This window comes from Streptococcus cuniculipharyngis, assembly GCF_007859195.1.
Classification (GTDB): Bacteria; Bacillota; Bacilli; order Lactobacillales; family Streptococcaceae; genus Streptococcus; species Streptococcus cuniculipharyngis.
This window is the reverse complement of record NZ_VOHL01000003.1, coordinates 1-57,671: the sequence shown is the minus strand read 5'-3', so window position 1 is coordinate 57,671 and position 57,671 is coordinate 1. Positions and strand designations below refer to the sequence as shown.

59 protein-coding genes, 1 tRNA gene, 1 other RNA gene and 1 pseudogene (1 of these 62 running past the window's edge) are annotated in these 57,671 nt (G+C 43.4%); 57 read left to right on the top strand and 5 right to left on the bottom strand.

Annotation, left to right across the window (positions count from 1 at the left end; translation table 11 throughout):
* The 15 genes from FRX57_RS05155 to FRX57_RS05095 form a co-directional block, all read left to right on the top strand.
* Window positions 1-540, top strand: the 3' end of a protein-coding gene (locus FRX57_RS05155; protein WP_146567365.1) for a carbohydrate-binding domain-containing protein. It extends 681 nt beyond the left edge of the window; only the last 540 of its 1,221 coding nucleotides appear in the window; the start codon falls outside the window, past its left edge; its stop codon occupies window positions 538-540.
* Window positions 541-611: 71 nt separating this feature from the next.
* Window positions 612-1,346, top strand: coding sequence for a polyphosphate polymerase domain-containing protein (locus FRX57_RS05150; protein ID WP_146567363.1), 735 nt, complete (start codon window positions 612-614; stop codon window positions 1,344-1,346).
* Complete coding sequence (locus FRX57_RS05145) at window positions 1,339-2,013, top strand: DUF4956 domain-containing protein (protein WP_146567361.1); 675 nt, start codon at window positions 1,339-1,341, stop codon at window positions 2,011-2,013. Before FRX57_RS05150 ends, FRX57_RS05145 begins: the two co-directional genes overlap by 8 nt.
* A gap of 194 nt (window positions 2,014-2,207) precedes the next feature.
* Window positions 2,208-2,672: an NUDIX hydrolase gene (locus FRX57_RS05140; protein ID WP_146567358.1), complete on the top strand. Its 465-nt coding sequence runs from the start codon at window positions 2,208-2,210 to the stop codon at window positions 2,670-2,672.
* Between the two features lie 221 nt (window positions 2,673-2,893).
* Window positions 2,894-2,998: an NUDIX domain-containing protein gene (locus FRX57_RS07880; RefSeq protein ID WP_186600837.1), complete on the top strand. Its 105-nt coding sequence runs from the start codon at window positions 2,894-2,896 to the stop codon at window positions 2,996-2,998.
* 51 nt (window positions 2,999-3,049) lie between these two features.
* Window positions 3,050-4,948: a tRNA uridine-5-carboxymethylaminomethyl(34) synthesis enzyme MnmG gene (gene mnmG / locus FRX57_RS05135; protein ID WP_146567356.1), complete on the top strand. Its 1,899-nt coding sequence runs from the start codon at window positions 3,050-3,052 to the stop codon at window positions 4,946-4,948.
* Window positions 4,949-5,033: 85 nt separating this feature from the next.
* Complete coding sequence (locus FRX57_RS05130) at window positions 5,034-6,986, top strand: GGDEF domain-containing protein (protein WP_146567354.1); 1,953 nt, start codon at window positions 5,034-5,036, stop codon at window positions 6,984-6,986.
* Between the two features lies 1 nt (window position 6,987).
* Entirely contained in the window at window positions 6,988-7,440 is a 453-nt protein-coding gene (rplI, locus tag FRX57_RS05125) for a 50S ribosomal protein L9 (RefSeq protein ID WP_146567352.1), read from the top strand.
* A gap of 38 nt (window positions 7,441-7,478) precedes the next feature.
* Window positions 7,479-8,840 carry a replicative DNA helicase gene (dnaB, locus tag FRX57_RS05120; protein WP_186600832.1) on the top strand — a complete coding sequence of 454 codons (1,362 nt, stop codon included), beginning with the start codon at window positions 7,479-7,481 and terminating at the stop codon, window positions 8,838-8,840.
* 9 nt (window positions 8,841-8,849) lie between these two features.
* Window positions 8,850-9,116 carry a Veg family protein gene (locus tag FRX57_RS07635; RefSeq protein ID WP_186600831.1) on the top strand — a complete coding sequence of 89 codons (267 nt, stop codon included), beginning with the start codon at window positions 8,850-8,852 and terminating at the stop codon, window positions 9,114-9,116.
* Window positions 9,117-9,314: 198 nt separating this feature from the next.
* Complete coding sequence (gene rpsD, locus FRX57_RS05115) at window positions 9,315-9,926, top strand: 30S ribosomal protein S4 (RefSeq protein WP_146567350.1); 612 nt, start codon at window positions 9,315-9,317, stop codon at window positions 9,924-9,926.
* 232 nt (window positions 9,927-10,158) lie between these two features.
* On the top strand, window positions 10,159-11,373 hold the full coding sequence (locus FRX57_RS05110; protein WP_146567348.1) for an MFS transporter: 1,215 nt from the start codon (window positions 10,159-10,161) through the stop codon (window positions 11,371-11,373).
* Window positions 11,374-11,527: 154 nt separating this feature from the next.
* The gene (locus FRX57_RS05105; RefSeq protein WP_146567346.1) at window positions 11,528-11,848 is read left to right on the top strand and encodes a PadR family transcriptional regulator; all 321 of its coding nucleotides are present in this window, start codon (window positions 11,528-11,530) and stop codon (window positions 11,846-11,848) included.
* Window positions 11,838-12,404 (top strand): DUF1700 domain-containing protein, encoded by a 567-nt coding sequence (locus FRX57_RS05100; RefSeq protein ID WP_146567344.1) that lies wholly within the window; start codon window positions 11,838-11,840, stop codon window positions 12,402-12,404. Before FRX57_RS05105 ends, FRX57_RS05100 begins: the two co-directional genes overlap by 11 nt.
* Complete coding sequence (locus FRX57_RS05095) at window positions 12,401-13,399, top strand: DUF4097 family beta strand repeat-containing protein (RefSeq protein ID WP_146567342.1); 999 nt, start codon at window positions 12,401-12,403, stop codon at window positions 13,397-13,399. The genes FRX57_RS05100 and FRX57_RS05095 overlap by 4 nt, the downstream gene beginning before the upstream one ends.
* A gap of 140 nt (window positions 13,400-13,539) precedes the next feature.
* Here the strand turns inward: FRX57_RS05095 and FRX57_RS05090 are convergent.
* The 4 genes from FRX57_RS05090 to FRX57_RS05075 form a co-directional block, all read right to left on the bottom strand.
* A tRNA-Lys gene (locus tag FRX57_RS05090) sits at window positions 13,540-13,612 on the bottom strand.
* Window positions 13,612-13,802, bottom strand: a non-coding RNA gene (gene ssrS / locus FRX57_RS05085) — 6S RNA. The genes FRX57_RS05090 and ssrS overlap by 1 nt, the downstream gene beginning before the upstream one ends.
* Window positions 13,803-13,843: 41 nt before the next feature.
* The gene (locus FRX57_RS05080) at window positions 13,844-15,142 is read right to left on the bottom strand and encodes a replication-associated recombination protein A (protein WP_146567340.1); all 1,299 of its coding nucleotides are present in this window, start codon (window positions 15,140-15,142) and stop codon (window positions 13,844-13,846) included.
* A gap of 12 nt (window positions 15,143-15,154) precedes the next feature.
* A complete protein-coding gene (locus FRX57_RS05075; protein ID WP_146567338.1) occupies window positions 15,155-15,988 on the bottom strand; it encodes a GIY-YIG nuclease family protein in 834 nt (277 codons plus the stop codon).
* Between the two features lie 75 nt (window positions 15,989-16,063).
* On the opposite strand from FRX57_RS05075, the gene FRX57_RS05070 reads away from it, so the two are divergent.
* The 11 genes and pseudogenes from FRX57_RS05070 to rpmH all read left to right on the top strand — a co-directional run bounded on the left by FRX57_RS05070 (window position 16,064) and on the right by rpmH (window position 23,173).
* Window positions 16,064-16,501 (top strand): DUF3013 family protein, encoded by a 438-nt coding sequence (locus FRX57_RS05070; RefSeq protein ID WP_146567336.1) that lies wholly within the window; start codon window positions 16,064-16,066, stop codon window positions 16,499-16,501.
* A 5-nt stretch (window positions 16,502-16,506) separates the two neighbouring features.
* Window positions 16,507-16,942, top strand: a pseudogene (locus tag FRX57_RS05065) (NUDIX hydrolase).
* A gap of 1 nt (window position 16,943) precedes the next feature.
* Window positions 16,944-17,882 (top strand): 50S ribosomal protein L11 methyltransferase, encoded by a 939-nt coding sequence (gene prmA, locus FRX57_RS05060; RefSeq protein WP_146567334.1) that lies wholly within the window; start codon window positions 16,944-16,946, stop codon window positions 17,880-17,882.
* Window positions 17,882-18,628 (top strand): 16S rRNA (uracil(1498)-N(3))-methyltransferase, encoded by a 747-nt coding sequence (locus tag FRX57_RS05055; protein ID WP_146567332.1) that lies wholly within the window; start codon window positions 17,882-17,884, stop codon window positions 18,626-18,628. Before prmA ends, FRX57_RS05055 begins: the two co-directional genes overlap by 1 nt.
* Before the next feature lie 11 nt (window positions 18,629-18,639).
* Complete coding sequence (locus FRX57_RS05050; RefSeq protein WP_146567330.1) at window positions 18,640-19,656, top strand: LacI family DNA-binding transcriptional regulator; 1,017 nt, start codon at window positions 18,640-18,642, stop codon at window positions 19,654-19,656.
* A gap of 99 nt (window positions 19,657-19,755) precedes the next feature.
* The gene (gene rnpA / locus FRX57_RS05045) at window positions 19,756-20,121 is read left to right on the top strand and encodes a ribonuclease P protein component (protein ID WP_146567328.1); all 366 of its coding nucleotides are present in this window, start codon (window positions 19,756-19,758) and stop codon (window positions 20,119-20,121) included.
* Entirely contained in the window at window positions 20,099-20,914 is an 816-nt protein-coding gene (locus FRX57_RS05040; protein WP_146567325.1) for a YidC/Oxa1 family membrane protein insertase, read from the top strand. Before rnpA ends, FRX57_RS05040 begins: the two co-directional genes overlap by 23 nt.
* 10 nt (window positions 20,915-20,924) lie before the next feature.
* The gene (gene jag, locus FRX57_RS05035; protein WP_146567323.1) at window positions 20,925-21,971 is read left to right on the top strand and encodes an RNA-binding cell elongation regulator Jag/EloR; all 1,047 of its coding nucleotides are present in this window, start codon (window positions 20,925-20,927) and stop codon (window positions 21,969-21,971) included.
* A 147-nt stretch (window positions 21,972-22,118) separates the two neighbouring features.
* Window positions 22,119-22,562, top strand: a complete 444-nt coding sequence (locus FRX57_RS05030) for a LytTR family DNA-binding domain-containing protein (protein ID WP_146567321.1) — start codon at window positions 22,119-22,121, stop codon at window positions 22,560-22,562.
* Window positions 22,559-22,939, top strand: coding sequence for a DUF3021 domain-containing protein (locus FRX57_RS05025; RefSeq protein ID WP_146567319.1), 381 nt, complete (start codon window positions 22,559-22,561; stop codon window positions 22,937-22,939). Before FRX57_RS05030 ends, FRX57_RS05025 begins: the two co-directional genes overlap by 4 nt.
* A gap of 99 nt (window positions 22,940-23,038) precedes the next feature.
* Window positions 23,039-23,173, top strand: coding sequence for a 50S ribosomal protein L34 (rpmH, locus tag FRX57_RS05020; protein ID WP_000831903.1), 135 nt, complete (start codon window positions 23,039-23,041; stop codon window positions 23,171-23,173).
* Between the two features lie 58 nt (window positions 23,174-23,231).
* On the opposite strand, the gene FRX57_RS05015 is transcribed toward rpmH, so the two are convergent.
* Entirely contained in the window at window positions 23,232-24,146 is a 915-nt protein-coding gene (locus FRX57_RS05015) for a LysR family transcriptional regulator (protein ID WP_146567317.1), read from the bottom strand.
* A gap of 143 nt (window positions 24,147-24,289) precedes the next feature.
* Between FRX57_RS05015 and cpsA the strand changes: the two genes are divergently transcribed.
* From cpsA to FRX57_RS07800, 31 genes are all read left to right on the top strand, one after another.
* Window positions 24,290-25,744 carry an LCP family glycopolymer transferase CpsA gene (cpsA, locus tag FRX57_RS05010; protein WP_146567316.1) on the top strand — a complete coding sequence of 485 codons (1,455 nt, stop codon included), beginning with the start codon at window positions 24,290-24,292 and terminating at the stop codon, window positions 25,742-25,744.
* A complete protein-coding gene (gene cps4B / locus FRX57_RS05005; RefSeq protein ID WP_146567315.1) occupies window positions 25,745-26,476 on the top strand; it encodes a capsular polysaccharide biosynthesis protein Cps4B in 732 nt (243 codons plus the stop codon).
* Between the two features lie 8 nt (window positions 26,477-26,484).
* Window positions 26,485-27,177: a Wzz/FepE/Etk N-terminal domain-containing protein gene (locus FRX57_RS05000; protein WP_146567314.1), complete on the top strand. Its 693-nt coding sequence runs from the start codon at window positions 26,485-26,487 to the stop codon at window positions 27,175-27,177.
* Window positions 27,178-27,188: 11 nt separating this feature from the next.
* Complete coding sequence (locus tag FRX57_RS04995; protein WP_146567313.1) at window positions 27,189-27,941, top strand: tyrosine-protein kinase; 753 nt, start codon at window positions 27,189-27,191, stop codon at window positions 27,939-27,941.
* 27 nt (window positions 27,942-27,968) lie between these two features.
* Window positions 27,969-28,607, top strand: a complete 639-nt coding sequence (locus FRX57_RS04990; protein ID WP_146567312.1) for a sugar transferase — start codon at window positions 27,969-27,971, stop codon at window positions 28,605-28,607.
* A 13-nt stretch (window positions 28,608-28,620) separates the two neighbouring features.
* Window positions 28,621-30,081: a flippase gene (locus FRX57_RS04985; protein ID WP_146567311.1), complete on the top strand. Its 1,461-nt coding sequence runs from the start codon at window positions 28,621-28,623 to the stop codon at window positions 30,079-30,081.
* 11 nt (window positions 30,082-30,092) lie between these two features.
* Window positions 30,093-31,205, top strand: coding sequence for a UDP-galactopyranose mutase (glf, locus tag FRX57_RS04980; RefSeq protein ID WP_146567310.1), 1,113 nt, complete (start codon window positions 30,093-30,095; stop codon window positions 31,203-31,205).
* Window positions 31,206-31,209: 4 nt separating this feature from the next.
* Window positions 31,210-32,001 (top strand): DUF4422 domain-containing protein, encoded by a 792-nt coding sequence (locus FRX57_RS04975; RefSeq protein WP_146567309.1) that lies wholly within the window; start codon window positions 31,210-31,212, stop codon window positions 31,999-32,001.
* 57 nt (window positions 32,002-32,058) lie between these two features.
* Entirely contained in the window at window positions 32,059-33,408 is a 1,350-nt protein-coding gene (locus FRX57_RS04970; RefSeq protein ID WP_146567308.1) for an O-antigen polymerase, read from the top strand.
* Between the two features lie 133 nt (window positions 33,409-33,541).
* Window positions 33,542-34,360, top strand: a complete 819-nt coding sequence (locus tag FRX57_RS04965; RefSeq protein ID WP_146567307.1) for a LicD family protein — start codon at window positions 33,542-33,544, stop codon at window positions 34,358-34,360.
* Between the two features lie 75 nt (window positions 34,361-34,435).
* Window positions 34,436-35,437 (top strand): glycosyltransferase family 2 protein, encoded by a 1,002-nt coding sequence (locus FRX57_RS04960; protein ID WP_146567306.1) that lies wholly within the window; start codon window positions 34,436-34,438, stop codon window positions 35,435-35,437.
* A gap of 60 nt (window positions 35,438-35,497) precedes the next feature.
* Window positions 35,498-36,205 carry an IspD/TarI family cytidylyltransferase gene (locus FRX57_RS04955; protein ID WP_146567305.1) on the top strand — a complete coding sequence of 236 codons (708 nt, stop codon included), beginning with the start codon at window positions 35,498-35,500 and terminating at the stop codon, window positions 36,203-36,205.
* Window position 36,206: 1 nt separating this feature from the next.
* A complete protein-coding gene (locus tag FRX57_RS04950; RefSeq protein WP_146567303.1) occupies window positions 36,207-37,229 on the top strand; it encodes a zinc-binding dehydrogenase in 1,023 nt (340 codons plus the stop codon).
* Between the two features lie 53 nt (window positions 37,230-37,282).
* Window positions 37,283-38,233 (top strand): acyltransferase family protein, encoded by a 951-nt coding sequence (locus FRX57_RS04945; RefSeq protein ID WP_146567301.1) that lies wholly within the window; start codon window positions 37,283-37,285, stop codon window positions 38,231-38,233.
* A gap of 143 nt (window positions 38,234-38,376) precedes the next feature.
* Entirely contained in the window at window positions 38,377-39,288 is a 912-nt protein-coding gene (locus tag FRX57_RS04940; protein WP_146567298.1) for a glycosyltransferase family 2 protein, read from the top strand.
* Between the two features lie 112 nt (window positions 39,289-39,400).
* Window positions 39,401-40,180 (top strand): TatD family hydrolase, encoded by a 780-nt coding sequence (locus tag FRX57_RS04935; RefSeq protein WP_186600835.1) that lies wholly within the window; start codon window positions 39,401-39,403, stop codon window positions 40,178-40,180.
* Window positions 40,167-40,736: a ribonuclease M5 gene (gene rnmV / locus FRX57_RS04930; protein WP_146567296.1), complete on the top strand. Its 570-nt coding sequence runs from the start codon at window positions 40,167-40,169 to the stop codon at window positions 40,734-40,736. Before FRX57_RS04935 ends, rnmV begins: the two co-directional genes overlap by 14 nt.
* A gap of 2 nt (window positions 40,737-40,738) precedes the next feature.
* The gene (gene rsmA / locus FRX57_RS04925; RefSeq protein ID WP_146567294.1) at window positions 40,739-41,620 is read left to right on the top strand and encodes a 16S rRNA (adenine(1518)-N(6)/adenine(1519)-N(6))-dimethyltransferase RsmA; all 882 of its coding nucleotides are present in this window, start codon (window positions 40,739-40,741) and stop codon (window positions 41,618-41,620) included.
* A gap of 566 nt (window positions 41,621-42,186) precedes the next feature.
* Window positions 42,187-43,089 (top strand): helix-turn-helix domain-containing protein, encoded by a 903-nt coding sequence (locus FRX57_RS04920; protein WP_146567292.1) that lies wholly within the window; start codon window positions 42,187-42,189, stop codon window positions 43,087-43,089.
* 272 nt (window positions 43,090-43,361) lie between these two features.
* Window positions 43,362-44,234: a ribosome small subunit-dependent GTPase A gene (gene rsgA, locus FRX57_RS04915; protein ID WP_146567290.1), complete on the top strand. Its 873-nt coding sequence runs from the start codon at window positions 43,362-43,364 to the stop codon at window positions 44,232-44,234.
* 46 nt (window positions 44,235-44,280) lie between these two features.
* A complete protein-coding gene (gene rpe, locus FRX57_RS04910; protein ID WP_146567288.1) occupies window positions 44,281-44,943 on the top strand; it encodes a ribulose-phosphate 3-epimerase in 663 nt (220 codons plus the stop codon).
* Entirely contained in the window at window positions 44,936-45,568 is a 633-nt protein-coding gene (locus FRX57_RS04905) for a thiamine diphosphokinase (protein WP_146567286.1), read from the top strand. Before rpe ends, FRX57_RS04905 begins: the two co-directional genes overlap by 8 nt.
* Window position 45,569: 1 nt before the next feature.
* A complete protein-coding gene (locus FRX57_RS04900) occupies window positions 45,570-46,856 on the top strand; it encodes a DNA recombination protein RmuC (protein ID WP_146567284.1) in 1,287 nt (428 codons plus the stop codon).
* The gene (locus FRX57_RS04895) at window positions 46,831-47,787 is read left to right on the top strand and encodes a 3'-5' exoribonuclease YhaM family protein (protein ID WP_146567466.1); all 957 of its coding nucleotides are present in this window, start codon (window positions 46,831-46,833) and stop codon (window positions 47,785-47,787) included. Before FRX57_RS04900 ends, FRX57_RS04895 begins: the two co-directional genes overlap by 26 nt.
* Before the next feature lie 87 nt (window positions 47,788-47,874).
* The gene (gene purR, locus FRX57_RS04890) at window positions 47,875-48,687 is read left to right on the top strand and encodes a pur operon repressor (RefSeq protein WP_146567282.1); all 813 of its coding nucleotides are present in this window, start codon (window positions 47,875-47,877) and stop codon (window positions 48,685-48,687) included.
* Window positions 48,688-48,749: 62 nt separating this feature from the next.
* Window positions 48,750-49,082, top strand: a complete 333-nt coding sequence (gene yajC, locus FRX57_RS04885; RefSeq protein WP_146567280.1) for a preprotein translocase subunit YajC — start codon at window positions 48,750-48,752, stop codon at window positions 49,080-49,082.
* Between the two features lie 131 nt (window positions 49,083-49,213).
* Window positions 49,214-49,960, top strand: a complete 747-nt coding sequence (locus FRX57_RS04880; RefSeq protein WP_146567278.1) for an undecaprenyl pyrophosphate synthase — start codon at window positions 49,214-49,216, stop codon at window positions 49,958-49,960.
* A gap of 11 nt (window positions 49,961-49,971) precedes the next feature.
* Complete coding sequence (locus FRX57_RS04875) at window positions 49,972-50,772, top strand: phosphatidate cytidylyltransferase (protein WP_146567276.1); 801 nt, start codon at window positions 49,972-49,974, stop codon at window positions 50,770-50,772.
* An 84-nt stretch (window positions 50,773-50,856) separates the two neighbouring features.
* Window positions 50,857-52,116, top strand: a complete 1,260-nt coding sequence (gene rseP, locus FRX57_RS04870) for an RIP metalloprotease RseP (RefSeq protein WP_146567274.1) — start codon at window positions 50,857-50,859, stop codon at window positions 52,114-52,116.
* A 25-nt stretch (window positions 52,117-52,141) separates the two neighbouring features.
* On the top strand, window positions 52,142-53,998 hold the full coding sequence (locus FRX57_RS04865) for a proline--tRNA ligase (protein WP_146567272.1): 1,857 nt from the start codon (window positions 52,142-52,144) through the stop codon (window positions 53,996-53,998).
* A 254-nt stretch (window positions 53,999-54,252) separates the two neighbouring features.
* Window positions 54,253-57,671: YSIRK-type signal peptide-containing protein (locus FRX57_RS07800; RefSeq protein WP_146567270.1), on the top strand; the 3,419-nt coding region annotated here is incomplete at its 3' end.

Genomic DNA, 57,671 nt, shown 5'->3' with positions numbered 1-57,671 from the left:
ACCCTTAACTTGACAGCGACCGAGGATGCCATCCACTCAGACAATGATGAGGACACCACCATGGGTAATCTTTATTTGGCGGACAGCACTGTCACTATTAAAGCTGGTGATGATGCTATCCATGCCAGCAACAATTTGGTGATTGACAGTGGTGATATTACTATTGAGACTAGCACAGAAGGGATTGAGGGCAAGGTTGTTACCATTAACGGCGGGACCATTACTGTCAATGCCACAGATGATGGTATCAATGCGACGGATTGGACTAAATCGTCGGACAGTATGACGGCCATGGAGGGCGTCAATCTGACCATTAACGGTGGGGATCTCACTATCAATATGGCTCAGGGTGATACAGACGCCATTGACTCCAATGGTGATGTAGCCGTGACAGGCGGTAATATTACGATTAGTGGTCCCTCTGCTATTGACTTTGATGGTACGGCGACTTACACGGGTGGCACTATTATCCATAACGGTCAGACGATGACTGATATTGTAGCTAATGGGCCTGGAGGTGGCGGTATGCCTCGTCGTTAAGCTTTTGGAAAATGGCAGAGCAGATGAGTGACATTTGATAGACTAAACCTAGTGCAGAAAGGAAAATAAGCATGACAAAACAGATGACCCAGAAAGAATTTAAGCGTGTGGAGACCAAGTATCTTGTTCCCAAACAGTGCCTACCAGATTTGATGGCTGATTTGGCAGTCCACCTGATGGAGGATACTTTTGCACGTTCTACCATTACTAGTCTTTATTTTGATACAGCTGATTTTACCATGATTCAGGATTCTCTGGCTAAAAAACACGGTAAGGAAAAGGTTCGACTTAGGACCTATGCTCCCAAACCGCTCCTGACGAGTCCAGCTTTTTTAGAAATCAAACAAAAAATCGCGGGGATTGGGTACAAGTATCGGGTGGCAACCACACCAGCCATAGCAGGAAAATTTTTATCAGGTCAGGGGAGTAAAGAAATTGTTGACGACCGTATGATGGCTCAACTGGCTCTTTTAGAAAAACGCTATGGCACCATTACTCCTAGAATGCTAATCGCCTACAAACGCCAATCCTTTAGGGGACGAAACGACCATTCTGTTAGGGTAACGGTGGATACCAACTTGACCTATGCGGAGGTCAATCACTTGACCTTGACCAGTTTTGAGGCTAGCCCTCTCTTACCTCAAAACCAAGTTGTCATGGAAATTAAGGTAGAGGACCAAATTCCAGTTTGGTTGCAGACTATCTTAGAAACCTATAATTTTGAGAAAGTTTCTTTTTCCAAATATGGTCAAGCCTATCAACTTCATCAGGAAAGTCAGTTAAGTCAGGAGGCACACTATGCTTAGTACCATGTTCCAAAGTGTTTTTCGTCAAGCTAGTGTCGTCATCAATCCCATCTGGTTGCTAGCCAGCCTTCTTGTCAGTCTGGGACTAGGGCTGGTCTTAGCTAAACTTTACCGTTCTCATCCCCTAACTTCCAGAGAATTTGCCATGACCTTGGTTGTCTTGCCCAGTTTGATTGCAGTTGTTATCTTTCTTGTCAATGGCAATCTAGGGACCTCGGTGGCGGTGGCAGGAGCCTTTAGTTTGATTAAGTTTCGCTCACCAGCTAGTTCTAGTAAGGAGTTGTTGCTGGTCTTTATGGCGACGGCCGTTGGTCTTGCGACAGGGATGGGTTATCTGATGTTGGCTACCCTTATGACTCTGCTGGTAGGCGGTGTCTTTCTGATATTGGAGAAAACGTGGACGGATAAACAAGGGCGACAATTACAGCAGGTGACGATTTCCTTACCTCAAGCTAGTTCTAGCCGTTATGATTTGGATACCTTCTTGGAGCAACTGGGTACCAGTCCCCTGCTTGAAAAAGTAACCGTTAAGCAAGGTCGGCTGGAATTGACTTATCTGCTTCTCCTTGACCTGTCTGACCAAGAGCTACTGGACCATTTGCAATCTCTTGACCCTGATTGGGCTATTAGTCTCTCTCGGACTGTCCAAAAAAAGAAGAGCCTGTAAGCTTTTATATAACCTTTTCTTCTAGGAAGAGTGGTTTTTACTATCTTCCAGTAGGCTAGTCTGACTTGACAAGTCCAGTTTTTTTCTGATAAAATACCCTTAACAATACGATGAAAGTCAAAGCTCATTGTTTTGTGCGTTTTTTGACGTGCAATTCTGCGGGTTTTGGCTCTTTTTTGTCAAAGGAGTTGTGGATGGATTTTAGGACAAGGACCGACCAGCAGGTATTTGGTGTGAGAGCGACAGGATTATTGGTGAAAGATGAGCAAGTTTATCTTGCCAAATCGCCAGAGGGGAAATACTATACTTTGGGTGGTGCTATTCAAATTGGCGAAACGACGGAAGAAGCTGTTAAACGGGAACTTAAAGAAGAAATTGGTATTGATGTCGAGGTTGGTCCACTAGCTTTTGTCGTTGAAAATCAATTTGAATTAGATGGAACAGCCTTTCATCAAATTGAATTTTGCTACTTGGTTTCCCCTCTTTCTGATCCAGCTAGCTATCTGGAAGAAGGACAGTCTACTCGCCAGTGCGAGTGGGTTGCTTTTGCAGACTTGGAGAAACTCAACCTTAACCCAGCCTTCCTCAAGACGGAATTAGCAGCTTGGGACGGGCAATTAAAGCATGTTATCAATAAGGACAATCCTGCTGGACCCTGAAGAACATAGTGATTTTCAGTGGCTAAGGGCAGACAACAAAAATGAGAAAAAGCTAGTTCCCTATCTAGAAGACATTTTATCAAAGAGACTGAAAAATGCTTTTTAGAACGGGACTGGACAATCAAATTTTTGTATTCATGTGACTGTATTGATATAAAAGATGGGAAGATTTTTCCCACCAAAGACCATGAGGGGGACACTATGATTGGTTAGGTGGTACTATTAAAGTCAATAAGACAGTACAAGATGCGATTGTTCGAGAAATCAAAGAGGAGTTAGGAGTTGACAACCTTGTCAACCTAGATTTGGTGAGAGAAGAAAGATAAACTCGAAGTCGACAAACGAAATATACCACGAACATAAAGGAGAGATAGAAAGTGACACACACATTTGTAGAAAACTATGATGTTATTGTAATTGGTGCTGGCCATGCTGGGGTGGAAGCAAGCCTGGCGGCAGCTCGTATGGGTTGCCAGACCCTGCTTGCTACCATCAACCTAGATATGCTGGCTTTTATGCCCTGTAACCCTTCCATCGGTGGCTCTGCTAAGGGGATTGTCGTGCGGGAGATTGATGCCCTAGGCGGTGAAATGGGTAAAAATATTGACACAACTTATATTCAGATGAAAATGCTCAATACAGGTAAGGGGCCTGCCGTTCGTGCCTTACGAGCTCAAGCTGACAAGGTACTTTACGCCAATGAGATGAAAAAAACAGTTGAAAATCAGGAGAATCTGACCCTGCGTCAAGCCATGATTGATGATATTTTGGTCGAGGATGGTCAGGTTGTGGGTGTTGTGACTGCCACGGGTCAATCTTATGGGGCTAAAACGGTGATTGTAACGACGGGAACAGCCCTACGTGGTGAGATTATCATCGGAGATTTAAAGTATTCGTCAGGACCAAATAATAGCCTGGCTTCTGTCACTTTGGCAGACAATTTGAAAAAGCTTGGTTTAGAGATTGGTCGCTTTAAGACCGGAACGCCACCACGGATTAAGGCCTCTTCAATCAACTATGAGGTGACGGAAATCCAGCCAGGTGATGACAAACCCAACCATTTTTCATTTTTATCCAAGGATGAAGATTATGTGCAAGACCAGATTCCGTGCTGGTTGACCTATACCAATGCCGATAGTCATGCCATTATCAATGCTAATCTCCATCGGGCCCCCATGTTTTCAGGGATTGTGCAGGGGGTCGGGCCACGTTATTGCCCTTCAATTGAGGATAAGATTGTTCGTTTTGCGGACAAGGACCGCCACCAGCTTTTCCTAGAGCCAGAAGGTCGCAATACCGAAGAAGTCTATGTGCAGGGCTTGTCAACCAGTTTGCCAGAGGACGTCCAGCGTGACTTGCTCCACTCTATCAAAGGCTTGGAAAAGGCTGAGATGATGCGGACAGGCTATGCTATTGAGTACGATATTGTCTTGCCTCATCAATTGCGGGCAACCTTGGAAACCAAGACCATTTCAGGCCTCTTTACAGCAGGTCAGACCAATGGCACTTCAGGCTATGAAGAAGCTGCGGGGCAAGGTTTGATTGCTGGCATCAATGCTGCCCTTAAGGTGCAGGGCAAGCCGGAGTTGATTTTGAAACGCAGTGATGCTTACATTGGTGTTATGATTGATGATTTGGTGACCAAGGGCACCTTAGAGCCTTATCGTCTCTTGACCAGCCGTGCAGAATACCGTTTGATTTTGCGCCATGATAATGCTGATATGCGGTTGACAGAGATTGGCCGTCAAATCGGTTTGGTGGATGATGAACGGTATCAGGTTTTTGAGATTAAAAAAGCTCAATTTGAGAACGAAATGAAGCGGTTGGAAAGCATCAAGCTCAAGCCAATCAAGGAAACCAATGATAAAGTGACAGCTCTCGGTTTCAAACCCTTGACAGATGCCATGACAGCCAAAGAATTTATGCGTCGGCCAGAAATCACTTATGATACGGTGGTTCAGTTTATCGGTCCTGCGGCAGAGGACTTGGATAGTAAGATTATTGAACTCTTGGAAACTGAAATCAAGTATGAGGGCTATATTAACAAGGCTCTGGATCAGGTGGCCAAGATGAAACGAATGGAAGAAAAACGCATTCCAGCCAACATTGATTGGGATGATATTGATTCGATTGCCACTGAGGCTCGGCAAAAATTCAAGAAAATCAATCCAGAAACCATTGGTCAGGCCAGTCGGATTTCGGGGGTCAATCCAGCTGATATTTCCATTCTCATGGTTTATTTGGAAGGCAATCGTAAGGCCAGCCGTAAAAATTAGTCTAAGGGGTAACCCTAGCCAGCTAGCTTATGGCTTTGTTTCTAAGCTCTTTTATGGTATAATTAGCATTTAAGAGGTTTATAGCATGAGAACATTTCGTTTTACAAAAATTCATCTCATCATGATCGGCTTCATCTTGTTTGGGCTAATCGCCATCTGTGGGCGTCTATCTCAATCAGAGATTGTTTTTCTGCTGGCAACATTTTTAAGTATTGGTCTATTAGTTGCTCTAATGATTTATCAGCAGGATGCTTACCGTTTGACAGAGGTTGAAAAGATTGATTTATTAAATCAACAAACAGAGGATAGTTTGAAAAAATTATTGGACAAGATGCCAGTTGGGGTTGTCCGTTTTGATAAGGCAAGCAAGGATATCTCGTGGTTTAATCCTTATGCTGAGCTTGTTTTTACCTCGGATTCAGGAAGTTTGAATGTTGAGTTGATGAAGGACGTCATCTCAAAAAAGGAAAAAAATTTGGCAGATTCAAGTGTCACTATCTTTGGCAATCAGTACCTAGTCTATTTAGATGACACTGCTGAGATTTGTTATTTTTTTGATGCTGTTATCAGTCAAGATGGGATGGAATTTCAGTCGGTAATCGGTTTGATTTCAGTCGATAATTATGATGAAATGACCGATGATTTATCCGATGCACAGGTGTCACAGATTAATAGCTTTGTAGCGGATTTTATTGCTAAATTTGCACAGGAAAAGAAGATGTTTTATCGTCGTTTATCAAGTGATCGTTTTCTTTTCTTTACAGACTATAAGGTTCTACAAGAGCTTATTGAAGACAAGTTCAAGATGCTAGAGGATTTCCGTAAAGCCTCTCAGGATAAGGAGTTGTCTTTAACCCTCAGTATAGGAGCAGCCTATGGCAGTGGCAATTATGACCAAATTGGTAGCTTAGCCAATCAAAATTTAAATATGGCCCTCATGCGTGGTGGAGATCAGGCTGTTGTCAAGGAAAATACGGATAATCAAAAAGTCATGTATTTTGGTGGAGGAACAGCTTCAACAGTTAAGCGGTCCAGAACTCGAACGCGAGCCATGATGACGGCAATCTCAGACAAGATTAAGATGACAGATCAAGTTTTTATTGTCGGTCATCGAAATCTAGACATGGATGCTCTTGGTGCAGCGGTTGGCATGCAGTATTTCTCAGCTAGTTTACAGAGGCGGGCTTATGTGGTTTACGACCCTGTAAACCTTAGTAAAGATATTGAACGAGCCTTGTCAAGATTAAGAGAAGATGGTCAGACGATTTTAGTAACAATTGATGAGGCTCTATCTATGGTTACTGAGCAATCTCTGTTGATTATGGTGGACCACTCTAAGCTCGCTTTAACGCTGTCAAGAGAACTTTACGATAGGTTTACAGAAGTTATTGTTGTAGATCATCATCGTAGGGATCAGGATTTTCCTGATAATGCGATTCTGACTTTTATTGAGAGTGGTGCAAGTAGTGCTTGCGAGTTGGTTACCGAATTAATTCAATTTCAGTCAACGAAGACACGTTTGACAAAGGTTCAGGCAAGTATCATCATGGCCGGTATCATGTTAGACACGAAAAATTTTTCAACCCGGGTGACTAGTCGGACCTTTGATGTGGCTAGTTATCTTAGGAATGTTGGTAGTGATAGCACTGAAATTCAGTCTATCTCGGCAACCAGTTTTGAAGAGTACCGGCAGATTAATCAGCTGATTGTACAAGGAGAAAAACTTTACGACAATCTGATTATTGCTGCAGGTGCTGATAATCTTGTTTATTCAACCGTTATTGCTAGTAAGGCAGCAGATACTTTGTTGAATATGGCGGATATTGATGCCAGTTTTGTGCTTGTCAAGACGGATGATAACCAGGTCGCTATTTCAGCCAGAAGCCATCAATCCATTAATGTTCAGCGAATTATGGAAGATTTGGGTGGTGGTGGCCACTATAACTTAGCGGCTTGTCAGTTGACAGGTAAGACAGTCACCCAGGCTCACGATTTATTAATTGAAACCATCATAAAAAATTATAGTAAGGAGACTTAAGATGAAAGTTGTATTTTTACAAGACGTTAAAGGCAAGGGGAAAAAAGGTGAAGTCAAAGAAGTGCCGACAGGCTATGCTCAGAACTTTTTGATTAAAAAAAATCTAGCCAAGGAAGCAACCAGTCAAGCTTTGGGTGAATTGCGGGGCAAGCAAAAATCTGAAGAAAAGGCTCAGGCAGAGCTTTTGGCCCAAGCCAAGGCGACCAAGGAACAATTGTCTCAAGAAGATGTCTTGGTTAAGTTTGTTGAAAAGGTTGGTCCAGATGGGCGTACCTTTGGCTCAATCACTGCCAAGAAAATTGCTGAGGAGCTGGAAAGCCAATTTGGCATTAAGGTTGACAAACGCCATATCCAGTTGGAACAACCGATTCGAGCTTTGGGTTTGATTGAGGTGCCAGTTAAATTACACAAGGAAGTTGACGGCTTGATTCATCTTAGCATCAAGCAAGCTTAGAAGTAAGGTTGACAAGTCTGTCAAGATGGGAGGAAACCATGTCTGATGTGCAAGAATTGCGCGTTCAACCACAAGATTTGGTGGCAGAGCAGTCTGTTTTAGGGTCAATTTTTCTGTCAACGGATAAGTTGATTACCGTCCGTGAATATCTTGAACCAGACGATTTTTACAAATACGCTCACAAGGTCATTTTTCAGGCTATGATTAGCTTAAATGACCGCAATGAAGCCATTGACCCCCTGACGATGCGAAATATCCTAGACAGTCAGGGAGATTTGGCCAATATTGGCGGTGTTTCCTATATTGCTGAGCTGGTGGATAGTGTGCCGACCAGTTCTAATGCCGAGTACTATGCTCGGATTGTGGCTGAGAAGTCGCAGCTTCGCCAACTGATTAGTCGGTTGACGGAAACGGTTAGTCAGGCTTATGAGGGACGAGAAAACTCCGATGACCTAATTGCCAAGGCTGAAAAGCAGTTAATTGATATTAACGAACGCTCCAATAAGAGTGGTTTTCAAAAGATTTCCGATGTCCTCAAGGTCAATTATGAAAATTTGGAAATTCGGTCACGCCAGACGACAGATGTTACGGGCTTACCGACAGGTTTTCGTGATTTGGATCGGATGACGACAGGCTTGCATCCTGACCAGCTCATCATTTTAGCTGCTCGTCCAGCTGTCGGAAAGACAGCCTTTGTCTTGAATATTGCCCAAAATGTCGGTACCAAGCAAGGACGGGCAGTTGCTATCTTTTCCCTAGAAATGGGGGCAGAGAGCTTGGTCGACCGGATGTTGGCCGCCGAGGGTCTGGTTGATTCTCACCATTTGCGGACGGGTAAATTGACTGACCAAGAGTGGCAGAGTTTGACCATTGCCCAAGGGACTCTGGCTGAGGCACCAATTTTTATTGATGATACACCAGGGATTAAGATTACTGAAATTCGTGCCAGAAGTCGTAAACTAGACAAGGAGGTTGAGGGCGGTCTAGGCTTGATTGTCATTGACTACCTGCAATTAATTACAGGAACAAGGCCTGAAAACCGTCAACAGGAGGTTTCAGAAATCTCTCGTCAACTGAAAATATTAGCCAAGGAATTACGGGTGCCGGTCATTGCGCTCAGTCAGCTTTCTCGTGGTGTGGAACAGCGACAGGATAAGCGTCCGATTTTGTCCGATATTCGTGAATCGGGTTCCATTGAGCAGGATGCGGATATTGTTGCCTTCCTTTACCGCGAGGACTACTATGATCGAGGTGACAAGGAAGATGACAATGCCCTACTTGATAACACCATTGAGGTTATTTTAGAAAAAAACCGGAGTGGGGCAAGGGGAACGGTGAAACTAATGTTCCAAAAGGAATATAATAAGTTTTCAACCATTGCCCATTTTGAAGAAAGATAGGAGAAAAAGATGAGCAGTGATGCCTTTGCTGATGTGGCAAAAATGAAAAAAATTAAGGAAGATGTCAAAAAACATGAAGGTCAGCTAGTTGAGATGACCTTGGAACATGGTCGTAAGCGGGAGAAAAATAAAATTGGTCGTTTGACCGAAGTTTATCAGTCTTTATTTATCGTGGAATATACGGACAAGTCAGGAGTGACTGAGAATACTTATGTTGAGTCCTATACTTATTCTGATATTTTGACCGAAAAAACCTTGATTCGTTACTTGGATTAGGGCTAAAGGACTTGCACAGTCCTTTTTTTTATGCTATACTTTTACTTATGTGAAATAGCAGCCGAAAGAATATGGAGCTCGTCAACAGTTAGTTATGAATCAAGTAACCTTTGCTGTTTGGGCGAAGATTAACTGCACGAATCAGGATTTTTTCAAGACTATTTCCATAAAATTATTTTATTTATGGAGGACATTTAGATGTCACGTTATACAGGACCATCATGGAAACAAGCTCGTCGCTTGGGTCTTTCACTTACAGGTACAGGTAAAGAGTTGGCACGTCGTAACTATGTGCCAGGTCAACATGGACCAAACAACCGTTCAAAATTGTCTGAGTACGGTTTGCAATTGGCTGAGAAACAAAAACTTCGTTTCTCATACGGCATGAACGAAAAACAATTCCGTAACTTGTTCGTTCAAGCGTCAAAAGTTAAAGGTGGAACACTTGGTTTCAACTTTATGCTTCTTCTTGAGCGTCGTCTTGACAACGTTGTTTACCGCCTAGGTCTTGCAACAACTCGTCGTCAAGCTCGTCAATTCGTTAACCACGGTCATATCTTGGTTGACGGCAAACGTGTTGATATCCCATCATACCGTGTTGAAGTTGGTCAAGTGATCTCAGTTCGTGAGAAATCTGCTAAAGTACCAGCTATCCTTGAAGCTGTTGAAGCAACACTTGGTCGTCCAGCTTTCGTATCATTCGATGCTGAAAAATTGGAAGGTTCATTGACTCGCTTGCCAGAGCGTGATGAAATCAACCCAGAAATTAACGAAGCACTTGTCGTTGAATTCTACAACAAAATGCTTTAATGTTAAGAAATATATTACAGAAAGCCTACGAGAGTGGGCTTTTTGTCTTGTTTTAAGGCCTGGATTTCTTAGGGCAATCTCGTAAAGCATGATAGCTTTTTGGTGGATCAAGTCTATTCAGAAAATGTGAAAAAATATACTTGTAAAAATGTGAGCGTTTTCTTTGACAAATGTTAGGGGTCTTGTTAAACTAGTGTATGAAAACGCTATCAATATCATTTAGGAGGTTGTCATGACAACTAAAGAAGTTAGCCCAAAAACGGGCATTCTCATGTTTTATACCTTGCTGATTGCTTACATTACCTTTGCAGCCAGCTGGGTGGGAGGGTCTAATTTAGGGCCTCAGGTCGTTGCGACATTTTTTGGCGATAAAGGGGTAGATCCAACTATCTCTGAAATGGTTAATTATACAATTACCATTGCTCGTGTGGTTGCCAATTTCTTAGCGGCAGCGGTCTTGGTTAAGTTAGGCATTAAAAAAGCTTCTCAGCTTGCCATTGGTTTGCTCTGTTTTGCCATGGTGGCGGCTTGGATGCCAAACTACTGGTTCTATATTATTGCTCGTATGATTATGGCCTTAGGTGGCTCAATGATTATGGTCTACATGAACCCGGTGGTGGTGCGTTTTGTCTCTCAAGATAAGAAGATTTTCTACTCTTCCTTCATCACGGCTAGCTATAATATTGGCGCTTTCTTGATTGCTGTTGCCTTTGCTTTTTGGGCGGATGCTTTGCGGATGGACTGGCGAATTACCCTGAGTGGGGTTGCCTTGGTTGCTATTCTGAGCTTTGTGGTTTGGTTAATTCGTGCCGAAGACTTTGAAACAGGTGGTCAAGGTGGAGCACCATCAACTTATTCCTATGGTATGGCCATTAAGGACCCATTTGTTTGGCGATTTGCTATTGGGTTTTGTGCTTTCTTGATCCTCTATGTTATGTCTCTTAACAGTATTCCAGGTCAATTGGCCAAAGAATTTCCTGAGATTTTCCAAGCGAGTTACATGATTCTTGCCGTATCAGGTGGAGGAATTATGGGAACCTTGGTTCGTTTGAAGAGTCCAGTTAACCGTGAACGTAAACCTTATTTGGTTATGCTAGGGGTTTTTGCTATTGCAACAATGGCGTTTGGTATTGTTTCAGTGGCAGTTCTTAAACTTCCTTTCTTAGCTTATCTCTCATTCTTTATCAGTGGATTCTTGATTTTCTACCAATACGCGGTTTATCTCAATATTCCACATGAATTGCCAAATATGAACCCACAGAAAGCAACCTTGATGTTCGGTATCATTTGGGGAATTACTTATGGTCTTTATACTGTTTTGAACTTCATCTGGAGTTGGATTTATGCCAATATGGGCTACTGGGCGTCTAATCTTTTCTACTTCCTCGTGCCAGTGATTTACTTGGCGATGATTATGACCCTACCAGAAACCTATAAGAAAAAATAAAAGCAAAAGCAGCCTGCCGGGCTGTTTTTTCTTGCCTCTAAAAAATATGTAAAAATTTTATATATAAGTCTTGACAAGGAAGGAGAAGTGATCTATACTTAATGTGTAAAATATTTATATATAAAAAAATTACATAAGAGAAAGGAGGAGGTCTATGTACTTTCCAACCTCATCGGTCTTGATTGAATTTCTGATTTTAGCCATTGTTGATCGGCAGGATTCCTATGGTTATGAGATTAGTCAGACCGTTAAGTTGATTGCTAATATTAAGGAGTCAACTCTCTATCCGATTTTGAAGAAATTACAAAAAGCGGGTTATTTGACGACTTATAGCAGGGAATACCAAGGGCGGCAGCGAAAATATTACATGATGACGTCTGAAGGACAAACTCATTTGCTTTTTCTCAAGGAGGAGTGGCAGGCCTATCAGACTAGGGTCAATGATATTATTGAAGGGAGATTAGATGATGACTAGAAAAGAGTATTTGGCCAAGTTGAGACGCTACCTCAAAAGATTGCCTCAGGCGGATTATCAGGAGGCTATGGATTATTTTGAAGAGTATTTTGATGAAGCTGGACCGGAACAGGAAGCCCAAGTCATTGCTGAACTAGGCAACCCACGGGAGGCAGCCAACGATATTATTCAAAATGTTTTAGACAAGCACCTGCTGGATGGTGCTTATCCAAATCGTTCAGGGGTGAAAATTCTCTGGATTGCCTTGGCGGCCCTTCTTGTGAGTCCGATTATGATTCCTTTTATCATGGTTCTATGTGCCTTTGTGGTATCCCTATTCCTTTTTGGTTTGGCTGGTATTTTTGGTTTATTGGTTGGGGTTGTGCTCAGTTTTGCAGAGGCAGTTATTTTTGCCAAGGGCTCTATGGCAGCCATGATGATGGCTCTTGGTTTGGCTCTGCTTTGCCTAGCCGGTTTGTTGTTGGCCCTTTTGGTTGTTTGGCTACTGGTTAAGTTGGTTATTTGGAGCTTGGTCGCTCTAGCGAGATGGATTAGTAAGCGAGGTAAAAAAGCATGAAAAAATGGCAAAAAGTATGGGGGATTAGTTTTTTGATGACCTTGGTCTTGGGGGTGACTCTGCTAACAGCGGGCTATGTGACAGGTGGCCTAGATGACATTAAGGAGATGAATGCACCAAAGCAAGAGAGCAAAACCTTTCAGACCATCAAGAGCCTAGACCTAGATCTTATGTACCGAGATTTACGGATCGAAGAGTCCAAGGATGATAAGGTTCACCTATCTTACTATAATGGTAAATATTTCATCGGTCAGCTCAAGGTGACCGACAATCAAGGCCAGCTCCGCCTTGAACAAAAAGAAGGTAAACAGAAAATAGGTGGTTTCTTGAGTTTAGCCAGCTTTTTCCTAAATGTAAATGATAGATATACCGATCAGACAAGGATTGTTCTGGCTGTTCCCAAGGGAGCGGTTATAGAGCGTCTTAGCGGGGAGTTGCTCAATGGAGATTTGGAGGTTAGCAACCAGAAAATCAAGGCACTAGACTATTCAGGTTCAGGGGAATTTGTTCAAACAGAAATAGCCGGTGGTCGGCTCGTATCGTCAAATGCCTTGGCCTCCTTTAAGTCAAGTCAGGTGTCCAACTTAGTTTGGGATTTGGGGGAAACCTATGGTATGGTAGCAGGTTCAACCCTGACCGATGTAAAAATCCCTTCTAGTATGAATGCTTTGCAGATGACAGATTCGACCTTGGAGCGTGTAACCATCAGTGCTGAGGAGGCTGAAGTGGAGGGTAACAATTTGACGCTGAAAGGTCAGGTCACGGTTTCAGGTGAGGAAACCAATGTGACCATGACATTAAATCCAGCCAGTCACAAGGCAAGCTCTTTTGACCTCTCAGCACCTTCTGGTCAATTATTAGTGGGGCAAGCATTGACGCAAGGAACAAAGATTAAGGACAGTGATGGGGAAGTCGCAACCTTTAACAAGGTAGTTGCTGACGAGCAAGCCTCCCTTAAAATTGCGGTAAGCGATGGTCATGTGACTGTTGACTAAAGTAAAACCAGACCAATATTGGCCTGGTTTCTTGCTATTTGCATTTTGGTGAATATTATGGGACATCAAATCCTAAAAATAATTTGGTAGAACAAGTAAACAAAAAAGCCTTGTTATCAAGGCTTTTAGTACGCAAAACATGCCCCCTGCAGGGATCGAACCTGCGACCCACGGATTAAGAGTCCGCTGCTCTGCCAGCTGAGCTAAGGAGGCAATATGCTGTATTGGTGCCGTTACCCACGATTTGTATTGAACCCGCACATCGTAAGCAGGTGGGTGACTCGCTCTGACTTAGTTGTTTCCGTGTGAGACGGCCTACATACTGCCAGAAGACTTTTGTCTCCCGAAAATACAAAAAATAGTCGGTCAACACTTAGTGTGGATTCGTACACCACAGCAACTTCTATGTTTCTATGATACCATATTTTAAAATTTTTTCAAGTCCTAATCCTTATTTTTGATAGGGCTTTCATCTTTTTTGGTTAACTGGTCAATGCGCTCCTTGTTGAGTGCAAGGGCCCGTTCATACTTACCAGTATGATTTGGGCTAAAATAGCTGACGTTTCTCAATTTATCTGGGAGATAATCTTGTTTGACCCATTTTTCTGGAAAATTGTGGGGGTAGAGATAGTCTTGGGCATTGCCCAATTCCTTGCTGCCAGCATAGTGCCCATCTCGCAGATGCCGTGGAATGGGCAGATTACCGGTCTGTTTGAGATCGGCCAGGGCTTTATCAATGGCTAGATAAGCCGAATTGGACTTGGGCGAGAGGGCAAGGTCAATGACAACATTGGCGATTAAAATTCTTGCTTCTGGGAACCCAATTTTTTGAGCAGCTTCAAGGGCAGTCACTGTATGGATTTGAGCATCGGGGTTGGCAAGGCCGATGTCCTCGTAGGCAATGACCGTTAGACGTCTGGCTAGGCTAGCCAAGTCCCCTGCAGCAATCAATCGAGCGGCATAGTGAAGGCTGGCATTGACATCAGATCCGCGAATGGATTTTTGCAAGGCAGAGAGGGTGTCATAGTGACCATCACCATCCTTGTCCATAGTGATGTAGGAGCGTTGCAGGCTATTTTCCATAATCTCCAGCGTGATGTGGTGGCTACCATCTGTCTCTGGCGGGGTGGATAGAACGGCTAAATCTAAGGAATTATAGGCGGAACGCAGGTCACCGTTGGTAGCAACTGCGATAAAGGTTAGGGCCTGAGAATCAATCTGGACAGGGAAATCATAGCCCCTTTCCTTGTCGTTTAGAGCTAGCTCAATCGCTTGTTTGATGTCGTCGGTAGTCAGGGGTTCCAACTCAAAAATTTGCACCCGACTACGAATGGCAGGTGTGACGGAGAAAAAAGGATTTTCCGTGGTTGCCCCAATCATGGTAATCAGCCCCTGTTCTAAAAGAGGAAGAAGAAAGTCCTGCTTGGTCTTGTCCAAGCGATGAATCTCGTCTAGGAGTAAGACCAAGCCACCGGAAAATTTAGCTTCTTCAGCGATTTCCTGGAGGCGTTTTTTACTGTCCACCGTGGCGTTAAAGGTGCGAAAGGCGTATTTGGTGGTACCAGCAATGGCACTAGCAATCGAGGTTTTCCCGATACCCGGAGGTCCATATAAAATCATGGAGGTTAGGCGATTGGCCTCCACCATGCGACGGATGATTTTTCCCTGCCCCACCAGATGTTCTTGACCGATAATCTGGTCAATAGATGTGGGTCGCATGCGAAGAGCGAGGTTGTCTGTCATGAAGCTTCCTTTCTAATCCCAGTTGATGGTCAGAGATAGCCCGATTTGATTGGCGAAACGACGGAGGACTCGTTTTTTGTCAGCAGTGGAGAGATTGCTATAGACATGGATATGAGGAGTGATAGGTGAGGTCAATCGCATGCCAGATTTATCAAATCGTTCAACTGTTCCGAGTAGCAGACGACTGCTCGGTCCGCCCGTTGTGACTAAAGAGAGTATCTGGTCCTTTGTTTTTGGATCTTTAAGCAAATGTTTGAAGAGATTGACATAGCAGGTAGTAGGATTTTTTCCTGAAATGATAGAACCATCGGCTAGGACAAGGGTGTAATCACGATGGTGGTCTGTGACGTTGTCTTTTTCCTGTTCGTTTGTAGAAGGTTCAAAGAGAGGGATATTGGCGACTTCTTCTAACACATTTTGGGTGATGTGCCAGATGTTGTCAGCATGAATTTTGCTGATTTTGTCGATCCAAGAGGAATTTCCTTGTGTAGCATTTTCTAGATTAAAACCTGCATCTCGAAACTCCTTGATGAGGACGGTTTCCAGATAGTCTAGTTGAGATTTGTCCAAATGCCCGTCTTCTCGCCCAAAAAAGATGACTTGATTCCACCAATCTTTTTCTTTATCGTGTTGGTAGAGGCGGGAATAAACGGAAGTGGCTGCTTGACCGATATAGCGTTTATTCTCGCCGATGAGGATATAGATACCTGCTTTTTGTGCTTCAGGTAGCTGTCTGAGGGCGTTGAGGTCGGAACGATGGGCTGAGGTCACAACACCAGGTTCTTTGGTATAGACAGTGATATTGTCTTTACCGTTATCTGCTGCAATAATAGTATGTTGCACCATGTTTTTCTCCTTGCTTTTCCACCTATTATAGCAAAAACTGTGATAAAATAGAAACAAAGAAGAAGGGGAAAAGACATGAGTAAGTATGGATTTTTGAGTGTACTAGAAGAAGAAATGGACAAGCAGTTTCACTATGATTATGCCCTGGATTGGCAAAAGCAGAATCATGCGGTGGAGCTTAGCTTTATTCTTGAACTTGGAGCAGATCAGCTGGAAGAGCCTGTGGTTTTGGAGGAGTTTGTTCTTTTTTACAACCCAGCCAAGACCAAGTTTGACGCAGATGATTATTTAGTGGCCCTACCGTTTGACCCTAAAAAGGGGTTTTCACGTGAGTTCTTAGCTTATTTTGCCCACTACCTCAATCAAGTGGCTGACGAGGGACTGGACGGCATCATGGATTTCCTGCTGGACGATGAACAGGACGATTTTACCATGGTTTGGAACGCGGAAGCCTTTGACAATGGCAGAGCAGATTTGACCGAGACGGACTTTTATCCTTATCCGAGGTATTAGATGTGTTGGATGTTTTAGAGCAGGAACAGGTATTTTCGGGGGCAAAAATCGCTCTTTTGTTGGAAAATCAAGTGGTGACAATCTTACGAGACGATAAACCAGATATCCCTTATCCTAATATGTGGGATTTTCCAGGTGGGGAAAGAGAAGAAGGGGAGACATCTTTTGCCTGTTTGCAGCGCGAGGTCTGGGAAGAGTTAGGATTAGTCATAAAGAAAGAAGAAATTATCTGGGCAAGAACCTATCAGGGAATTATCAACCCTAGGCTGTCATCCGTTTTTATGGTGGCTCCAATCACTCAGACAGTATTTGAGCAGATTGTTTTTGGAGATGAGGGGCAGGCTGATAGCTGTTGAGGATTTTTTGACCAGTGACAGGGTTATTCCCCAGTTAAAAGAGCGTTTGAGCGATTTTCTCAAATGGCAGGAAGAAAGGAAATGAAATGGACAAATGGCAAGAAATTGAGGTCACGGTTAAGCGTGATTTAGAGGAATTGGTTAGCAATCTCTTGATTGAAACAGGAAGTCAGGGCGTGGCCATTAGCGACACGGCGGATTATTTGGAGCAGGAAAATCGTTTCGGCGAGATTTTTTTGGACGTGGAACAATCCGACCAAATTGTCGTGACGGGCTACTATCCGGACACCATGGACTTGGTTTGGGTGCGTGAAAGGATTGAGCAAGGCTTGCGAGACTTGGCCATTGAGGAGGCAAGAGTCAGTGTCACTGAATTGGCCGAGGAAGATTGGGCGGACAATTGGAAAAAATATTATGAGCCGACTCGGATTACCCATGATTTAACCATTGTGCCATCATGGACGGAGTATGAGCCTATGGCAGGCGAGAAGGTTATCCGTCTGGATCCTGGCATGGCTTTTGGGACAGGCACTCACCCAACGACCAAGATGAGTCTTTTTGCCCTGTCGCAGGTCCTGCGTGGAGGTGAGACGGTCATTGATGTGGGCACGGGTTCTGGTGTTCTTTCTATTGCTAGTTCGCTCATGGGAGCAAAAGAGATTTATGCTTATGATTTAGATGATGTAGCGGTGCGCGTGGCTGAGGAAAATATTGCTCTTAATCAAACGGTGGCTAATATCCAGGTGGCAGCAGGTGATTTGTTACGAGGGGTGCCCCATGAGGCTGACGTGATTGTGGCTAATATCTTGGCAGATATCTTGGTGCATTTGACTCAAGATGCTTATCGCTTGGTCAAACCAGAGGGTTATTTGATTATGTCAGGGATTATCTCTGACAAGTGGGAACTGGTCAAGGATAAGGCGGAAGAGGCAGGATTTTTCCTTGAAACCCATCTCATTCAAGGGGAGTGGCATGCCTGTGTTTTCAAAAAGACCGAGAATCGTTCAGGAGTGATTGGTGGCTAATGCAAGAGTATTTTATCAAGGGCTTGCCTAGTGGCGAGCAAGTTAAGGTGACTGATAAGGACATCAGCAAGCACATGTTTACCGTCATGCGACTGCAAGTTGATGACGAAGTTGTCCTGGTCTTTGATGATGGCATCAAGCGTTTGGCTAGGATAAGTGATAGGGATGAGCAGCTGCTGACCCTTGTGGAAGACTTGGTTGATGATGTCGAGTTACCCGTTGCGGTGACTATTGCTATGGGCTTTCCCAAGGGGGATAAGCTGGAATTTGTGACCCAGAAGGCAACAGAGCTTGGGGCTAGTCAGCTATGGGCTTTTCCAGCTGACTGGTCGGTGGTTCGTTGGGATGCTAAAAAACTGGCAAAAAAAGCAGAAAAACTAGAAAAAATTGCTCAGGGGGCTGCTCAGCAGAGCAAACGTAATAAAATCCCAAGTGTGCAACTGTTTGCCCATAAAAAAGACTTTTTGGCAGAGGTTGCTCAGTTTGACCAGATTTTTCTGGCCTATGAAGAAAGCGCCAAACAGGGCGAGCAAGCTCAGCTGGTCAAGGGCTTGTCCCAGTTGGAGCCGGGTCAAAAAATCCTTTTTATCTTTGGCCCAGAGGGTGGCATTTCGCCAGCAGAAGTGGCAGACTTGACTGATTTGGGGGCGGTGTCAGTCGGTTTGGGGCCACGAATTTTGCGGGCAGAAACGGCTCCCTTGTACGCCTTGAGTGCGGTTAGTGTTGCCCTGGAACTAAAGGGTTAGGAGGAAAAACAATGGTAACCATTAGAGATGTGGCGAAGTTGGCCGGTGTGTCGCCCTCAACGGCTTCACGAGTCATGAATGACAGTGCGATGATTAGTGAGGCAACTAAGCAGCGGGTCCGTCAGGCCATGAAGGAATTGGACTACTCCCCTAATTATTCGGCGAGAAATCTAGTGAAACGTCATGCCAATACGATCGGTATTGTCCTACCAGTTCGGGAAAATCAAGATTTTCTTGGAAACAATCCTTTTTTCATGCAGTTGATTCAAGGAATTGCTAGTGTGTGTACGGAACATCAATTTATGGTTAGTTTGGCAACAGGGCGGACGGAAGAAGAGATGATGACCAATTTACAAAACCTGATTCGCAGTGGCCATATTGCCAAATTTATCTTTTTATATTCTAAAAAAAATGACCCTGTCTTTCAGTTTATGTTAGAGCAAGACGTGGCTTGTGTCGTGGTTGGTCAATCTTATGGTCAGCCAACATCTCAGGTGGCCTTTGTTGACAATGACAACTACCGAGCAGGTCAGGATGTGGCAACTTTTCTGCTAGATAAAGGTTATACCCAGATTTGCTATGCTTATACGGACATGAATGAATTGGTACAGGCAGACCGTTATGCTGGCTATGAGGAAGTCATGCGTGATCATCAGCGACCAAGCTATGCCATGATGTTATCGCGGGTGGATAGTGAGAAAAATGAGCAGACCTTGCGGAGTTTTTTACAGAAAAATCGTCAAATTCAGGCTTTCATTACTTGTGATGATGCCATGGCTATTCGTTTGCAGAAATTGTTTAAGGCCTTGAAAATTTCTTCGCGCCGTTATGCCATCATCAGTTTTAATAACTCAGTTCTAGCAGAAATGGCAATGCCTTCGCTATCCTCGGTTGAAATTTTTCCAATGGAGTTGGGACAGACAGCAGCTAGATTAGTCCTAAATCAGACAGGCCAAGAGGAGATTGCTCATATTACCCATGAGATTATTGAACGTGACTCTACCCCAAATTTGCAACAGCCTTCTTAGTTTTGTTAAGGAGGCTGTTTGTTAATTTATCCCTGTCCTTGTGGCTTTTTCCACAAATATGGTATAATAGAGTAACCTTAGAATAGTTGGAGTGATAGTTTGAGAAAGAGTTATCGGGTAAAGACAGAACGAGACTTTGAGATGATTTTTCGGCAGGGAACCAGCCTGGCTAATCGAAAGTTTGTGGTCTATTTTTTGGAAAAGGAGCAGCCACATTTTCGTGTCGGCCTATCTGTAAGTAAAAAATTAGGCAATGCGGTCGTTCGAAACGCGATAAAACGTCAATTACGCCATCTCTTACAGGATTTTAGTGCTCATCTGCGCCCCTATGATTTTGTTGTGATTGCACGAAAGGGTGTTGAGGAATTGACTCATCAGGAGATACGACAAAATCTCCTCCATGTTTTGAAATTAGCGAAACTTTATCAGGAAGGATTGGAAGATGAAACGGAAAGTAAAGCTTAGTGCAGTTTTGGGAGCAAGTCTCCTTCTGCTATCGGCTTGTGGTCAGGGCAGGATTTCGCCCCAGTCGGCTAGTCTGTGGGAAAAATTTGTTTATTTCTTTGCCCAGGGGATTCAGGCCCTGTCATTTGGTGGCCAAATTTGGTTAGGGATTGTGCTTTTTACCTTGTTGATTAGGACAGTGCTTCTTCCACTCTTTAATATGCAACAAAAATCTAGCCAAAAAATGCAGGATTTACAACCCCAGTTGCGGGCCCTCCAAGCACAATATCCAGGCAAGGATACGGATAGCCGTTTACGTCTGGCCGAAGCCAGTCAGGCCCTTTATCAGGAACACGGGGTCAATCCTTATGCCAGTTTGCTACCGTTGTTGATTCAGATGCCAGTACTCCTGGCCCTTTATCAGGCTCTGACACGGGTGGATTTCTTGAAGACGGGGTCTTTTCTGTGGACAGAGATTGCGAAACCTGACCCCTATTTTATTCTACCGCTTTTAGCCGCTGCTTTAACTTTTTTATCATCTTGGTTGACGACCAGATCAGCTATTGAGAAAAATAGTGTCATGACAGCCATGACCTATATGATGCCAGTGATGATTTTGCTCATTAGTTTCAATCTAGCTAGTGGGGTTGTTCTTTATTGGACAGTATCTAATGCTTATCAAGTTTTCCAAATTTTGTTGTTGAATAACCCCTTTAAAATAATTGCTGAGCGCCAGCGTTTGGCCCAGGAAGAGAAAGAAAAAACAATGAAAATCAGACGTGCCAAGAAAAAAGCACAGAAGAGAAAGAAATAAGGAGACAATCATGGTAGTATTCACAGGAAGTACTGTTGAAGAGGCAATTGATAAGGGGCTAAAAGAGTTGAAGATTTCTCGGATTAAGGCCCATATTCAAGTTCTTTCGCGGGAGAAGAAAGGTTTCCTTGGTTTTGGTAAAAAACCTGCCCAGGTTGACATGGAACCCATTAGCCCGGTAGCTTTAGCTGATCATTTGCAGGCGACTAAAAAGGATAAGCCTGATTTATCACAAACCTTTGGTGATACGAAAGAGTTACGGAAGGTGACTAGCATTATTAAGCGCTTGGAAGAGCGGGGAGAATTGGTTGATAAGGTGAAGGAGGAAAACCTATCAGAATCGAAAATTTTCTCGAAATCAATGTTGAAGGATGCTCTAGGTCTAGATTTTGACAAGGACTTGGTAGAGGCGGAGCCGGCACCAGTTGAGGAGCTTGGAAAATCAGAGGAGCTCTCTTCGGAGGTGTTAAAGCCCGAAGTGGTTACGGCTCTTGAGTTGGTGCCTGATTCGGTCGCAGAGGCGTCAGTATCTAGTGGGGAAATGTTGAGTTCTGAGACGGGTCATCTTGTTGAAGAAGGTCAAGAAATCGGTCAGGTTAAGATAGAAGAGGCAGCCCAGGAGGTGGCCGACTATGTTAAACAGATTATCTATGAGATGGATGTAGATGCTAGCCTAGATGTGAAGTATGACCGTCGACAAATCAGCCTTCAGATTGAAACACCAGAGGCAGGGCGCGTGATTGGCTACCATGGTAAGGTCTTGAAGTCTCTTCAGTTGCTAGCGCAGAATTTCTTGTATGACCGCTATGCCCGTCATTTTGCAGTGTCCATCAATGTCCATGACTATGTTGAACATCGCATGGAAACCCTGATTGAGTTCACGCAAAAAATTGCCCAGCGGGTACTAAGTTCAGGCGAGGACTATGTCATGGATTCAATGAGCAATCAGGAACGTAAAATTGTTCATAAGACCATTGCTAAGATGGATGGTGTTGTTAGTTATTCAGAGGGTAGTGACCCCAATCGCTATGTGGTGGTGACCCTAGCTGACCAGTAGAGAATAAAGAGGATTGAAGCAACCAATCCTCTTTTTGTTTGCAGATAAGGACCTTTGACCAGTCTTTTTTAACCACTTGGCAAGGATTGGCCCACAAGAGTTACTAATCATGCTATGATAAGAGTACATAAGGGAAAGGAGAAATCAATGAAATGGAGATTTGAACAAGATTTGGACCAAGAGGAGTTACTCATAACCCTCTCTAAACAAGCCTATGACCAAGAGGTGGCAGCTTTAGTGGCTTATTTGGAAACCTTTGGTCAGTTGGATAAGTTAGCCATTAAGGTTGACGATCGCATTATTTTGCTGGCTCAAGCAGATGTGATTTTGGTAGAAGTGGTGGCTGATCGTTTGGTTGTGGAGCCGACCAGCCAGCGTTTTGAGTTAAAAGACCGTCTTTATCGCTTTAAGGAGCGGTTGAATGTGGCAGACTTTGTGCAGATTTCACGGCAGACCATTATTAACATCAATCATCTCAAAAGTTTGGAGGCCAGTTTTTCAGGCAATCTCTTGGCTCATTTAAGCAAGGGCTTGAAAACCTCAGTTAGTCGTCGTTATGTCAAGAATTTAGAAAGGACCTTAGGAATATGAAAAAAATAGTGGTAGCAGCTTCAGTTGGTGTGGGCATTGGCTCATTCGTCTTTTTGTGGCAGTTGGTGACTTTCCAATTAGTCCCTAGCGTGAGCAATGTACTCAGTGTCAGTCTAGTCAGTGCCCTGATTGGCGTGGTCAGTTTGGTTTACGATATTGAAAAATGGAGTTTGTGGCTGCGTTCGTTTCTTCACTGCCTGGCCCTCTTTCTCTTGATTGGTGGGATGAATGTCTATAATGGTTGGGTAAATCTAGCTAGTTTCGCCGATTTTATCGTCAACTTTTTCATCACTTATCTCATCATTTGGGGAATTTTGTTTGTTTATGGTCTGGCTAAGGCCAAAAAGATTAACCAGCATTTGAAAGAAAGAGCTTGACAAGGCCAATCTTTTGAGATAAAATGATATGGTATGTTTAGTATCTGATCAACAATAGCCGGCTAAACCTATACGAAAATCTATGAGGAGGTCCAAATCGTGAAACGTACTTATCAACCAAGTAAAATTCGTCGTCAACGTAAACACGGTTTCCGTCACCGTATGTCAACTAAAAACGGTCGTCGCGTATTAGCAAGCCGTCGTCGTAAAGGACGTAAAGTTTTATCTGCATAAGATAAGAAAAACCAACAGTAACTCGAGTCTGTTGGTTTTTTTGTGTTATTCGTTTAGCTTAGAGACTGGTCGGGTCAGGCACTTCTTCAAGGAGAAAATGAAGAAATTTTTCGCCCATTTTTGAGAGATTGGCTTTTTGGTGTTTAAGATAAACAATCTCAATTTCATCGTCAACATCAAGAGGGATGGAAACGATATTGTGGTCGTTGAGGTTGCTATTGAGAATCCCAGTTGCCAAGGTATAGCCATCCAGACCAATCATCAGGTTGAAGAGGGTGGCACGGTCACTGACCACGATTGACTTTTTATGGGAGAGTTGTGACATGATTTCTTCTGAAAAATAGAAGGAGTTATGGAAACCTTGGTCATAGCTGAGATAGGGAAAATCAGCCAATTCATCAAGGCTGACCTGTTGACGGTTGGCCAAGGGATTGTCTTTGCTGACAAAGATATGGGGATGGGCCTTGAAGAGACTGGTGTAGGTCAGTTGGTTGTCATCAAACATCTTGGTTAGGACATCACGGTTATAATTGTTGAGAAAAAGGACACCAATCTCTGAGCGAAAATTTTTCACATCGTCAATGATTTCCCAGGTTCTGGTTTCGCGTAAAAAAAGCTCATACTGGCTCATGTCAATCCCTTTCAGTAGGGCCACGAAGGCATTAACCACGAAAGAATAGTGCTGAGAGGAAACACTGAAGAGTTCCCGGTTGGCTGTTTTGTTCTTGTACCGTTCTTCCAAGAGTGAGGTTTGCTCAACGACCTGCCGAGCATAGGAGAGAAACTCGACACCGTCGCGGGTCAAGGTAATGCCCTTAGAATGACGAATGAAAATCTCAATCCCCATCTCCTGCTCCAATTCACGAACAGCGTGAGATAGGCTGGGCTGGGTAATAAAGAGCTGCTTGGCAGCTTCGTTGATACTGCCAGTTTCGACGATTTTGATGATGTAATGAAGTTGTTGAATACGCATGTTTCTATTTTATCACATGTCATCTTGATGAGAGAAGAAAAAGGATGATAAAAAGGCTATAAATTGAAAAAACAAAGTGAATATGATATAATTAAGCGATACTTTAAGGAATAATTAAGATTTAGTAAATTAAGGAACTGAACATGGCAAGTAGAAGAAGTAGGAGTCGCAAGAGATTATCAGCCTGGGGAGTAGCCAATTTGGCGCTCTTATTGGTTTACACAATCGTTGCTTTAATGGTGATTTTCACCATGTATTCCTATCAATTTTTAGATTTTAGTCAGGTCAATGTGATTTATACAGTTGTCCTGTTGATTGTATTTTTATTAGGTTTAGTCCTGATTCTCTTAAAAAAGGCCAGTCGTATAACGACGGTCTTACTGACGGTCGTTACCCTAATTGGTTTGGTGACGCTGTTCTTCTTTAAATCGACGATTGATGTGACCGGAAAACTCAATCAAACAGCCTCGTTTTCTGAAGTAGAAATGAGCGTGGTGGTTCCGGCAGATAGCGAGATAACAGATGTCTCACAAGTGACGGAAATACAAGCGCCAGTGGCCAAGGATAGGACCAATATTGAGTCCTTATTAGGCCAATTACAGGAAGAAAAAGGGATTAGCCTCACTCCCCAAGAGGTTGATTCTTATTCAGAAGCCTATAATAAGCTGACCACGGGGGCCAGCAAGGCAATGGTTTTAAACAGTGCTTACATGAGTTTGTTGGAAGACGATTATGCGACTAAGATTAAAACCATTTATAGCTACAAGGTGAAAAAAGAAATCACCCCACCAACTACAGATACACAAACGAATGCAGGGGTCTTCAATATTTATATCAGTGGGATTGACACTTACGGCCCCATCTCATCGGTATCGCGTTCAGATGTTAACATCATCATGACGGTCAATCAAAACACCAATAAGGTCCTATTGACCACCACTCCTCGAGATGCCTACGTTCAAATTCCTGATGGGGGAAACAATCAGTATGATAAGCTGACCCATGCGGGGATTTACGGTGTGGAAACATCCATGAAAACCCTGGAAAATCTCTATGGCATTAAGTTGGATTATTATGCTCGTATCAACTTTACCTCTTTCTTGACCTTGATTGACTTAGTCGGAGGGATTGAGGTCTATAATGACCAGGCCTTTACGAGTTGGACTAATAGCAAGTATAGTTTCCCAGTCGGCAATGTCAGCCTCAACTCTGAGCAGGCTCTGGCCTTTGTTCGTGAACGTTATTCATTGGCAAATGGGGATAATGATCGTGGTAAAAACCAAGAAAAGGTTATTGCTGCGGTGATTAACAAGCTAGTATCAGTTAATTCCCTGTCAAATTTCTCTAATATTATCAATGGTTTGGGAAGTTCGGTACAGACCAATATGCCTTTGCCAACCATGATGTCCTTGGCTAATAACCAGTTGAAATCTGGTCAGAGTTACACAGTCGTTTCTCAAGCCCTAACGGGAACTGGTTCAACAGGGCAATTGACTTCCTACGCAATGCCAAATGCTAGTCTGTACATGATGACCATTGATGACAACAGTCTAGCGACTGTTAAGCAAGCAATACAAGATACAATGGAGGGTAGGTAGATGATTGATGTTCATTCGCACATTATCTTTGACGTGGATGATGGGCCTAAAACCTTGGAGGATAGCCTAGCCTTAATTAAGGAAAGTTATCGTCAGGGGGTTCGTACCATTGTAGCGACATCTCATCGGCGTAAAGGCATGTTTGAAACCCCTGAGGAAAAAATTTGGGCAAATTTCCAGCTTGTCAAGGAGGCTGTGGCTGAGCAGTTGCCGGACCTGACCCTCCTGTATGGTGGAGAACTTTATTATTCTGACCGCGTTCAAGCAGGTTTGGAGCAACAGACAGTCCCTACGATGGCGGGCACACGTTTTGCCCTAATTGAGTTCAGCATGACAACGTCTTGGAAAGACATGCACAATGCCTTGACCCAGGTCCTTCTGCTGGGGATTACCCCTTTGATTGCTCATATTGAGCGGTACAATGCTTTGGAATTTGACAAAAAGCGGGTACAGGAGCTGATTAACATGGGGTGCTATACTCAGATTAATTCCAATCATGTTTTAAAGCCAAAATTCTTTGGTGACCGTCATAAGGTTTTTAAAAAACGGGCGCGCTATTTCTTAGAGGAAGACTTGGTCCACTGTGTTGCCAGTGACATGCACAATTTGACAGAGCGTCCCCCATATATGAAAGAAGCGCAAGAATTAATTCGTAAAGAGTTTGGGCGTCAGCGAGCACAGGACCTATTTGAAGTTAACCCAAGCGTCTTACTAGAAAATAAATTTATATAGGAGTAAAAATGAATACACAACCATCTCAAACTGCAGAAATTGATGTGCTTTATTTGTTGAAAAAATTATGGAGCAATAAGTTTCTGATTACTTTAATTGCTGTTGTTGGAGCCTTGTCAGGTTTGTTAATCAGTCTTTTCTTGATTACACCAGAATACACATCGGTAACTCGTATTTACGTGGTTAATCAGAATTCTAATAGCAATAACATCACAACTCAGGACTTGCAGGCGGGTGATTACTTGGTTAACGACTACAAGGAAATTATTCGGTCAAATGATGTGCTATCAGCAGTCATCGCCAACAATGGTCTGTCTATGGACGTTGAAGACCTGTTGAAAAAGGTTAAGGTCTCAATTCCGACAGATACCCGGGTGATTTCAATTTTGGTTGAAGATAAGGACCCACAACTGGCAAGTAGTTTGGCTAACTCTATTCGTGAGATTGCCGCAGAGAAAATCAAGAGCGTTACCCGTGTGGAAGATGTGACCACTCTAGAAGTGGCAGAGCCTTCTGAAGAACCATCATCTCCAAATATCAAGCGTAATGTTGTTTTGGGTGCCTTGGTTGGTGGTGTATTAGCTGTCATCAGTGTCTTGTTGATGGAGATTTTAGATGACCGTGTTAAGCGTCCAGAAGATGTTGAAGAAGTTTTGGGAATCACCTTGCTTGGTGTGGTTCCAGATACTGATAAGTTGTAAGAGGAGGATTTATGTCACAGTTAGAATTAGTCAGAGGCAAGGCCCTCTTAGCTAAAAAAGCAGAAGAGTATTATAATTCTATTCGAACAAATATTCAATTTAGCGGAACGGAGTTGAAAATTATTGTTGTTAGTTCTGTTCAACCCAATGAAGGAAAATCAACAACCTCAACCAACCTAGCTATCTCTTTTGCTCGCGCTGGTTTTAAAACCCTCTTGATTGATGCCGACACCCGGAATTCGGTCATGACAGGAACCTTTAAGGCGACTAGTCGGATTACAGGCTTGTCTAGCTACCTATCAGGTAATAGTCAGTTGTCTGATGCCATTTGTGATACTAATGTGGAAAACCTTATGGTCATCCCGTCAGGTAAGGTACCACCTAACCCAACCAATCTCTTGCAGAATACCAATTTTACAACGATGCTAAACACGGTACGTGACTTGTATGATTATGTCATCATTGATTCTCCACCAATTGGTCTAGTTATTGATGCGGCTATCATTGCTAAACAGTGTGACGCCAGCATTTTGGTGACAGAATCGGGTAGTATCAAGCGCAAGTTTGTTCAAAAGGCCAAGGAACAACTGGAGCAAAGTGGTGCCCTGTTCTTGGGGATTATTTTGAATAAGGTTGATCCAACCTTGGATTCTTATGGTTCATACGGTGGTTATGGTGGTTACGGTCGTTACGGTGAATACGGTAAGGCTGCAGAGAAGAAACAAAAACGTAAGAAAAAGAAGGCAAAGCGTTCAGAAGATTAGAAAACGTATCTTAGAAAGAAGGAGACAATGAATGTATTAAATAATATTTACATTAACTATGTTAAGCGGCTAATAGATATTATTATTGCCTTGTTAGGGATTTTGCTAGGCTTTATCCCTAGTTTCATTGTCATTTTTATCATTTATAAGGTTAAAGGTTATTCTGGAAGTATCTTCTTTACCCAAGAGCGATTTGGTTTAAATCGGAAGACCTTTAAGATTATCAAATTTAGGTCAATGGTTCCTAATGCTGAGGAGATTCTCAAATCGGATAAGAAACTTTATCAAAAATACATTGATAATAGCTATAAACTAGCCCCTGAAGAAGACCCTAGATTGACAAATATTGGAGCGTTTATCCGTCGAACTAGTATTGATGAATTTCCGCAATTTATCAATATTCTCAAAGGAGATATGAGTTTTATTGGCCCAAGACCTATCCTGGAGGATGAGTTAAGCGAATACACTGCTGAGGAGCAAAAGGAGTTGCTATCAGTCAAACCAGGGGCAACAGGCTGGTGGCAAGTATCAGGACGTAGTGAAGTTTACTACCCTGAACGTTGTGAGTTGGAGCTTTACTATGCTAAAAATATATCCTTAGCCTTAGATGTGAAAATCATGCTATTGACGGTGAAAAAAGTCTTAACACGTCAGGGAGCCCACTAAGATTGGGGGAGTTATGGCTAATAAATATCAATCGGTTAAGTTAAATTTCATCATGAATTTTATTTTAACCATTTCCAATTTTATTTTTCCTTTAATAACCTTCCCTTATGCTTCACGGGTCTTGGGTGCTAGTGGTATCGGTACTGTTACCTTTGCGACATCTATTATTTCGTATTTTTCGATGGTTGGCATGTTGGGCATTCCAACCTATGCCATTCGAGCCTGTGCCAAGATTCGAGATGATCAACGAAAGTTAGAAAAAACCGTCCAAGAGATTATGCTCTTAAATTTGATTGTGATGGTTTTTGCCTTAATCGCCCTGGTTATTGCAGTCTTGTCCGTTGACCGTCTCAATCAGGAAAGGGTTCTTTACCTGGTCTTGGGGTCAACCCTCTTATTCAATGTCCTGGGTGTCGATTGGCTTTATCGGGCCTTGGAACGTTATTCCTATATCACCCTGCGGTCTATTGTTTTTAAGGTCATCGGCCTGGGGTTGTTACTGGTCTTGGTCAAGGAAACCGATGATTACATTTTATATGCTGGCATTAGTGTTTTTGCTTCGGTAGGCTCAAATCTCTTAAATTTTATCAATCTGAGAAAGATAGTGAGTTTGAGACCAACTGAGAAACTAGACCTACGACCTCACATTAAACCCAGTCTGACCTTTTTTCTCTTGTCAGTATCTGCGACCATTTATTTGAGTGTTGATACCACCTTACTGGGCTTTATGTCAGGTGATGTGGAAGTTGGTTATTATTCGGCGGCTGTCAAACTTAAACAAATCTTGGTTGGGGTGGTGACTTCCTTGGGGGCAGTTCTCCTGCCTCGCCTATCCAATTATTATGAACAAGGCAAGCACGTGGAGTTTAAGGCCTTGGTGCAGAAGGCTGTCAATTTTGTGTTTGTCATTTCAGTGCCCTTGATGGTTTATTTCATGATTATGGCCAAGGAGAGTATTCTCTTTATCTCAGGGGAAGGGTTTTTACCAGCGGTTCTTCCTATGCAGTTGATTATGCCAACCATTTTATTCATTGGTTTATCCAATTTGATGGGCTTTCAACTCTTAGTGCCAACCAATCGTGAAATCTTGGTAGTCTATTCAACCATTGTAGGTGCCTTGGTTGACTTGGTCTTGAACCTGATTTTAATTCCCTCAATGGGAGCCAGCGGGACAGCCTTTTCAGGCAGCATGGCAGAATTATCAGTTGCCCTGGTTCAAATCTTCTTTTTGCGAGACTTGATTTTGGACATGCTGAAAAACAGTTCCGTCTTGAAAGTGGTCTTGATGACAGGTTTAGTAGCGGGTCTAACCGTCTTGCTCAAACCTATCCTGACCGTCAGTCCTTTTTTCAGCCTAGCTATTACAGGAATGATCTTTTTTGGCCTCTACGGTCTTCTCTTGTTATGGTCTGGGGAACCCTTTATTAAGGGCATTTATCAATCAATCTTAAACAAATTAAAACGAGTAAAGTAAAGGAAATTCTTATGTCACAATACGATTATTTAGTTGTTGGAGCGGGCTTGTTTGGTGCAGTCTTTGCTCATGAAGCCGCCCTTAAAGGGAAGAAAGTCAAGGTCATTGAAAAACGTGACCACATCGCGGGTAATATCTATACGCGTGAAGAAGAAGGGATTCAAGTTCATCAATACGGTGCCCATATTTTCCATACGTCAGACAAGGAACTTTGGGATTATGTCAATCAATTTGCGGAGTTTAACCGCTATACCAACACCCCTATTGCCAATTACAAGGGAGAGATTTATAACCTTCCCTTCAACATGAATACCTTTAACAAGTTGTGGGGTGTGGTGACACCAGCAGAGGCTCAGGCTAAAATTGATGAGCAACGCTCAGTTCTTGGTGGCAAAACACCTGAGAACTTGGAAGAGCAGGCGATTTCTTTGGTGGGAACGGATATTTATGAAAAATTGATTAAGGACTATACCGAGAAACAATGGGGCAAGGCTTGTACAGAACTTCCAGCCTTTATCATCCGCCGTTTGCCAGTTCGTTTGACCTATGACAACAACTACTTTAATGACACCTATCAAGGTATCCCGATTGGTGGTTACACACAAATCGTGGAAAAAATGTTGGCCCATGACAATATTGATGTAGAAGTCAACGTTGATTTTTTTGCCAACAAAGAACAGTACTTGGCAGACTATCCAAAGATTGTCTTTACAGGGATGATTGATGAATTCTTTGATTATGAGCTAGGTGAGTTGGAATACCGTAGCCTGCATTTTGAAACAGAGACACTTGATATGGAAAATTATCAAGGGAATGCGGTGGTGAACTACACAGACAGTGAAACACCTTACACACGGATTATTGAACACAAACATTTTGAATTTGGTACGCAGCCAAAAACCATTATTACCAAAGAGCACTCTAAGACTTGGGCTAAGGGAGATGAACCTTATTATCCAGTCAATAATGACCGTAACAACCACTTGTACAAGGCTTATAAAGACTTGGCAGCGAAACAAGAAAATGTTATCTTTGGTGGTCGTCTAGGTCACTATCGCTACTATGATATGCACCAAGTCATTGCAGCGGCCCTACAATGTGTTCGTGGTGAATTGAAGGACTAAGAACTTGAAAAATATAAAGATTATCGTTGCCACCCATAAACGGTTTCAAATGCCTAAGGATGACCAGCTCTATTTGCCACTCCATGTCGGACGTTTGGGGAAAGAAGATTTAGGTTATAGGGGAGATGACTCGGGAGACCATATCTCCCACTTAAATCCCTATTATTGTGAGTTGACGGGTCTTTATTGGGCTTGGAAAAATTTGGATTGTGATTATCTGGGTTTGGTCCACTATCGTCGTTATCTGACCAAGAAGGCTCAGCCCTACCGTGAGGACCTGCTTATTGATGATGTGATTTTGGGTCAGGAGGATTTGGAGACGTTATTGGCAGAGGCAGATGTGATTTTGCCTAAGAAACGTCGTTATTACATTGAGACCCTCTATTCGCATTATGCCCACACCCACGATGCCCAGCACTTGGAAGTCACCCGTCAGATTTTAGCAGAAATTGCCCCTGATGATGTGGCAGTCTTTGACAGGGTCATGGCCCAACGGAGTGGCTACATGTTTAACATGTTTGTCATGTCCAAAGATTTGGTCAATGATTATTGTAGCTGGCTGTTCCCGATTATTGACCAACTGTATGCTCGTTTAGATATCTCTGGCTATTCAGCCTTTGATGCTCGGCTATTTGGCCGGGTCAGTGAGCGTTTGTTCAATGTTTGGTTGGCTAAAAAAGAGCTTAGCATCAAAGAAGTGCCCTTCATGTACATGGAAAAGGTTAATCTATGGCATAAAGGAAAATCCTTCTTGCAGGCTAAGTTTATGGGCAAAAAGTATGGACAGAGTTTTTAAGTTGGTATTTAAATTAGGCTAGAAAGGATTAGAAGAAACAAAGTTTCTGGCGATTCAATGGTTTTATATGTAATTATTTTCTTGTCTTTACTATTTTTAGTTTTTAACTATTATATATGTAATAAGGATTTTTTGGCACCATCCATGATATTCATTTTAATGTTTTTAGTTCAATCCATTATGTGTTTGATAGCAACAAGTTATTTGAATATCATCTTTCATACGGAAGTTTTAGGTTTACTGCTAGGAAGCTACTTGATATTTACATTTTTCAATATCTATAACGCAGTTATAATTGATAGGAAAATGAATAGTTTTAAAAATATGACAACAGTAGTTTCTAGTAAACTTTCTTTTTTGAAATTATCATCATGGGTATCTTGGCTATTCAATATATTATCTGTTTTTCTAATTTATTCGAATTATAGGTTTCTCCAAAGATTATCAAATGCTTATGGAGGGTCAAGGTCATTATCAGAGATGATTTCTTTATATGATAATTTAGTAAAATTTAGACCTGAGATCTACCGAAGCCTAGCCGTCCATAGGCCATTCTATTATACTGCCCTATCAATGCTGGTATTAGCAGGAAGCTATTTAACTGTTTATGTTATTGTTAATAATTTTATTGTAACCAAAAGAGTAAAATGGTCTCAAATTTTAACTGTCATATTACTTGTTATTGGTATGTATTTCAGCGGTAGTCGTAGTCCAATTTTTCGTGTGATGACCTTTACTGCTTTTATTTATTATGCTTTATCTGTAAGAAATGGTTTACAAATTTTTCAAAAACGTAAGATTTTTAGAAAATTTATCCGATGGGCTATTGTACTAATTATTTTATTTTTGAGTACCCTAAGCCTTTATGGACGAACCAATTCTTATAACATTTTCCATTATTTGTTTATTTATTTTGGAGCTCCTCTTTGGAATTTAGATACTTTTATTCAGAACTATGATTTGCCTAGATTAACAGAGGTGTTTGGAGAACAAACTTTTATATCTTTTTATAATAGTTTTTTGAAAAGTGGATTTTTACTTAATCTTCCTTTTGTTAGAGCTAATGCAACATATGGTTTAGGAAATGTTTATACAACATTTTATCAATTCTTGTATGATTTTGGCTGGTTTGGAGTTGTTCCTTTAGTAACCATTTTAGCTGGCTATTATTCAATAAGTTATCGAAAAATTATGGAGGCAAAAAGTGCTATAAATTTTGATTTTAGCTTATTTGTTTATGCTTATTTGTTTAATGACTTAGTGATGCTCTTTTTCTCTAATCGTTTTTATGAAACGATTTTAAATAAACAAAATCTCACTATGCTTGTTTTGGCCTTTATTATGGGAGGTATTCTATTTAATCGAGGGATTAAGCTTGGTACTTTTAAACTTACCTTAAAAAAATAATGTAAAAAGTATTTATAAGTGTTATGGGGGTTAGTTTCTGTAAGAATTCGTGAGAAGCTGTACTACTATATAATCCAAGCCAGCGGGTTTATTGTGATAGTTGAAGACTTCATTGGAAGGAAGAGTAATAGTTATGGACAATATAAAACTGATTCAGCGAAAAGAATTGGCTATTTTAAAAGAATTTATTAGAATCTGTGAAAAACACCAGTTAACCTATTATATTTTAGGGGGAACTTTACTGGGTGCTGTTAGACATCAAGGATTTATCCCTTGGGATGATGACATTGATATTGGCATGCCACGTACTGATTATGAGTTTCTGATGAATCTGCCACAAGAAGAGTTTAAGGCACCTTACCAATTGGTTAATGAAAAGGTAAACCCAGAGTTTACCAAAGCATTTATGAACTTACAGGATAAAAGCACAAGTATTATCATGACTTATAGTAATGAAAGGTCTGAGCAAGCCTTGTGGATAGATATTTTTCCTTTAGATGGTATGCCAGCTAATAAAGTAAAAAAATACTGGCATGGGAAACACTACCTGTTTGCTAGAATGATGGTGCAGTTATCGCAGTTCAATAAAATTGTTAATGTCAATAAAAAAAATCGTCCGTTGTTAGAAAAAGTCATTATTAAATTAGCAGATGTATTCAAGATTGAGAACGTGTTAAATTATAAGAAATACCAGCAGTACTATATCAAAGTGATTAGTAAATATGACATGTCTGAGGAATATGCTGGTAATTATACGGGGGCCTATAAGTTACGTGAGATTGTTCCAAGTAAGTATTTTGGTCGGGGCACTGTTCTACAATTTGAAGATCTTATGGTAAATGCTCCAATGGATTATATCGGATATCTTGAAGCGATTTATGGCCCTAATTATATGGAACTGCCTCCTATTGAAGATCGTGCACCGCATCAATATGAAATTATTAAATTATAGGGAGTAGTCATCCAAGGAGTTGCCTAGTTTTAAAGGTGTAAAGCCTACTGAGATAGGAAAATAGAAGGAGAATAAATGAATAAAACATTAACCATTTCAATTGCAGCTTATAATGTTGCGGATTATATTGAGGAAACCTTGGATAGTTTGGTGGCTTCCCAATATATTGATGATTTGGAAATTTTTGTGGTTGATGATGGTGGGCAGGATGCGACTCTGTCAATTGCCCAAGATTATCAGAAAAAATACCCTACTAGTATTATTCCTGTCCATAAAACGAATGGTGGCTATGGAACGACAGTTAACTATAGTTTGGAGCATGCCAGCGGTAAGTACTTTAAGCTACTAGACGGTGATGATTGGGTACAGACAGAGGCTCTTGACCAACTGGTAAAACAGTTGAAAGTGATTGATACAGATTTGGTTGTGACTTCTTTTCTAAAAGGTCCAAGCATGCCAGAGATGGAGACACAGGCCTATGGTGATTATTTGCCCCCTCACCAAGAGCTTTTAATTGCGGAAGTGGCCAATCCACCAATCTTAGGAATGTGGGCCATGTGTTATAAGACAAGTGTTCTTCGTGCAGCTGGCTTGAAACTACCAGAGCGGCTCTTTTACACAGATCAACTATTTTGTACCCTTCCGATTCCTTTTGCCAAGACGATTCAGTATTTTGACTATCCCGTCTATTGTTATCGTCTTGGCCGAGACGGTCAAAGTGTCAGCAAGGAGTCACGCCTCAAGAATGCTCAAATGACTTTAGACATCTGCCAACAGTTGGTGACTTATATCTCAGAATATGAAGACCATCCAAATTACATTTATTTGCAACGTAGAGTAGCTTCTTATTATGCTTCTGCCTTAAAAACCATCTTATTGTCACCGATGTCGTTTGAAACTATCGCTCGATTTAAAGCTTATGATCAGTTAATCAAGAGCCTTTCTATCAAGATTTATACAAGTGTTTTAACAGAAGGTAAAACTGGGAAAATTATTACTTTGGCACGAGTGACGAATTATATTGGCCTATGGTTACTCAAACCAATATACAGAAATGGAATCAAAAACTGGGGCTAGGTCTAGTGCCAGAAAGAAAAGCCGCTATAATGGCTGATAGAGAAGAAAGAGGTTTAATGAATGATTTATGCAGGTATTTTAGCTGGCGGTAAAGGCACTCGTATGGGCCTACAGGATATGCCAAAGCAATTTTTGGAGTTGGGTAATCGTCCTATCTTGGTCCATACCTTGGAGAAATTTATTTTGGTGCCAGAAATTGATGTGGTTGTAGTGGGCGTTCATCCGGACTGGGTGACTTATACAGAGGACTTGATTGACAAGTATTTGTCTAGCTATAAAGAGCGTATCTGGGTGACTGCAGGTGGCACAGATCGCAATACCACCATTGAAAATATCATTAACGCTATCAATGACCGTCAGGCCATTACTGCTGATGATATCATTGTGACCCATGATTCTGTTCGTCCTTTTGTTAGTCTCAAAACTATTCAGGAAAATATCCAACTGGCTCAGACCAATGATGCGGTTGACACAGTAGTTGAGGCGACAGATACCATTGTTCAAAGTCGAGATGGTCAGGTCATTTCAGAAATTCCAGAGCGTCAGTATCTCTACCAAGGTCAAACACCACAGAGTTTCCGCATGACTGATTTTCTTACCCTTTATCAGGCCCTTTCAGCTGAAGATAAGGAAGTCTTAACAGATGCTTGTAAAATATTTGTTATCAGTGGCAAACAGGTTGCCTTAGCCAAGGGTGACTATGCTAATATCAAAATTACAACGGTTACTGACTTAAAGATTGCTCGTAGCATGATTGAGGAAAATTAAGATGTTAAATCAAGTTTATCAATTAATTAGACCTAAAACCATTTCCATCAAATATGAAGAAGTTGACATGAACACCTCTGACAGGGTCTTAATCAAGCCCCATTACATGGCCATCTGTCATGCTGATCAGCGCTATTACCAAGGAAAACGTGATCCTAAGGTGCTAGCTAAAAAACTACCAATGGCTCCGATTCATGAAGCTAGCGGCATTGTCCTAGCTGATCCAACCAATACCTATCAACCTGGACAAAAGGTGGTCATGGTGCCCAACCAACCACCTCATCTAGGGGATGAAACCTTTTATGAAAACTACCTTAAAGGGCTCCATTTCTTATCTAGTGGCTTTGATGGGTTCATGCAGGAAGTGGTTGCCCTCCCAGTGGATCGTGTGGTCCCTTATCAAGATATTGCAGATGAGATTGCCGCCCTGTCGGAATTTTCGAGCGTCAGCATGCACGCCATTGAGCGTTTTGACAAGCTAGCCCATCACCAACGTGAGCGAGTGGTTATCTTGGCGGATGGTAGCCTGTCTTATGTCTTGGCGACCGCCCTCCACTATAAATTCCCTGAGATGAAAATCACGGTCATTGGTCGCAATGTGGAAAAACTCCGCCTGTTTAATTTTGTTGATTCAACCTACCTGACTAATGAGGTGCCGGCTGATTTGAGTTTTGACCATGCCTTTGAGTGTGCTGGTGGTCAAGGCAGTGAACCAGCCATCAATGATATTATCGATTACCTCAAACCACAAGGCACAGTGGTCTTGATGGGTGTTAGCGAAAATAAAATTGCCATCAACACACGTGATATTTTAGAAAAAGGCTTGACCGTTGTGGGTTCCTCACGGTCGGGGCGTGCAGATTTTCAAGCGGCAGTTGAGATGTTGCAGGATAAGACGGTGCAAAATCGCCTACGCAATATCATCTACTTGGAAAATCCTGTCCAATCTGTTGATGATATTCACCGTGTTTTTGCAACTGATTTGACGACATCCTTTAAAACGGTCTTCAAGTGGGACATGTAAGGTGTTGAGACTTGTTCCGTCAGTCAAGCTAATGATTCGGGTAGGTGATTTTTATGGTAGCAAGAAATTATGGTTTTGATTTATCCCAAGGGTTGACGCCAAACGCTTATTTCTACTATTTAGGAACGTTTTCAATTCCCTTGTTCTTTATGATGAATGGTTACTTCTTGCTCAACAAGCCCCAGCTCGACTACGGCTATGTGGGGAAGAAAATCATCTCCATGTTAGTTATTGTTAGCTTTTGGACACTGTTATATTGGTTAGTGAAATGGGGTGGGGGTAGCGAGGTCCACAATCCCCTAAGAAACATGTTAGCAGCTTTGGTGCAACGAGGTTATTTTTTCCAGTTTTGGTTTTTTGGAAGTTTAATGATCATTTATGTCATGCTTCCTCCCTTACACCGCTGGTTTCAATCCTATCGGCTTCTTTTATCCAGTAGCCTTGGCTTCTTACTCATTGGAACCTTGATTCAGGCCTTGAATGTCGTTTTGCCATCTTCCTTGGTGCCCTTGCAGGGACAGGTTATTCAAACCTTTCGATTGTGGACCTGGTTAGCTTACTACCTTTTGGGTGGTTTGTTGGGACGGTCAGAGTTCTTACAGGCCATTGGTGGCTGGGTTAAGTCATTTGCAGGACTGGTAGGACTGGGCCTATTGGTATTACCAGTTATCCTATTTACCATTTGTCGGGAAGTCTTTCACCTGCCCTATGCAGAATACTTCTATGATTCATTGCTGATTAAGATCTTGGTGGTTCCTATTTTTATTATCTTTATGCGGCTAGAGCTTCCTGACAGGTATCGACCAATCATCACATTGACCTCATCGCTGACAACCGGGATTTTTATCTTACATGTTCATTTGATTAATTTATTGAGCCGTTTTTGGGATCTTACCCAGTTCCCTAATAGCCTACTTGCCATTCCTGTTGTTTTTCTTGTGAGTGGGCTCCTATCTTTCTTGATTGCTCACCTACCTTTTTGTAAACGACTGATTACCTTTTAATGTTGTTGAGAGAAGCACACCTAGCTCCTGACTGGACTAGGCATTGGCTAGAAAGTCCCATTGAGGGCAAGGATTCCCTGGACGTGATGGATTAATTGCCCAGTGGCATCCTTTGTTATTAAAAATTAAAATAGAGGAATATAATGAAAAATAATGTGTTGGCTCTAGTTGTTACCTACAACAGAAAAGAGCTTTTATTGGAGTGTGTGAATGCCTTGTTGGCCCAGGAAACTAATTGTGATATTTTAATTGTTGACAATAAAAGTACCGATGGCACAGAAGAGGCACTCGCCCCTTACCTAGCAGCTGGCCAGATTGACTACATCAATACGGGTGAAAACCTTGGTGGAGCTGGTGGTTTCAACTTTGCCCTTAAAGAAGGTGCTTCTCGTGATTATGACTATTTTTGGTTGATGGATGATGATACCATTGCTCATCCTGACACCCTAACGGAGTTTGTTAAGGCAGCCCAAGCCCTTGATAATAAGTTTGGCTATTTGAGTAGTTTTGCCAAGTTTACCGACGGTGCTCCTTGTCGCATGAACTTGCAAGATGTCGCAGATTCTGGCTGGTATGCAGGACTGCCAAGTTATCCAAGCTTGGTTAAGATTAAGCGGGCGACCTTTGTGTCCTTCTTTATTAAAAAAGAAGTGGTTATCGAATATGGTCTGCCAATCAAAGAATTCTTTATCTGGGCAGATGATTCAGAGTATTCCCTACGGATTGCTAAACACTTGCCTGCCTATCTGGTTGGGACGAGTCAAATTACCCACAAGATGCAAGTCAACGCAGGAACTACCTGGCGTGTGCTACTCAAAGAAGATTCAGACCGTGTGGGACGCTATTTCTATAACGTACGCAACCGCTTCTATATCAAAAAACAAGATGGCCTTTGGCCAGCAACAGTTTATTTCTTTAAGCAAATAGCCTTGTCTTTCTTGCTTCTGTTTGCGGCTAAAAGCTATCGTTTCAAAAAATTCAAGATTGTTTGGCAGGGCTTGCTTGCAGGCTTAACTTTCAATCCACCAGTAGAATATGTAGCGGCGGAGAAATAGTCTCTTTGATGTGGCTACTCACTGTTTTAGATGGATGACAGGAGGATGAACGAGAATAAGCTTGTTCATCTTTTCTTTATGATATAATAGACTTATGAGCAAACAAGATATGATACAGATTTTTGACACCCATACCCACCTCAATGTGGAGCAGTTTGACGGTCGGGTTGCAGAAGAACTTGCCCTAGCCAAGGAGCTAGGTGTAACCTGCCACAATGTGGTTGGTTTTGACCGCCCAACGATTGATAAGGCCTTGGCTCTGGCCGATCAATACCCAGAGATTTACCTAACCCTTGGCTGGCATCCGACTGAGGCTGGAACTTATGATGACGACGTGGAAAGCTATTTGCTCAATGCTCTCCAACACCCCAAGGTTATCGCTCTGGGGGAGATTGGCTTAGATTATCACTGGATGACGGCTGACAAGGAGACGCAGGCGCGTGTCTTTCAGCGTCAGATGGAACTGGCTAAAGAGTTGAGACTACCTTTTGTTGTCCATACCCGTGATGCCCTTGAGGATACCTACCAAATCATCAAGGAGGTTGGTGTCGGACCAGCCGGAGGGATTATGCACTCTTATTCTGGCTCTTTGGCAATGGCAGAGCGATTTGTTGATTTAGGCATGATGATTTCGTTTTCCGGTGTTGTGACCTTTAAGAAAGCGGTAGACATTCAGGAATCAGCTCAACACCTGCCATTGGATAAGATTTTAGTTGAAACAGATGCCCCCTACCTAGCACCAGTTCCTAAACGAGGTCGGGAAAACCGCACTGCCTACACCCGCTATGTTGTTGATAAAATCGCAGAGCTGCGTGGCTTAACGGTTGATGAAGTCGCAACAGCAACTTACCAAAATGCGTTGAAGGTGTTTCAGTTAGATGGAAAAAATTAAGATTGCAGAAGTGATTGTGGTTGAAGGCAAGGACGACACCGTCAATCTGAAACGGTTTTATGAGGTCGACACCTACGAAACCCAAGGTTCAGCTATCAACCGGGTTGATTTAGAGCGCATTGAGCGACTGCATCATCTGCGGGGGGTAATTGTCCTGACCGACCCAGACTTTAATGGCGAGCGGATTCGAAAAATGATTAGTCAAGCCATACCTACTGTCAAGCATGCCTTCCTTAATCCCCATGAAGCTGTCCCAAGCTCTAAGACCAAGGGACGTTCCTTGGGCGTTGAACATGCCAGTTTTGTTGATTTAGAAAAAGCCTTGGCTAGTGTGCGTGGTCCCTCTCAGGACCGAGCACCATCTGATATTCGCCAAGCTGATTTAGTCAGACTAGGGCTTGTCTTGGGAGCTGATAGCCGCAAACGACGAGAATACCTAGGCCAAAAGCTCCGCATTGGCTACTGCAATGGTAAACAACTGCTCAAACGTTTGAACCTTTTCGGAATAGATTTAGTTGAGGTGGAGCAGGCTTTGGGAGCTTACGAGAAGGAGTAAAGATGAAAATCGCAGATTATCGTGTGACCAAGGCGGTTTTGGACCGTCATGGGTTTACCTTTAAGAAATCTTTCGGTCAGAATTTCCTGACCGATACTAATATTTTACAAAAAATTGTTGACACAGCAGAGATTGACAAACAAGTCAATGTCATTGAGATTGGTCCTGGGATTGGGGCTTTGACCGAGTTCTTGGCTGAACATGCAGCCGAGGTCATGGCCTTTGAGATTGACGACCGCCTGATTCCGATTTTGGCGGACACCTTGGGACATGTTGATAATGTGACCGTGGTTAATGAGGATATTTTGCAGGCGGATTTGCAAGAGCGGATCAAGGCCTTCAAAAATCCTGACCTACCGATCAAGGTGGTGGCTAATCTACCATACTATATTACAACGCCCATTCTCATGCACCTGATTGAGAGTAAAATCCCTTTCAGCGAGTTTGTCGTCATGATGCAAAAGGAAGTGGCTGACCGGATTTCTGCCCAGCCTAAAACCAAGGCTTACGGCAGCCTGTCCATCGCTGTCCAGTACTACATGACTGCCAAGGTGGCCTTTATCGTGCCACGGACAGTTTTTGTGCCGGCCCCCAATGTGGACTCGGCCATCCTCAAAATGGTCCGTCGTGACCAGCCCTTGGTGACGGTCAAGGATGAAGATTTTTTCTTCCGTGTGGCCAAGGCCTCCTTTGTCCATCGGCGTAAAACCCTTTGGAATAACCTGACTAACCATTTTGGCAAGTCAGATGACATCAAGGCCCAGCTGGAGCAAGCTCTCCAAGTGGCCAATCTAGCTCCTAACTTGCGTGGTGAGGCCCTGTCTATTGAGGACTTTGCCAGCTTGTCAGATAGCCTCTTGATGGAGTTAACCGTAAAGGATTAAACCAAGCCCTGTTAAGGGCTTTTTCCTTTTGTCCTGGCGCTAGAGTGTTTCTCTTACCTGTCATAAAGTTGGCGAGCACTCAGCCGGTCTATTCGGCTGATCATCTGCTAAGACACGAATAAAGCTTCCATAGCCTACTTAATCACAGATAAGCAGATATTATCCTTAAAAATCAAGAAATCCCCCTCTATTTGTTTTAAATATCAAACATTAATAAGCCCTAATGATAAAAAATAAAGGAATCGAAGTTGTTAGCGTTTTCCAAAAAATGCAAATATGTTATAATGACAGTAAATCAGTTAGGTTGGTGATAATGAGTTGATAGTTGTTGAGGCTTAGCAAGCCTTAACAAAGTAGGTATGGAAATGCTTGACGTGTTCCTAGCGTCTGTTGATGATAGGCGAGGTCAAGATGCTACAGTTAATCAAAGAAAACGCGCGCATGATGTTGAAAGTCTTCTTGCCCAAGACGGTTAGGGGTGACGTGTCATCAGGTGAGGTGTTTGAGAACTAGACGCATGATGTCAGCTATCATCTTGGGAAATCGATAAATTTAGGAGGGGAAGTATGGATAAAAAAAGGCTAATAGGTCAAAAAATTCGTCAAGAGCGGGAACGCCGTGGCCTCACACGAGAACAATTTTGTGGGATGGAAACGGAGTTGACCGTGAGACAGTTGATGAGGATTGAACAGGGCAAATCCCTACCAACCTTAGTCAAACTTGAATATATTGCAGCAACACTGGGACTTCAGGTGACAGATATCTTGGGTGAAAATAATATTCAGATTCCAGAAAGTTATTTTGAGAAAAAATACCTCCTGTTCAAGAGCAGTTCCTATGGGGATGCTGAGCGGATTTCTGAAAAAAACCAACTCATTGCGGAAATCTACCAGGCATATTTTGACCTCTTGCCGGAGGAAGAACTGTTAACCTTGGACCTAATTGAACGCTTGTTGGACTGGCAAGTGGAGCCTCGGGGCGACATGGCAGACCTTTTGTTTGCTGATTATTTGAGTCAAGTGTTAATCAAGGATGTTTATAGTTTAAATGACCTCCTGTTGATAAAATACTACGCCTTGCAATGTCAAGGGAACGTCAAGCCCCCTCACAACCTAAAGGTTTGCTTGGATAAGGTCCTAAAGCAAGCCATACAAGGGCATGAATTCTACAATGTTGGCCTATTGGGTGCCCTGAGTACAATTGCCGGGGCCTATCTTGCCAGCCAAGACTATGACTGGATGCTCATTGCGGTTGACCGGATGGATGACATTATCCAGCAAACTTTGCAGCAAGTTTATCGACCAGTAACCCTTGTCTTTAGGGCCAAATATTACGTTTATCATCTAAAGGATAAGACGAAGGCCAAACAAATCTATGACATGGCTACTTTGTTGGCCCAGGATATTGGCGATCAGGTTTTTTTGACGAATTTAGCTCAGGAAATCGCAAAAGATTTGGCCACCGATTAAGTAGGGTGACATCCATGTCCTGTTCTTTCTTTCAATCTTGTATTACAATAGTCATGTAATAACAAAGAGAAAGGATAGTCGTGATGAAAAAACAACTGTTACTCCAACTATTTCTATTACTGTGGCTCATTATTAATGGCTAAGAGAACTTCGGTTCTCTTTTTTTGCGTCTATCTTCTGTTCAGAAAGCGATGTCAAAAGTTTTCCTCTCTAATAGGACAAGTTTGTTTTTTTTGGTATAATAGAAAAAAAGAAAACAAGAAGGAGAGCAGTTGCAAGGAAGAATTGTTAAGGCCTTGGCAGGTTTTTACTATGTGGAATATCAAGGACACTTGTATCAAACACGGGCGCGTGGTAATTTTCGTCAAAAGGGGCAAACCCCTTATGTCGGCGACTGGGTGGAGTTTTCGGCTCCAGAACATTCCGAGGGCTACATTCTAGCAATCAAGGAACGTCATAATGCGCTAGTACGTCCCCCCATTGTGAACATTGACCAGGCAGTTGTTGTGATGAGTGCCAAGGAGCCAGATTTTAATGCCAATCTTCTGGACCGTTTTTTGGTTCTCTTGGCCTATAAAAAAATTAAACCTCTAGTCTACATTTCCAAGCTAGATCTTTTGACCGACCAGGGGGAGATGAGGGAAATTGCTGAACGCTACCGTCAGATAGGCTATGAGTTTATCTTATCTTATGAGGATTTATTACCCCATCTCTCCCATCAAGTAACGGTCTTTATGGGGCAGACAGGGGTTGGGAAATCCACCCTGCTCAACAAGCTAGCGCCTGAATTACAATTAGAAACGGGAGAGATATCTGAGAGTTTGGGGCGTGGGAAACACACGACTCGGGCGGTTAGTCTCTTCCACGTTAATCAGGGCTTGATTGCCGATACCCCCGGTTTTAGTGCCCTAGACTATGAGGTGACGACTAGTGAGGAGTTGAATCAGGCCTTTCCAGAATTGGCCCAAGTCAGTTTGGCCTGTAAATTTAGAACCTGTACCCACACACATGAGCCTGCCTGCGCCGTTAAACAGGCAGTGGAGACAGGGGAAATCTGGCACCAACGTTATGATAACTATTTGCAATTATTGAGCGAAATTGAAAACCGTAGGGAAACCTATAAGAAAGTATCAAAGAAAAAATAAGCCCACGTGTTCTTATCCGGGCTCCGGACCTTAGAAAGAGGAAAATATGACCCTAGTAACCAAACTTGCCCCATCTATTTTGGCGGCGGACTATGCAAATTTTGCCAGTGAATTAAAACGTATTGAAGAGACCGGTGTTGACTATGTCCATATTGACCTGATGGACGGTCAATTTGTACCTAACATCAGCTTTGGTGCGGATGTGGTGGCGAGCATGCGCAAACATAGTAAACTCGTCTTTGACTGCCACCTCATGGTGGTTAATCCCGAGCGTTATATTGATGCCCTGGCTCAGGCAGGCGCAGATATTATGACCATTCATACTGAAAGCACCCCCCATATTCACGGAGCCTTGCAAAAAATCAGGGCGGCGGGGATGAAAGCTGGTGTGGTCATCAACCCAGGAACGCCCCTAACGGCCTTGGAACCTGTTTTGGACTTGGTTGATCAGGTGCTAATCATGACCGTAAATCCAGGTTTTGGCGGTCAGGCCTTTATTCCCTCAACCTTGACCAAGGTGCAAGATTTGGTCACCTTACGCCAGGAGCGAGGATTGGCCTTTGACATTGAGGTTGATGGGGGTATTGATGACACCACCATCAAACTAGCCCAACAGGCAGGAGCCAACGTTTTTGTTGCCGGCTCTTACCTTTTTAAAGGGGATTTAGCGGCAAATGTCGCTCGTCTGACAGAGGTGTTAAATGCCTAAAATAGCCCTCTTTTTGGGAGGAGACCTGTCTTACTTTAGCAGGGGATTTGATGGTTTTGTGGGAGTGGATCGTGGGTGCTTGGCCCTCCTGCAAGCTGGTTTGCCATTGGATCTAGCTGTTGGTGACTTTGATTCGGTCAGTGAGGAGGAAAGGCAGCTCATTTTAGCTCAAGCCAAGCAACTAGTTCGGGCCAAAGCTGAAAAAAATGAGACCGATACAGAGTTAGCCCTCTTGACGGTGTTCAATCGTTGGCCTCAGGCCCAAGTCACCATTTTTGGAGCCTTGGGTGGCCGCCTGGACCATGCTTTGGCCAATGTTTTTTTACCCAGTCATCCTGACTTGATGCCCTTTGCCGGTCAGATTACCCTGCGGGATCAGCAAAATCATATTAGTTACTGCCTAGCTGGCCAGCACCACCTGTCCCGCCAAGAGGGCATGACCTATATTTCTTTTTTGGCTGAGTCAGCGGGCCAACTGACCATTGAGGGAGCCAAATATCCCTTGACACCACAAAATTATTTCCAGCGTAAAATCTATGTCAGCAATGAATTTACCGCGTCAGCTATTAGCCTGACCTTATCATCGGGCTATGCTGTCATTATCCAAAGCAGAGATAGGAGCTAGCATGACCCTTGCCCTTTTTTTCCTGACAGTTTCCCTACTTGTAGGCCTTTATCTGCTCTTTATGAAGAGTGCCAAACTTGAACAAGACTTAAAGCAGATTTTGGAGGCTCATGCTGACAATTTGTCAGATCAATTAACCTATCAGTTAGAATTGGTGGGAAAAAATCAGCAATTGGATTTGGCGAGTCAGATGAATCGCCTACAGGCCGACCTCAACCAACAACTCTCTGACCTTCACCAAGTGCTCAATCACAACCTGACCCAAAATCGTGACTGGTCAGATCGTCGCTTGGAAGCCATCAACAATCAGTTGTTCCAAGCCGTCAAGGACATGCAAGCCTCTAACGAAAGCAAGTTAGAGACCATGCGGCAGACGGTAGAAGAAAAGCTGGACAAAACCCTTCATTTACGTTTGCAGAGCTCTTTTGATTCCGTTTCGAGACAGCTAGAAAGTGTCAATAAAGGTCTAGGTGAAATGCAGACGGTAGCCCGTGATGTTGGGACCCTCAATAAAATCTTGTCGGGCAGCAAGACCAGGGGGATTCTAGGGGAATTGCAGCTGGGGCAGATTATCGAAGATATCCTCAGTCCTCAACAGTATGAGCGAGAATATGTGACCGTATCGGGTAGCTCTGACCGGGTGGAATATGCGATTAAATTGCCGGCCCAAGGGGAGGAGGGTTATGTTTACCTACCCGTTGATGCCAAGTTTCCCCTTGAGGACTATTACCGCTTGGAAGAAGCCTATGAGCTTGGGGATAAACCAGCGATTGAACAAGCCCGGAAGAGTCTTCAGGCCAGTGTTAAAGGCTTTGCCAAGGCCATTCAGAGCAAGTACCTCAATCCCCCTGCAACTACCCCGTTTGCCATTATGTTTTTACCAACAGAGAGCCTCTATGCTGAAATTGTCCGTCAGGCTGACTTTTTTGATCGTCTGCGGCGAGAACAGCAGGTCTTGGTAGCAGGTCCTAGCACTCTAGCGGCCTTGCTCAACTCACTCTCTGTCGGCTTCAAAACGCTCAATATCCAAAAGAATGCCCAAGATATTAGTAAAATACTAGGTCAGGTCAAGACGGAGTTTAATCAGTTTGGTGGCATCTTAGCCAAGACCCAAAAGCAGCTGCGGACAGCCAGTAATAGCCTGGATACCTTAATGACAACAAGGACCAAGGCCTTGGTTCGTGTCTTGGACCAAATTGACAACTATGATGATCGCTTGCCCCAAACGCTTTTAGATGCGGCCTACTTAGGAGAAGATAATGATGAAAATAAACCAAATGAAACGTGATGAACTTTTTGAGGGCTTCTACCTCATCAAAGGGGCTGAGTTGCGAAAGACAAGGGCAGGCAAAAACTATCTTGCAATGGTCTTTCAAGACGATACAGGTGAGATTTCCGGCAATCTCTGGGATGCTCAGCCTCACAATGTGCAAGAATTTACCACAGGTCGAGTTGTCCACATGACTGGTCGTCGAGAGGTATATAACGGTAGCCCTCAGGTTAATCAAATCACTCTCCGCCTCCCCCGTGATGGAGAACCCAATGATCCTAGCCTCTTTCGAGAAAAATCACCGGTCAACTTGCAGGAAACACGGGATTACCTTGAACAGATGTTGTTTAAAATTGAAAATGCGACCTGGCAACGGATTGTTCGTGCCCTTTATCGCAAATATGACCAGGCCTTTTATCATTTTCCTGCAGCCAAGACCAACCACCATGCCTTTGAGTCAGGGCTAGCCTATCATACAGCAACCATGATTCGTTTGGCTGAGGCCCTAGTGACGATTTATCCAGTCCTTAATAAAAGTTTGTTGTTTGCTGGCATTATGATTCACGATTTGGCTAAGGTCTTGGAATTAACAGGTGCTGACCACACCGAGTATACCATTCGTGGCAACTTAATTGGCCACATTGCCCTGGTTAATGAAGAAATCACTAAAGTGGTTATGGAGCTGGGCTTAGATGATCAGTCAGAAGAGGTCCTCTTGTTAAGGCATCTAGTCTTGAGCCATCACGGCCAACTAGAGTATGGCAGTCCGGTGCGCCCCATGGTGATGGAAGCGGAAATCTTGCACCAAATTGATAACATTGATGCCAAGATGATGATGATGATGACAGCCTTAGATAAGGTGGATAAGGGAGAATTGACCCCTCGAATTTTTGCCTTGGACAGTCGTTCTTTCTATAAACCTCACCTTGATCCCATTGATAAACAGTAAAATGGCCTGTTCGAGTCATAATATTCGCTTTTTACTTGAATGATGGTATAATAAGAATAGTAAAGATATATGAAAGAGAAAAGCAGCATGAAATTAAGACGAAGTGAACGTATGGTAGTGATTTCTAACTACCTGATGAACAATCCCTATAAGCTGACGAGCTTGGGCTATTTTGCAGACAAATATGAATCTGCCAAGTCGTCTATCTCAGAAGACATTGCCATTATCAAGAAGGCCTTTCAGCAGGCTTCCATCGGAGAAATCGAAACCCTAGCTGGGGCTAGCGGTGGCGTTATTTTCCGTCCGGGTATGGCAGAAAGTGAAGCAAAAGAAGTATTAGAGTACCTGCGAGAACAACTGGCTCAAGGCGATCGTATCTTGCCGGGAGGCTACCTCTACTTTTCTGATTTGCTGAGTAGTCCCAAGGTTTTGCGCAATATCGGCCGTATCATTGCCAATAGCTTTAGGTATGAAAAAATTGATGCCGTCATGACAGTGGCGACTAAGGGAGTTCCCCTAGCCAATGCAGTGGCGAGTGTCTTAGATGTGCCTTTTGTGATTGTCCGTCGTGACCTAAAGGTAACAGAAGGTTCTACGGTTTCGATCAACTATGCTAGTAGTTCCAGTAACCGCATCGAAAAGATGTTCTTGTCTAAGCGCAGTCTCAAGCCCAACAGTCGTGTCTTGATTGTTGATGATTTCTTGAAAGGTGGCGGAACTGTGGTCGGCATGACTAGCCTGCTCAAAGAATTTGATTGTGACCTTGTTGGTGTAGCAGTATTGGCTGATAACAAGCAAGAACGTGACCTTGACTTGACCTACAAATCCCTACTCACAGTCTCTAAATTAGACACCAAGACCAATGACGTCCAAGTTGACCTCGGTAATATCCTAGACTAACCCCCTTGTCAGATTGCTTAAAATCTGCTATAGTAGTCTATAAGATTGAAGGAGGATAAAACATGTCAACTATTTTGATTTTCTTGGTCATGTTAGCCATGATTTTCTGGATGCAACAGCAACAAAAGAAACAGGCACGCAAGGCTGAGGAAGAACGTAGTCAATTAACCAAGGGAGACGAAGTCGTCACTATCGGTGGCATGTATGCCATTGTTGACGAAGTAGACCTTGCCAACAAGAAAATTGTCTTGGATGTCGATGGTGTCTATCTCACCTTTGAGTTAACAGCTATTAAACGTGTGGTGGCCAAGGCCAACATCCCTTCAGCAACTAGTCCCTCAACTGATAGCTCAGAAGCAGTTGACCTTACCAATCAAGAAAAGACTGAAGAGTAGGATGTTGCCTACTCTTTTTCTGATAGCCGGTGTTGGCCACCCAATCCTCGGAAAAAGAGCCAGTAGTTACCAAATCCACTGGACTTATGATAAAATAAACTTAATCCCTAGGAAGTGAACGTAAGAAAATCATGTTATTTAAAAAGAAAGCAGCAGAAACCAGTCTAGAAAAGGTTCCTCAGCATATCGGTATCATCATGGATGGCAATGGGCGTTGGGCCAAAAAACGCATGCAGCCCCGGGTTTTTGGTCATAAGGCAGGCATGGATGCCCTGCAAAAGGTTACCATCAAGGCTTCTGAGCTGGGGGTCAAGGTCTTGACTGTCTATGCCTTTTCAACGGAAAACTGGTCTCGCCCGCAAGACGAGGTCAAGTTCATCATGAATTTGCCAGTTGAGTTTTTTGATCACTATGTTCCTCAACTTCATCAAAATGGGGTTAAGGTTCAAGTGATCGGTGACCAAGCAGCCCTACCAGCTCCGACCCTCACTGCCTTGCAAAAAGCGTGTGACTTAACCAAAGACAATCAAGGCCTTATTCTAAATTTTGCCCTTAATTATGGGGGTCGAGCAGAAATCACAGGGGCTGTACAAAGCTTGGCGCAGGCGGTAGCTGCAGGCCAACTGAAGCCGGCTGACATCACAGAAGACCTGATTTCAAATCAGCTAATGACGGCATCACTGCCTGTGGAAGTCAGAGACCCTGATTTGATTATTCGCACGAGTGGGGAATTACGTTTGAGTAATTTTCTTCCTTGGCAGGCTGCTTATAGTGAATTTTATTTTACCCCTGTTTTGTGGCCAGACTTTGATCAAGATCAATTAGTCTTGGCCCTAGAAGAATACAACCGTCGTCACCGCCGTTTTGGTGGCCTTTAGAAAGAGGAATCATGCAACAACGAGAACGTATCATTTACGGAACGGCAGCAGCAGCTGTCTTCCTCGTCTTTTTACTACTAGGAGGAGTCTTTTTCCAACTTTTAGCCGGTATCTTGGCCATGCTAGGAGTTGCTGAACTGTTACGGATGAAAGGTTTGGAAGTCTATTCGTTTGAAGGTGTCCTAGCCATGTTGGCAGCCTTTTTCCTGACAGTGCCCTTGCAAAACTATTTTAGTTCCCTCCCTCTTGATGCTAGCTTGACAGCCTATGGCTTGACCATTTTTCTTCTTTTGGGCGGAACCGTGCTAGATAGTCGCTCCTACTCGTTTGAAGATGCCGCTTATCCGATTGCCGCTAGTTTTTATGTTGGGATTGGTTTTCAAAATCTGGTCGTGGCTCAGATGGCGGGGCTCAATAAGGTCTTGTTAGCCATTTTTATCGTCTGGGCAACCGACACAGGGGCTTACTTTGTTGGTCGTCAAATTGGTCACCGCCCCTTACTTCCTCATGTGTCTCCCAATAAAACCATTGAAGGAAGTCTAGGAGGAATTGCCCTAGCCTTTATCGTGGCCTTTATCTTCATGCTGATTGATCCCTCAGTTTATGCGCCGCACAATATTTTTGTCATGCTCCTCTTGGTTATCCTCTTTAGTCTATTTGCTCAATTTGGTGATTTGGTGGAAAGTGCCATCAAACGTCACTTTGGTGTCAAAGACTCAGGAGTTTTTATCCCTGGACACGGTGGTGTGCTAGATCGTTTTGACAGCATGATTTTTGTCCTACCTATCATGGATTTCTTTGGTCTTTTTTAGGAAGACCTGTCTCTTTACCAAGTGTCTGCTTGGGCTTTAGCAGTAGCCAACTGCCTTAATTTATTGCAATAAAGGAGTAACACCATGCTAGGTATCTTGACCTTTATCTTTATCTTTGGCGTGATTGTCCTGGTTCATGAGTTTGGTCATTTCTATTTTGCCAAAAAATCAGGGATTCTAGTCCGTGAATTTGCCATCGGTATGGGTCCCAAAATTTTCAGCCATCGCGATAAGGAAGGCACCCTCTACACCATTCGGATCCTGCCGATCGGTGGGTATGTCCGTATGGCGGGTTGGGGAGATGACCAAGTCAAAATCAAAACCGGTCAGCCAGCGACAATCACCCTAGATGCAGACGGACGAGTTAGTCGCATCAACCTGTCTAACAAACAGGTAGACCACAACAGCCTCCCAATAGCCATCACGGCTTATGATTTGGAAGACCAGCTGGAGCTTAGTGGTCAGGTCCTAGATGACAAGAAGACCTATTTGGTCAATCCAGAGGCCACCATTGTTGAAACTGACGGGACAGAATTACGGATTGCCCCCTTGGATGTTCAGTACCAGAACGCCAGTGTCCTAGGAAAACTCATCACCAATTTTGCTGGGCCGATGAATAATTTTATCTTGGCCTTTGTCGTCTTTACCCTCCTAGCCTTTATCCAAGGAGGGGTGGCGGATCCCAATAGCAACCAGTTTCAGGTCACACCAAATGGGGCCGTGGCCCAGGCGGGTTTGACCAGCCCAGTGCAAATTACCAAGCTTCAAGATCAAACCATTAGTAACTGGGAAGACTTATCCACAGCTGTGGATAAGTCAACCAAGAACTTGACAGAAGGGCAACCCCTAACCCTAACCATCAAAGAAAAGGGGCAGGAGAAGCAAGTTGAGGTCACTCCCAAGCAAGTTGACGGTCAGTTTCTGATTGGGGTATCACCGGGCTTGAAGACGGGGATCCTTGATAAGCTTCTTGGCGGGATCAACATGACCCTCTCATCAGCCACAAGCATCTTTAGAGCCCTTCAAGACTTGATTTTCCGTCCCAACCTCAATAAACTGGGTGGACCAGTGGCTATCTACCGGGTCAGCAGTGATGCTGCCAACAATGGTTTTGATTATGTCCTCTACCTGCTGGCTTCCCTGTCTATCAATATTGGAATTTTCAACCTCTTGCCCATCCCAGTTTTAGATGGAGGGAAAATTCTCTTTAACCTCGTAGAGGCTGTCCGTCGCAAACCCCTCAAACAAGAAACAGAGACCTATATCACCTTTGCTGGCCTTGTCATCATGCTCATCATTATGGTGGCAGTCACTTGGAATGATATTATGCGAACCTTTTTCTAGATTATAACTGTAAAGGAAGAAAACAATGAAACAAAGTAACATGCTTATCCCAACCCTGCGTGAGATGCCAAGTGATGCTCAGGTGATTAGCCATGCCCTGATGGTTCGTGCAGGCTATGTCCGCCAAGTCTCGGCAGGAATCTATGCCTACCTGCCCTTAGCCAACCGCACCATGCAAAAATTCAAGGCCATCATGCGTGAAGAATTTGCCAAAATTGGTGCCGTAGAAATGGAAGCCCCTGCTCTCTTGACCGCCGACCTCTGGCGCGAAAGTGGCCGCTATGACACTTACGGAGCCGACCTCTATCGCCTGAAAAATCGTGACCAGTCAGACTTTATCCTGGGTCCTACCCATGAGGAAACCTTAACCATGCTGGTACGTGATTCAGTCAAATCCTACAAGCAACTCCCCCTCAATCTCTATCAGATTCAAGCCAAATACCGTGATGAAAAACGCCCACGTAATGGTCTCTTGCGTACCCGTGAGTTTATCATGAAAGACGGTTACAGTTTCCACCAAGATTATGAGAGCTTGGATGTGACTTATGAAGACTACCGCAAGGCTTATGAAGCTATTTTTACCCGTGCAGGCCTTGATTTCAAGGCAATCATTGGTGACGGTGGGGCCATGGGTGGTAAGGATAGTCAAGAGTTTATGGCCATTACCCCTGACCGGACAGATCTAGACCATTGGTTGGTTTTGGACAAGTCCATTGCCTCATTAGAAGACATTCCTGCTGAGGTTTTGGAAAACATCAAGCAAGAGCTAGCAGCTTGGATGGTTTCAGGAGAAGATACGGTTGCTTATTCCAGCGAGTCAGCCTATGCAGCCAACCTGGAGATGGCAACCAGTGCTTACCAACAAAAAACCAAAGTGGTTAGTCAAGAGCCCCTTGAAAAAGTGGCAACTCCAGATTGTCAGACCATTGACGATGTCAAGTCCTTCTTGGGCGTGCCAGAAGAGCAAACCATCAAAACCCTTCTCTTTATGGCAGATGGTCAACCAGTGGTGGCCCTCCTAGTTGGCAATGACCAAGTTAATGATGTCAAACTGAAAAATTACCTTGCGGCAGATTTCCTTGAACCGGCTAGCCCAGAACAAGCCCTTGAGGTCTTTGGGGCTAACTTTGGCTCCCTCGGCCCAGTCGGTCTTGCCGAAGACATCCGTATCATCGCTGATCGCAAGGTACAAGATTGTCATAATGCAGTGGTTGGAGCCAACCAAGATGGCTACCACCTAACAGGCGCTAATGCTGGTCGTGACTTTACCGCTGAATATGTTGATATCCGCGAAGTTCGTGAAGGCGAACCATCACCAGATGGCAAAGGGGTCCTAAAATTTGCTCGAGGTATCGAGATTGGTCATATCTTCAAACTCGGTACTCGTTACTCAGCTAGCATGGGCGCTAACATCCTTGATGAAAATGGCCGCAGTCAACCAATCATCATGGGTTGCTATGGTATCGGGGTTAGTCGTATCCTCTCAGCCGTGATTGAGCAACATGCTCGCCTCTTTGTCAGCAAGACACCTAAGGGTGATTACAAGTATGCTTGGGGCATCAATTTCCCTAAAGAGTTGGCCCCATACGATGTCCACCTGATTACAGTCAATGTCAAAGACGATCAAGCCCAAGCCTTGACCCAAACAATTGAAGACCAACTTCAAGGAGCTGGCTATGACGTTCTCACCGACGACCGCAACGAACGTGTAGGGTCTAAGTTCTCTGATAGTGACTTAATTGGTCTGCCAATCCGTGTAACGGTTGGTAAAAAAGCTAGCGAAGGAATCGTCGAGGTCAAAATCAAGACCACTGGTGACAGTATCGAAGTTCATCAAGACAACCTACTCGAAACCTTGGAAATCCTAACCAAGGAAAATTAATATTTAACAATTTTACATCAATCACCAGAAGAAAATATCCGTCTCCCAGCCCCTTGGTCTGGGAGATTTTTTATACAAACAATCAAATGATTTGAAAACCCTAACAAACAGAGTCTAAGGCTACTGACACTGATTAAGGTGTTTTGTATAATTTTTAACATTTCGAGTCATATTATTTGACAGGTGGGGGGGGGTAGGTTATAATGACCCTGTATCTTTGAATACAAAAATAATCAAAAGGAGAATCATTCTGCATGTTTAAAAAGAATAAACAGCACGACACAGCACAACGCTTCACGATTAAGAAGTTTAAGTTTGGTGCTGCGTCAGTACTGATTGGTACGGTATTTGCGGTATTCGCAGGTGGCGTCCAAGCAGAAGAAACCGTAGCCTCGACGGACGCAACGTCAGGCTCAAGTACAACAACAGTAGTGACACCAGAATCAACAGTGGAGGCAAGCACAGCAGCTCCTGTCGTTGAAGCTCCTGCAGTTTCAACACCAGCAGTAGAAGCGCCAGTTGTTGAGTCAACATCAGCAGCTCCTGTATCTGAAGCAGCATCAACAGTTGCAACATCAGAGGCAGCTAAGTCTGAAGCAGCGTCAACTACTGCGACTTCAGAAGCAGCAAGCACAGCAGCTAAAGCAGCTACTAGCCAAGCGCCAGCAGCAGCTCCAACTGCATCAGTTGCACCAACTACTGCAACAACAGCAGCAGTAACTGTTGAGCAACCACGTGTAGCCGCTACTACTTACAAAGTGACTTATACTGACGTTGCGTCAAACGAAGTTGTTTACCAAACTAACAAGTCAACAACAGGTGTAACGACTCTACCAACAACAGAGCGTGCAACCTTTGAAGTATCTGCTAAGAGTGAAGTAGGTTCTGCACCAGCCCTTGCTGGTTACAAACTTGCAGAAGGTCAAGCAGAAGTTCAATCAGCTATCGTAACAGAGCGTGGCGGTCGTAAGAACGTCATCAATTTTGATGTTGTCAAAGAAGATGTCGCTGCAGCAGGTAGCAACAACGAAGAAGCAGAAGGCCAAACAGTGATGTTTGCAGCTACTCAAGAAGAAGTTGACAACAACACTCGTATCGGTAACCTGCCAAAAGGTGCTGGTGTTATCGTTATCGACGACCCAACAAACCCTGACCAAACCTTCGTCTTTGACACTAACAAGATTTTCCCTGCCAACATTGTTGAAGCAGGTCAAGGGACAACTAACCCAGATGCGGGTACCTTCCCACAAAACTTGTCATACACGGCTATTCAAGGCGTGGACTACTACTTCCAAGATGTAGCCACTGGTCAATTCTATACAGTCGTTGACCCAGCAACTCGTGAGCAAAAGAATGCTGACCAGCCAACTGCTCCAGATCCAGCAGATGGTGAAGACCCACGTATCACGGCTCTTCGTCCTTTCTATACATCAGTATGGTTGCCACAATTGCGTGAAGGTGCGCAAGTTAAGATTATTGCCCGTAACCCACAAACAGGGAAGCAAATCGAATCAGCGCCATACACGGTTAAGTCTACCTTTGATGGACAACCACACAAAGAATCTCTAGTGTCTCGTATTGAGTCAGACTACCGTTACGCAACAGAGAAAGATGTTTCTGTTCGTTTCCAAGATACCTATACTGAGTATGCGGATGTTTACACGGGAGCCTTGTCAGAAGACTTGCAAGACTCATCAGCGGCTTACAAGTTGAACGATCCAAATGCGAATGAAACAGTGACTTTCCCAATTGATTGGGATAAAAACAACCAAGTTGACTTCCGTGTGGTGGCTCGTGATGCCAATGCCTACTTCTGGCAAGTATTAACAAAACTTTACTTTGTTGATAATATTGCACCAGACAGAACCATCACAGGTCAAGATGATAGCAAGACGCCAGAACAAGTGGCAGCGGAGAAACAAGGTCAATCAGATCCACGTGGCCAAGTTGACAACGGCACCTATCAAGGGGCTTACCGTGATGTGACAGTTGGTGAAGCTATTCAACCAATTGATGTTAAAACCACAGCAACAAATAACGAGATTGACTATGTGATTGCCAAAGGTTTGCCAGACGGTGTGACAATTCGTAAAGTGACCATGGAGGCAGGCTCATCGCATTTCGTGATTGAAGGAACGCCAACCACTCCAGGTTTCTATGTCGTTACAATCGAAGCTTATGATGATAAGTTGCCAGAAAATACGGATAGACTTCAACGTACCCCAGAGCAAGCAGAACTAGCTCGTGAAGTGCGTGAACTTTATGCAGCAAATGGTCGTGAAGTGAAAGACCAGTTCGGAACGTACAACTACGTTCAAGACCAAATTGGTATCTTGGTCCGTGACGTGACACCTCCGGCTGCACCAGTTGTCGATGATGTGTGGGCGGGTGCAGACACTGTACCAGTAACACCTCCAACAGACCCAGATACTGCTGGTTTGGAAGTGACTTATCCTAATAGCAATGGTGAACCTGTAACAGTTTACTACATTAAAGGTAACGACGGTAACTACTATCGTAACACCGGTACTGCTGAGGCACCTCAATACGAGCAAATCCCAATGGTTGACGGTAAGTTGCAAACACCAACCCCAGAGGGTGTTAACCTTCCAGAAGGTGAGCGTGTCACAGCTCGTTCTTACGACAACTGGCGTAATATGTCTGAGCCAGCGCAAAACAACATCACCAACGAAGCACCAGTAGTAACACCACCGAAGAAGAAAACTTACGATCCTGGTCGTGAAATCACTGATGAAATGTTGTTGAGTGGAGCTAGCGCTACTGATAAGGAAGATGATGGTGACAACAAAGAGTCAACATCACCAACAATTGAGATTGTTGATAGAGGTGGATTAGATTCTAATACAGAAGGTGAGTACACTATTACTTATGTAGCTATCGATAGTCAAGGTAAACGTTCAGAGCCTAAGACTGCTATTGTTGAGATTAGAAAATCAACTCTTCCATCATCTTCTGGTTCAACAGGTTCAAGTACAACACCAAGCGAGACTCCATCCGAGACTCCAAGTGAAACACCAAGTGAGACTCCATCCGAGACTCCAAGTGAAACACCAAGTGAGACTCCATCAGAGACTCCAAGTGAAACGCCAAGCGAGACTCCATCAGAGACTCCAAGTGAAACGCCAAGCGAGACTCCATCAGAGACTCCAAGTGAAACACCAAGCGAGACTCCATCAGAGACTCCAAGTGAAACACCAAGCGAGACTCCATCCGAGACTCCAAGTGAAACACCAAGCGAGACTCCATCAGAGACTCCAAGTGAAACACCAAGCGAGACTCCATCAGAGACTCCAAGTGAAACACCAAGCGAGACTCCGTCAGAGACTCCAAGTGAAACACCAAGTGAGACTCCGTCAGAGACTCCAAGTGAAACACCAAGCGAGACTCCATCAGAGACTCCAAGTGAAACACCAAGTGAGACTCCGTCAGAGACACCAAGTGAAACACCAAGCGAGACTCCATCAGAGACTCCAAGTGAAACACCAAGTGAAACACCAAGCGAGACTCCGTCAGAGACTCCAAGTGAAACACCAAGTGAGACTCCGTCAGAGACACCAAGTGAAACACCAAGCGAGACTCCGTCAGAGACTCCAAGTGAAACACCAAGCGAGACTCCATCAGAGACTCCAAGTGAAACACCAAGCGAGACTCC

What these genes read in the sequence shown, in the direction of transcription:
- FRX57_RS04995 (WP_146567313.1), top strand. Translation starts at nt 27,189, where the DNA reads ATGTCACAGTTAGAATTAGTCAGAGGCAAGGCCCTCTTAGCTAAAAAA.
- cpsA (WP_146567316.1), top strand. Translation starts at nt 24,290, where the DNA reads ATGGCAAGTAGAAGAAGTAGGAGTCGCAAGAGATTATCAGCCTGGGGA.
- FRX57_RS04955 (WP_146567305.1), top strand. Translation starts at nt 35,498, where the DNA reads ATGATTTATGCAGGTATTTTAGCTGGCGGTAAAGGCACTCGTATGGGC.
- FRX57_RS05055 (WP_146567332.1), top strand. Translation starts at nt 17,882, where the DNA reads ATGCAAGAGTATTTTATCAAGGGCTTGCCTAGTGGCGAGCAAGTTAAG.
- FRX57_RS05100 (WP_146567344.1), top strand. Translation starts at nt 11,838, where the DNA reads ATGATGACTAGAAAAGAGTATTTGGCCAAGTTGAGACGCTACCTCAAA.
- FRX57_RS04900 (WP_146567284.1), top strand. Translation starts at nt 45,570, where the DNA reads ATGACCCTTGCCCTTTTTTTCCTGACAGTTTCCCTACTTGTAGGCCTT.
- FRX57_RS04875 (WP_146567276.1), top strand. Translation starts at nt 49,972, where the DNA reads ATGCAACAACGAGAACGTATCATTTACGGAACGGCAGCAGCAGCTGTC.
- purR (WP_146567282.1), top strand. Translation starts at nt 47,875, where the DNA reads ATGAAATTAAGACGAAGTGAACGTATGGTAGTGATTTCTAACTACCTG.
- FRX57_RS05150 (WP_146567363.1), top strand. Translation starts at nt 612, where the DNA reads ATGACAAAACAGATGACCCAGAAAGAATTTAAGCGTGTGGAGACCAAG.
- FRX57_RS04905 (WP_146567286.1), top strand. Translation starts at nt 44,936, where the DNA reads ATGCCTAAAATAGCCCTCTTTTTGGGAGGAGACCTGTCTTACTTTAGC.
- rpe (WP_146567288.1), top strand. Translation starts at nt 44,281, where the DNA reads ATGACCCTAGTAACCAAACTTGCCCCATCTATTTTGGCGGCGGACTAT.
- FRX57_RS05040 (WP_146567325.1), top strand. Translation starts at nt 20,099, where the DNA reads ATGAAACGGAAAGTAAAGCTTAGTGCAGTTTTGGGAGCAAGTCTCCTT.
- FRX57_RS07635 (WP_186600831.1), top strand. Translation starts at nt 8,850, where the DNA reads ATGAGCAGTGATGCCTTTGCTGATGTGGCAAAAATGAAAAAAATTAAG.
- FRX57_RS05000 (WP_146567314.1), top strand. Translation starts at nt 26,485, where the DNA reads ATGAATACACAACCATCTCAAACTGCAGAAATTGATGTGCTTTATTTG.
- FRX57_RS04880 (WP_146567278.1), top strand. Translation starts at nt 49,214, where the DNA reads ATGTTATTTAAAAAGAAAGCAGCAGAAACCAGTCTAGAAAAGGTTCCT.
- jag (WP_146567323.1), top strand. Translation starts at nt 20,925, where the DNA reads ATGGTAGTATTCACAGGAAGTACTGTTGAAGAGGCAATTGATAAGGGG.
- FRX57_RS04940 (WP_146567298.1), top strand. Translation starts at nt 38,377, where the DNA reads ATGAAAAATAATGTGTTGGCTCTAGTTGTTACCTACAACAGAAAAGAG.
- rsmA (WP_146567294.1), top strand. Translation starts at nt 40,739, where the DNA reads ATGAAAATCGCAGATTATCGTGTGACCAAGGCGGTTTTGGACCGTCAT.
- rnmV (WP_146567296.1), top strand. Translation starts at nt 40,167, where the DNA reads ATGGAAAAAATTAAGATTGCAGAAGTGATTGTGGTTGAAGGCAAGGAC.
- FRX57_RS05080 (WP_146567340.1), bottom strand. Translation starts at nt 15,142, where the DNA reads ATGACAGACAACCTCGCTCTTCGCATGCGACCCACATCTATTGACCAG.
- FRX57_RS05050 (WP_146567330.1), top strand. Translation starts at nt 18,640, where the DNA reads ATGGTAACCATTAGAGATGTGGCGAAGTTGGCCGGTGTGTCGCCCTCA.
- FRX57_RS04950 (WP_146567303.1), top strand. Translation starts at nt 36,207, where the DNA reads ATGTTAAATCAAGTTTATCAATTAATTAGACCTAAAACCATTTCCATC.
- prmA (WP_146567334.1), top strand. Translation starts at nt 16,944, where the DNA reads ATGGACAAATGGCAAGAAATTGAGGTCACGGTTAAGCGTGATTTAGAG.
- yajC (WP_146567280.1), top strand. Translation starts at nt 48,750, where the DNA reads ATGTCAACTATTTTGATTTTCTTGGTCATGTTAGCCATGATTTTCTGG.
- FRX57_RS05030 (WP_146567321.1), top strand. Translation starts at nt 22,119, where the DNA reads ATGAAATGGAGATTTGAACAAGATTTGGACCAAGAGGAGTTACTCATA.
- FRX57_RS05015 (WP_146567317.1), bottom strand. Translation starts at nt 24,146, where the DNA reads ATGCGTATTCAACAACTTCATTACATCATCAAAATCGTCGAAACTGGC.
- cps4B (WP_146567315.1), top strand. Translation starts at nt 25,745, where the DNA reads ATGATTGATGTTCATTCGCACATTATCTTTGACGTGGATGATGGGCCT.
- FRX57_RS04895 (WP_146567466.1), top strand. Translation starts at nt 46,831, where the DNA reads ATGAAAATAAACCAAATGAAACGTGATGAACTTTTTGAGGGCTTCTAC.
- FRX57_RS05145 (WP_146567361.1), top strand. Translation starts at nt 1,339, where the DNA reads ATGCTTAGTACCATGTTCCAAAGTGTTTTTCGTCAAGCTAGTGTCGTC.
- FRX57_RS05070 (WP_146567336.1), top strand. Translation starts at nt 16,064, where the DNA reads ATGAGTAAGTATGGATTTTTGAGTGTACTAGAAGAAGAAATGGACAAG.
- FRX57_RS04865 (WP_146567272.1), top strand. Translation starts at nt 52,142, where the DNA reads ATGAAACAAAGTAACATGCTTATCCCAACCCTGCGTGAGATGCCAAGT.
- FRX57_RS05140 (WP_146567358.1), top strand. Translation starts at nt 2,208, where the DNA reads ATGGATTTTAGGACAAGGACCGACCAGCAGGTATTTGGTGTGAGAGCG.
- FRX57_RS05130 (WP_146567354.1), top strand. Translation starts at nt 5,034, where the DNA reads ATGAGAACATTTCGTTTTACAAAAATTCATCTCATCATGATCGGCTTC.
- FRX57_RS04970 (WP_146567308.1), top strand. Translation starts at nt 32,059, where the DNA reads ATGGTTTTATATGTAATTATTTTCTTGTCTTTACTATTTTTAGTTTTT.
- glf (WP_146567310.1), top strand. Translation starts at nt 30,093, where the DNA reads ATGTCACAATACGATTATTTAGTTGTTGGAGCGGGCTTGTTTGGTGCA.
- FRX57_RS04960 (WP_146567306.1), top strand. Translation starts at nt 34,436, where the DNA reads ATGAATAAAACATTAACCATTTCAATTGCAGCTTATAATGTTGCGGAT.
- FRX57_RS04990 (WP_146567312.1), top strand. Translation starts at nt 27,969, where the DNA reads ATGAATGTATTAAATAATATTTACATTAACTATGTTAAGCGGCTAATA.
- FRX57_RS04920 (WP_146567292.1), top strand. Translation starts at nt 42,187, where the DNA reads ATGGATAAAAAAAGGCTAATAGGTCAAAAAATTCGTCAAGAGCGGGAA.
- rpsD (WP_146567350.1), top strand. Translation starts at nt 9,315, where the DNA reads ATGTCACGTTATACAGGACCATCATGGAAACAAGCTCGTCGCTTGGGT.
- FRX57_RS05105 (WP_146567346.1), top strand. Translation starts at nt 11,528, where the DNA reads ATGTACTTTCCAACCTCATCGGTCTTGATTGAATTTCTGATTTTAGCC.
- FRX57_RS05095 (WP_146567342.1), top strand. Translation starts at nt 12,401, where the DNA reads ATGAAAAAATGGCAAAAAGTATGGGGGATTAGTTTTTTGATGACCTTG.
- FRX57_RS05025 (WP_146567319.1), top strand. Translation starts at nt 22,559, where the DNA reads ATGAAAAAAATAGTGGTAGCAGCTTCAGTTGGTGTGGGCATTGGCTCA.
- FRX57_RS04985 (WP_146567311.1), top strand. Translation starts at nt 28,621, where the DNA reads ATGGCTAATAAATATCAATCGGTTAAGTTAAATTTCATCATGAATTTT.
- rseP (WP_146567274.1), top strand. Translation starts at nt 50,857, where the DNA reads ATGCTAGGTATCTTGACCTTTATCTTTATCTTTGGCGTGATTGTCCTG.
- FRX57_RS04965 (WP_146567307.1), top strand. Translation starts at nt 33,542, where the DNA reads ATGGACAATATAAAACTGATTCAGCGAAAAGAATTGGCTATTTTAAAA.
- FRX57_RS05075 (WP_146567338.1), bottom strand. Translation starts at nt 15,988, where the DNA reads ATGGTGCAACATACTATTATTGCAGCAGATAACGGTAAAGACAATATC.
- FRX57_RS05110 (WP_146567348.1), top strand. Translation starts at nt 10,159, where the DNA reads ATGACAACTAAAGAAGTTAGCCCAAAAACGGGCATTCTCATGTTTTAT.
- dnaB (WP_186600832.1), top strand. Translation starts at nt 7,479, where the DNA reads ATGTCTGATGTGCAAGAATTGCGCGTTCAACCACAAGATTTGGTGGCA.
- FRX57_RS04945 (WP_146567301.1), top strand. Translation starts at nt 37,283, where the DNA reads ATGGTAGCAAGAAATTATGGTTTTGATTTATCCCAAGGGTTGACGCCA.
- rplI (WP_146567352.1), top strand. Translation starts at nt 6,988, where the DNA reads ATGAAAGTTGTATTTTTACAAGACGTTAAAGGCAAGGGGAAAAAAGGT.